We start from the raw sequence: 55,599 nt of genomic DNA, 5'->3' as shown, positions 1-55,599 counted from the left end.
TCCCCGGCATTAGAGCTGCCGGGGCCTCGGAGGGCCTGGTCACGACCCTACCCACCGCCGTAGATCCACGGTGACCTCTTGCACGAGGCGCCCGGAACAGAGAGGACTTCCCGTGGCCACCAAGCCCGCCACCCGCCGCAGGCGACCCGCGACGACCACGAAGCCCCGAGGCGCCGGGCGCGCCAAGGCGACGCCGCCGACCTCCATCCCCGCTCAGGCCGCCGCCCCCGAGGAGACGGTGCCGTTGGTGTTCCCGGAGGCCGACCCGGTCGTGGCCGACGCCGCCGACCGTGCCGCCGACCTCCGGGACCTGGCCGCCGCCGACGTCGCGCGGATCCTCGCCGACGGCCGGGCGCGTGCCGCCAAGCTGCTGGACGGCGCTCGCACCGAAGCGGCCTCGATCACCGAGGCCGCCACAGCGGAGCAGGCCCGCCTGCTGGCCGTCGCCGCGACGGACGCCGACCAGGTCCGTACGGAGGCCGCCACCACGGCGGCCGCCGACGCCGACCAGCGCCGGGCCGCCGCCGAGGCGACGGCGGAGCAGCTGCTCGCCGACGCGCGCCGCGAGGCCGACGCCATCACGACGACGGCGACCGGCGAGGCCGACCAGATCCTCGCCGCCGCCAACACGGCTGCCGAGCAGCTGCTCGCCGGTGCCCGCCGACAGGCGGAGGAGATCGCCTCCGCAGCAGCCGCAGAAGCGGAGCAGGTCGCTGCCACGGCGGCCGCGGTGGCGGAGCAGGTCCGTGCCGAGGCCGCGAGGGCCCTCGCCGACGCGGAGAGCACGCGCACCGAGCTGGTGGCCGGCGCGGAGCGCGCTGCGGCGCAGACCCGCACCGAGGCCGAAGCGCTTCTGGAGCGGGTGCGGGGCCAGGCCGCCCGGCTGCGCGAGAGCGCGGACGCACAGGCCGCGCAGGTGAAGGCCGGGGCCGAGAAGGTGGCCGCCGAGCTGCGTGAGGACGCCGTCCGCGAGCGGGAGGCGTCCCGTGCGGACGCGGCGCGTACGCGGACGCTGGCCAAGGAGGACATTGGCCGGCTGCGGGCGACGGCGGCCGAGGACGCCGATCGTCTGACTCGCACCGCCCGCGAGGAGGCCGACCGCATCGTGGCCGCAGCCCGCACCAAGCGGGACGCGGACCTCAAGGAGGCCGAGCAGGCGTTGGCGCAGGCCCGGCTGCGGGAAGCGGACGCGCAGGTCACGCTGAAGGCCGCCGACGACATGGTGGCCGAGGCCGCCGCCCGGATAAAGCGCGCCACCGACCGCACCGAGCAGGCACTGGAACGCAAGCGCCTCAAGCGCCAGGCCCGTGAGGAGCACAGGGACGCGAAGGACGCCCGCAAAGCGAAGGCCCGGGAGCTGCGGGCCGCGTCCCGCGCCGGGAAGCCGGCCGCGACCGACCGCGTGAAGCAGTTCGTGAAGGTCAACGCGGAACGCCTAATGGTGATCGGACCGATCACCGCCCCGATGGCCGTCGCGTGGACGGGCCAAGCCGGATTCGCCGAGGACATCCTCGGCTGGGTCGTCCCCTTCACGATCCTGTTCGCCGCCGCCTGGGAGCTGTCGACGGCATTCGTGGGCTGGATGTACCACCAGGCCCGCCAGAGCGGCGACGCCGGAACCCTCTACCGGGTTTCCACCTGGATCTTCGCTCTCGGGGCGGCGGTCATGAACTTCTGGCACGCCTCCGGGATGCCGAAGGAGGGCAGCCGGGTCTGGGACGCGAAGGCGGGGATTTGGACGGAGCAGATCACCTACTGGCACTTCACCCCGAAGGCGGTGGCGTTCGCCGCGATGAGCATTGTGGGGATGGTGTTGTGGGAGCTGTACGCCTCGCTGATCCACCGCCGCAAGCTCCGTGAGGACGGCAGGGTCGCCAAGGCCCGCCCGTCGATCGGGGCGGTCCGCTGGTTCCGCTACCCGGTCCACTCCTTCACCGCCTGGTCGCTCGCGATCACGGACCCGCGCCTGACCACGCTGGACCGGGCCTGGACCGCAGCGGGTGCGGAGCTCGCAGACCGTAAGGCGGTCCGGACCGGTCTGGCCCTGCATCGGGTCGTGGTCCCCCGCCTCGCGGCCGACGATCACGGACCGGCAGCCATCCCCGCCGTCCTCACCCTGACCCGTACGGACCGGTCCGGACCGCTGGACACCCTCGTTCCGGTCCGCCCGGTCCAGCACGGCGGGTATGCGGTCCGGTCCGGTCCGGGCGACCGGAAGGCGGTCCGCGGTCCGGTCGGGACCGCTGGAGCCACGGACCGGACCGGCGGACCGGCGCTCGCTCTGGAGGCCGGTCCGGCCGGACCGCAGAGCGCTGACCTGCGGACCGGCCCCGGTCCGGACCGGGGCCCCCGGACCGTGCCCGCCGACCAGGGCACATCGGCCGCGCGCGGGGTGACGGTCCGGACTGCCGACGCCGACCCCGGACCGCAGGAGCCGGACCGCACCGGACTGACCGACCAGGAAGCCCCGGAAGGCGTCTCCGGTCCGGACCGTGGCGAGGACGGCGGTCCGGACCTCACGGTCATCACACTCACGGACCTGGAGCGGACCGCGCTGGACCGGCTCCGCACCGCGAACGAACCGCTGAACCGGACCAACATCGCCAAGGCGGTCCGGACCGAGGGCGGAACCATCGCCACGGACCGCGCCGGACAGATCGCCGTCGCCCTCAAACAGCACACGGACCGTTGACCGGACCGCCCTGCCGCACATGGTCGCCCCCGGACCGCGCTCGCCCACCGAGCGCGGTCCGGTGACGGCCACGGCCGGCAGGCCGCTCTCCCGCCCCCGCCCCGAGCGGGGACGCGGGCCAGGCACGACCCGAGCACCACCACCCCAACCCGCGCAAAGCCTCGGGGACCAAGGACTCCTCTCCTACCCCAACCCCCGAGACCTGGAGGTCTTCCGCATGCACAGCAACGACCCGAATCACGCACCCCTGCGCGATGTGGCGCAGAGCCCCGAGGCGACCGCCCGGTACCTGGCCGACGTTCAGCGGGTCCTGCTGGACATCGGCAGGAACCTGGAGGCCCTCGCCCTGGAGACCCGCGTCCACTGCCGCGACACCCACGTCGAGGGCGACCGCTGGTTCGACGCCTGGATGCGCGCCCAGCCCGTAGAGCGGGCGCTCAAGGATGTGCTCAAGCACCTCGAGGGCGTCACCAAGGGCCTGGAAAAGAGCGCATTCAAGCGCCGCGCCCACGACGAGGCGGTCGCGAATACCGCCAAAAAGAGGAAGGAAAAGGAGCTGGAAAGGAAGCGAAAGAATATCCCGCCGCTCCAGGCCGCCCCGCAGAATACGCCGCAGCAGAGTGCGCCCAGCCGGAATTCCGGCTATGGTGGCCCCACGTCGATTTACGACATGGGTAACAGGGAGTCGGCGTGACGCGCCCCCTCAGCAGCACGGAACGCTCCATTCAGGGGCGCAACAGCTGGCTGCAGGATGAAGAGCGCAGGGCAATCGAAAGTCGCGGCGAGTTGGGCCGGATGGAATTCTGGCTCCGCGTGACCCGAACCCGAATCACCAAGGACGTCAGGGCCGGACGCGCCGACGTCATCCCCGGTTTCACGAGCGTCTGCCGCCTCTTCAAGCTCGCGATCGACAAGCGGGCCGAGGGCGACCCGAGGCTGTGGAACCACCTCATGCAGTACGCGCAGCAGGTGCTGGAGCAGCACGACCCGCGCCGCTGAACACCCAACGAAGGCCCTGCCGGACTCCGGCGGGGCCTTCGCCTCGCGTAATGCGTGCACACGTGCACGTGCACACGCGTGCACGCGAGACCGACTGTCTGTCAAGCCCTCTGGAGGGAGGTGCACCGTGTCCGACGTGGACGACCCGAACGGGATCCTGCTCCGTGGCCCCTGGAGCGGTGAGCCCTCGTACGCCCCGCCGCCGATCCCGGATTTCGCCGACACCATTCCGCCGCCGGAAGACATTCCCGCCGCGCCGCCGGAAGCGCCGCAAGAAAGCACGATGGAACTTCCGGCGGTTCCGGCCGCGCCGGACCCGGCCGCGGCATTGCGCTCGGACGGATTCGCCCCGCCGGAATACGGAGAAGAAGAAGGCGGATATGAGGAAGGTGAATACGTACAGCCTCGTTCTCTCGCCGATCGCCTCGGTGACTGGCTGGAGTTCCGCCTTGAAATGGTGCGGTCCAATCATGAAAGCGAAGCGCCTTTCCGTGAGGCTGAAATAGCGCGGAAGGTCGTACTGCTGGAGGGCCGCACCGCGCAGGATGTCGCGATGATGGAGCAGAACGGAAAGCTCCACACCGCGATGATGAAAGCGAAGGGCGACAAAGCGGCGGCACGCGGAAAAGCCGACGCCGACCGCATGAAGTCGCCCGGCTCCGGGCTGGGAGCGGACAAGGGCCGCTCGAAGGCCGGCGGCGGGGGCGGGTCCCCGCGCGGCGGAGGCGGCAGCGGTGGCGGCGCGCCCCGCAACAGCTCGGGGCCCGGTTCGAAGGGGCACGGCTCGCGCGGCTCGAACTCCGGCGGAAGTGCCGGGCGTTCGGGGACCGGGGCGGCTGGAAGCGGCAAGGGCGGCACGAAGGGCCCTGACCGGTCCTCTGGCGGTCGTTCCACCGGTCCGGGGCGCACCGGGCCCGGCGGGGGTCCGAAGGGCTCCCACAGCGGCTCTGGCGGCTCAGGCAAGGGCAGCGGTCACAAGGGCGACGGCGGCCGGACCCAGCCTCACAGCCCGGCGTCCAACGCCCGTGCGGAGCGGGCCCGCGGCCGCGCCGATCGCGCCGCGACCCGCCAGGCCGGACGCCAGGAACGCCGCAGCTCCGGGCACACCGCCGGAGTCGCCGACCGGACCAAGAACCGGGACCAGGCGCGCGCCAACCGGCAGCAGGAATGGGAGAACCGCCGGGCGAAGAAGGCGGAGCGGGAGGCGGCACGGAAGGCGAAGCGGGAAGCCGCGGCGACGTCCGACGCGGGCCGCACCACGCTGGGCCAGGCCGTCGGCGAGGAAGCCCAGCGCCGCTGGGACAAGCGCCGCGCCAACGCGAAGGCCGCCCAGGACGCGAAGGACGCCAAGGACAAGGACCCCAAGGACGACGACGCCAAGGACGACAAGGCCAAGGGCACCGATGCCAAGGGGACCGGCACGGACTCCGACGCCAAGGCCAAGAAGGACCCCAAGGACGGCCCTGACGGGACCCCCAGCGACGAGAAGGCCACCCCGGCGGGCGATGAGTCCGGCAAAGACTCCAAGGCCGGTGACGAGCCGTCTGCCGGCTCGAAGAAACGCCGCCGGTTTCGCCGCCGTTCGGGCGGCTCGGACCGGGCCGGGCACCGGGGCCGCACCCGGCGTACGGGACGCACCGGCCGCGCCGGGCGGGCAGGGCGTACCGGCCGTGAAGGCCGGCGCGGACGCCGGTCCTCGGAAGGCCGGTTCGGACCGCCGCCCACCCCAACGGCGGAGTGGCCCGACCACCCCAGCCGCCCGCCAGGCCCCGCCGAAGCCGACGCCGGGGACGACATCGTCGACGCGGTCATCGTCCCCGACGAGCCCGCGGCCGTCACAACCGGCGTTCGCGGCCTGCCTCCCGCCCCCGAGCCCCATTCCGAGCGCCCCGGCACCACCCGAGAGACTCCCAAGGAGAACAGCGTGAGCAGCAGCCCGGCCAGGACCGGTCCGGCCCGGTCGAACGTGGCCGCCAAGCACCGCACCGACATCACCTTCGACGAGTTCCTGGTCTCGGTGGCGAACATCGCCCTGGCAGCGACCTCGGACAAGGAGCTCGCCGAAGAGCTGGCCGCAGCCCTGGACAAGCTCGCCGAGCAGCTGGACGACATGGCCGACGAGCTGGCCGACGACCACAACATCGACGCCAAGGTCACCGATCTCCTGTCGGACCTGCGCGAGGCGACGGCCCAGATGAGGCGCGAGGCCGAGCGGTGCGCGTACGAGTGCCAGGGGGCCTGGGAGGCCGCCGTGATCGTGAGCCGCTCCGTCGCCAAGGTCTACGGCCAGGACATGGACGCCAAGCGGGACGCCGGTCTCGCGCAGGTTTCCTCCGCAGCCCACCACGAATAGAAGGAGGCCAGTACCCCATGGGAAGTGAACTCGTACCCCGGCAGCCGGGGACCGTCGCGACCACCGGCGACAACAGCTACAAGTCGGTCCAGAACAAGATGAGCCGCCTCGCCCGGAAGATGGACGACGCCGGCACGGAACTCGAAGCGCTGCGCCGCAGGATCCGCAGCAACGCCAACAAGGCCGATCAAGTCGGCACGGACATCGCCAACGCCGGACTGGACCGGCGCTACATCGAGGTCATGAACCTGCTCGTCACCGCGCTCGGCGCGGCCGCAACCCAAGCCCTGGCGCTGCAGAAGTCAGCGGCCGACGTCTGCGACCTGGCCCACCGCACCCGCAACACCCACCAGAAGCTCTACGGCGGTCTGGACCAGGTGCGCAGCAACCGCAACGTGGCCACGCCCAAGCCGGGCTTCTTCAACAGCTGACCCACCACCCACCTGCAACGGGCGGCCCCGCGATCTTCGGGGCCGCCCGTGCCCGTCCCGGAGGAGAGCCGGTGACCACGCCGCGCAGTGTCGCGCTCGAACGCCTCGCCTACACCCTCACCGCGCCCGTGCTGGCCGTGGCCCCGAACATCTACACCGACAGCCCCGTCAACCAGGTCGTGCAGCTCGCCGGCGCCGCCGGGATCGGCGGCTGGTTCCTCGCAGCGAAGAGCCAGGGGCCCGGTGCTGGACGCAAGATCCTGCGCTGGTCCCCGCTCGTGCTGGCCGCAGCCATCGACGTCACCGCCAAGAACACCGCCGGCTGGGGACTCTGGTGGCTGGACGGCCTGCTCGCCGCCGGATGGGCAGCGGCCGGCTACCTGGTGATGCCGTTCTCCCGGCACACCCGCCGCCACCACCGCCCCGCCCTCGCCGCCCCCGCCCCGCAGCCGGCGCCCGCCGAAGCCCTCGAGCCGTCCCCGGCGCAGCCGGACGACGGAGCTGACCCGCTCACCCGCGACGCCCGGCTGCTGTGGGAGCAGGCTGGGATGCCCGGCCGCACGCACATCGTCAAAGCCACCCGGCACCCCGGCCAGCGGCACGACATGACGATCCTGCTGCGCGCCTCGGAGACCGGACGGCCGATTACCGGCCTGTCGGAGGCCGCGGTCGCCGCGCCGTTCGGCGTGCACTCCGGCGACGTCGTCTTGGCGGAGGTCGCCATCCAGCCCGGCCGCCAGGGCGGACCCGGCTGGATGGAGGCCCGCATCACCCCCGACGCCGGCCAGCGTCGGCGCACCGAGCCGACCGCGCAGGAGCGCTGGACGGACCGGGTCGGCGGTCCCAAGGGCGGCGCCCCCAACTCCGAACTGGTCCACAGGACCCGCGACGACAAACGAGCGGTGACCTTCTACCGGGCGAAAATGACCGACTCCACCGAGACTCCGCGGATCGACCTGAGGAAGGTCTGCCGCGGACTGGGCCTGCCCGAGGATGACTCCTGCGTCTTCGTCCTCATCGACGGCAACGAGTTCCTGATCAGCGCGTTCGACGAACCGCCGCTGTCGCAGATCTTCCCCGCCACCCGCGAGCTCCTCACCCCGGACCCCAAGGGCATGTACGTGTGCGGGTACACCATCACCGGCCAGCCAGTGAAGAACATGGTGTTCCAACACGACAAGAACGCCGCACGCCATGGACTGATCCTGGGCGTGTCCCGGAGCGGGAAGACCCAGTACTTCGCCATCGACATGGCCGCCCAGTCGCTGGCCGGCCAGGTGGTGTGGCTGTCCACCGTCCGCAAGGACGAGAAGACGACCGTGCTCGGGAAGTACATCGACCGGCAGGGCTCCAACGCCCTGTGGATGGCCCGCTCCCTGCGCGCGGCGCAGGCGCTGTGCGAGATCCGCGCGGAGATGCCCTGGCCGCATGACGGGCAGCCGCACGACTACAAGCCGGGCGACCCGCGCTGCCCCTACCGGCAGCTGAACGTGTTCGCGGACGAGTTCATGACCGCGGCGCAGGACGCGCAATTTGGCGAGTTCATCCAGGCCGACGGTGACGACCTCACGGTCACCGGCCTGAAGTACGGGATCGGCTTCAACCCGGCCGGTCAGTCCCCGTTCGCGCACAACGGCTTCTCCACCGAGATGAAGGACAACCTCCGGCAGAACAGCCGGCCGACCATCTTCAACATGGGCTCACCCGGCGCCACCCGCAAAGCGGCGGAAGGCACCATGGAAAACCCCTACGACGTGCCCACCATCCCCGCCCGGTACGCCCGCACCGAGGGTTCCGCAATCGAACGGGCCATGCGGGGCGAAGCCGACCCGGAGAACGGGGTCTCCACCGGCGGAGTCGCGGTCATCGTCCTCGACAACGGCCGCGCCGTACTCATGCGCTCGCTGTACGCGGACTTCGACACCGACCTCGCCGAGCTGTTCCCCGACGAGGTCAACCGGCTCACCGACCACGAGATCGCCGAGCTGACCAAGCGCGGCCTGTGGTTCGACTGGACCGAGCCCGTACGGCCCGGCGAGTTCTGGCCCGAGCCCGATGAGGACGACGAGGGCGAGGGCCGGTCCCGCCGACGCGTCGGCGGAGGCGGCGGCGGGCGCGGCTCCAAGAGCGGCGGCAGCCGCCCGGAGCAGAAGGTCACCTCGGCCCGCCAGGCGCTGGAAGCCATCAAGAACCTCACCGACGCCTGATCACACCCCATCCATCCCCGGGGCCGGCCCGCCCGAGCGCGGCCGTCCCCTCCACTCTCGAAGGAGTACCACCCGCCGTAGCCCTCTCGATCTCCGCCCCCGTGCTGCTAGCCATCATCGTCGTCGTCCTAGCCAAAGGCGGATACGTCCGCGTCGGCCCCGCGCTGACCTGCACGCTGTTCGGCTTCACCCTCGCCGCGACCGGCCTCGCCCCGACCATCAACAGCGCCCTGGCCTCACTGGCCGGACTGGTCGCCAGCTTCTGATCATCCTCCGCCAGCCAGTTCCGCCAACGCCGCAGCGAACCGCCGGTATCTGCCGCATGCTCGTCTCGGGCCCCACCTACCACCCGGGGGAGACGAGGACATGGCACACCTGCACTACACCTGTTGGAGCTGCGACGAGGACTGCGTCGTGCACGGCGATGGGTGCGACTGCTGCGACCTCGTAGAAGTCCCCGACGAATGGGACTGCTGGAACTGCGGCGCGCTGAACTACACCCCCGACTAGCCCGCCCCCTCTCCCCGCTGCACGACGCCGAAGGGCGCCGCCGAAGAACCACCCCGGCGGCGCCCTTCGGCGTACCCCGCCTGGAGCCCCGATGCCCACCACCGCCCCCTCCCCCGCCATAACCCACCCCGTCCCGACCACCGAAGCCACACCGCCAGCGGAACTGTCCCTCGAGGAACGCATGGCGTTCATCAAGGCGGCGATGACCGTCCGGCTGGACGAGGCGGCCGTCGCCTACGAGGTCAACACGGCCCACATCGCCACCGAGCCCGTCGACCTGGCCGACGTCCTCACCGTCCCGCTCATCCCGACCCTCCAGCCGCCCACGCCCTACCCGACCCCGGTCGCCGCCCTGCTGCAGCGCGCGCACCACCGGCTGCTCACCGGCGGCTGGTGCTCGGGCGCCCTGGTCGATAAGGAAGGAGCCCGCTGCCTGTACGGCGCGATCCACGCCGAGGCCCGCGGCGACCCGAACCTCGAATCGCGCGGCCTGGAGGTCCTGATGGACGCGATCCGCCGAAAGTTCACCGACGTCGACTCCGTGCCGTCCTTCAACGACGCGCACAGCTCCGGCCGTGTGCCGATGCGGATGCTCGACCAGGCCGCCGACCTCGCCCACGCCCGCGGCCTCTAACCGCCCCGCTCCGGACCACCTGCCTCGCACCCGAACCCCTCGCGGTCGGGTACGGGCCAGGCCGTCTGGCCTGCACACCACCACCCGTCACACGAACCCGATCAAGGGAGCGCCCCGCCATGCAGTCCGACGACAAGCCCGTCAGCGGCCAGCAGAACCCGAACAGCCCGAGCTTCCTGGACCTGCTCGACCAGATGCCCCCGCCGCCGGCCACCGGCCCGGACAAGGACTCTGGCACCAACCTCGCCCAGCTACGCGCCGCGTGGAACGCCTCCTGGGAGCAGGGCGGCTTCCTGCACGGGCGGTGGGAGGAACTGCGCCAGGTCCCGCAGGCCGGCTGGCACGGCATGGCCAACTGGATCAAGGCCGTCCTGATCCTCACCGGGATGTGCGCGGTCATCATCCTGCTCGACACCGCTGGGGACATCTTCGACGCCGCCCTCAACCGCCTGGCCGACGCGGTGCCCGCCACCCAGGTCGGCACCAGCGCCACCGGCGAGTTCTGGGGCGTGGTCGACAACCCGATCCGCACCTACATCGCCCAGCACACCGCCGGCCTCCCGGTCAGCGGCGCCGCCATCTACATCTTCTGGCAGGCCACGGGCCTGTTCGGCCTGATCGGCGGCTTCATCGGCGCCACCGGCGCCCGCCTCACATGGACCTGCTGGGGCGCAGCAACCGCTTCGGTCGTGTGGACCACGACCCCCGCCGACGGGCGCACCGTCGCCACCGCCATCGCCGTCCTCGCCTGGACCATCGCCTCCACCGCTGCCCTGCGGGGCCTGAGCCTGCGCCCCTTCATCAACATCAACAACTTCCCCCCGCCCGCTCCGGCCTTCCAGCCCCAGATCGAGATCCGGCCCGAGATCCACATCCCCGCCCCGGCCCCCGCGCCCGACGACGACGCCCCCGACAACGTCCACCCCTTCCAGCGCTGACCCCGGTCGCTCCGCCTGGTCCTCGCCCCTCCCCGCCACCGCGGGGCCGGGCGAGGGCCGGACAGGCCGACCGGCCTCACGCACCACCCGACCCCCGACCGAATGGAGAACACGTGGCCGTCATAGGCGTGCTGACGGAGCCGACCCCGCCCACCTGGTGGAAGGCGAACCGGCACAAGGTCTACGGCACCGGCGGACTGCTGATCGGCTACCTGATCGGCACCCACCTGCAAGGCGCCCCCGACCAGCAGCCGCAGCACCCGCGCCCGAGCCACACCACGCCGGCCCCGACCACGCCCGGCGCGCACCGCACGCACACGCCCGCCTGACCCGGCACCCGCCGCTCCGCACCCCGCCGACACGTTCGACGTCGGCGGGGTGCGGAGCTGTGCACCGACCTCTGGAGGAACCGATCGTGCTCATCCCCCGCCCGCGCCGCCGCATCGGCCGGCCCCGCCCGCAGCGCCCCGGACCCCGCCACCCGTACCGCCCCGACCGGCTGCCCGGCACCTGGCGCCGGTGATGCCGCGCCGCCGAACCAGGCGCCGCCGCCGCGAGGTGACCCGGGTGCCGCGCAGTGACGCGGCGCTGCCCGAGTTCGACCGCAGCACGGTGCCCGAAGGACTCGTGACCAGAAGGCAGTTACGGGACATGCAACTGAGCCCCGGCAGCAACGAGGGCCCGGTCGCGATCCTGCGGTGCAGGTTGTGCGCAACCCGCCCGCAGTGGTCCTGCCGTCACCCGACCCGCGGCTTCCTGCTCCGCGTCGACCTGGCGAAGCCCAAGCGCACGCCGACGCTCGCCCAGGAGTGGGCCCTCGATCGAGCGATGGCAGCCAGACAGACCTGTGGTCAGTGCAAGAGGCGGTTCTACATCTGCCTCTCGAAGAAGCTCGGCTGCTGCCTTCTCCGAACTACTGGGGCGTCCCATGGTCTGGTGACAGGACGATCCGTCCTGCGGAGAAGGGGCAGGTATGAGGCCGGAGAACTGCTCTGAACGGCGCGGGTGTTAGCTTCCTTCCCGTGTTGAAACACCAGGACGAGACCAGGGCGGCCTACGACGGGGTCGTCGAACTGTATGCGTCGATGTTCGCCAATCAGTTGGAGACGCAGCCGTTCGCGCGGAACATGATCGGCACCTTCGCCGAACTCGTGCGTGGCACGGGGAACCTACGGGCAGCCGACGTCGGGTGCGGACCCGGCCACTTGACGGCCATGCTGCACGACTTGGGGCTGGACTCCTTCGGGCTTGACCTCTCCCCGGCTATGGTCGCCCACGCCCGGCGGGCCCATCCGGGGCTGCGGTTCGACGAAGCACGAATGGAGGCCCTGCCGGTCGAGGACGGCGCGCTCGGCGGAGTGCTGGCCCACTACTCGATGATCCATACCCCACCTGAAGAACTGCCCGCGCTGCTCGCTGAGCAGGTGCGTGTCCTGGCACCAGGGGGCCTGCTCCTGGCGTCCTTCTTCGGAACCGACGGGCCGGAGCCTGTCCGCTTCGATCACAAGGTGGCGCCTGCCTATAGCTGGCCGGCGGACCAGTTTGCCGAGTTGCTGACCGGGGCTGGACTCGTCACGGTGGCTCGGTTGCTCCACGACCCAGCGTCCGAGCGGGGCTTCCTCGACACCCACCTACTGGCCCGCCGCCCGTAGAACTGACCCGTGGCCGGGGCCGGGGAGGCATAGATCATCCGTGGCTGAAGCCCGTCCAAGCGCCGCGCTCTGCGGCGGTGTCCGCTGAGCACGCCGGAGTAAAGCCATTCAGTCACGCAGGCCCCGGCGGGGTGGCCACCCCACTGGTACGAGCAGCGATCTCCCGGAAGGTAGGAATCCCCAGGTCGACAGACTCCTGCTTCCGGGAGATCTGAGCGTCGAGTTGGGCAAGCTTCTCCTCGGCGTGAGCAAGGCTGCTCTGCAGCCCCTCGATCTCGCCGAGCCAGCCTTCCCTCTCGGCTTCCAAGATGCGCGTGAGGAGGTTGTCGCGGATCTCGACAAGCCGGGGACGCTCTGTCGCGTGGACGATCAGGACGGGGCATCGGACACAAGCGTGTTCGTGAGCACAGTCAGTTCCGTATGCGCGGCCGCAGTCGCCCAGGGCGAGCTTACGGCGCTCAAAGTGCCCGAGAAACTCTCCCCACTCCTCAGGAGTGACGGTGCGGTATTCATCGGCAGGCCGCAGAGCCCGGCGCCGGGCGATGAACGCTCGATGTGCCTCGATGGCATCAGTGGGGTAGATCGCGGCGTATCCCATCGTCGTTCCGATGTGGTCGTGACCAGCGATGACCTGGGCGATGTGAGGTGGCAGGCCGTTGAGGATGGAGTCCGTGATGAAGATCCGGCGGAAATCGTGGGGCTGAAAGATGAGGGGGTCACCCGCGCTGTCCGTCAGACCTGAGGCCAACAAGGTGACGTCGAGTCCCCGACGGATCGTCGCTCGTGACAGCGGACGCAGGTAGCCACCAGAGCGATCCTGGAACAGGAGAGGCATCGGCGGGTTCCAGACCCGTTCATAGTGGTCATAGCTACGAAGAACAGGGACTCGCCCGTCCGAACCTCGGACTCGAGAGACCACCGTACTCAACACGTCCGCCAGCTCCGGCGTGACCAAGACAAGTCGCTCTTGGTCCGTCTTCGACGGGGCGATCTGCAAGAGCGGAACGGTCTGCCCGGTGGTGGGGAGCTTGTAGCTGACGATGCTGTGATGCCCCAGCTCCAGGAGTTCCTCGATACGGATGCCGGTGTGCCGCAAGATCTCGATGGCAGCCCACCCCCAGAATGCGCTGCGCTCCTCACCCGCGAATGAGCGCCGGGTCCCCTTCGCATCCCAGGCATGGATCGGACGCCCGTCAGCGCACTTACTGAAGCGCGGAACCCTGAACGTCTCACCAAGCACGCTGAAATCCGAACCGAGCGGGGCAGCATTGAGTGCATCGAGACGTGCCGTGGCCTCTTTCAACAGGCGGTGAGCCGTCTTCACCAGCGTGGGCAGCGCCGGCAGGCGCTCGCGAGTACGTTGGTCCATGCGTGCCTTGAGCTGCTTCTCAGCCTTTCTTCCCGAGCACTCGGCTTCGCTGATCGGGCAGGGTGCCACCCAGGCAGCCCACTGGCCGGGGTCCTCCACTGCCCACTCCGCCAGGTCCAGATAGAAGGCTCTGACCTGGGTTTTGATCCCGATTGCACCTCGGCGTGGCTCTGTGAACTCACGAAATGACCCGTCGGGCAGACGCTTACGGACGGTCTTCGTAGCCAGGCGGACCTTCCAGGCAGTCATCACCTCGGCAGGCAGCCGAAGAGAGCCGATGCCCGGATGATGCCGCTCCAGGTCGCCCCAGAAGCGCAGCGCCAGCGAGATCGTGAGTGCCTGCAGCGTCGTGAAGTCGAGCCCTACGGAACGATGGGAGAGGTAGGCGACCAAGAGATCGCGGATCGGACGGCACTGCAGTTCGTATCGGTCGACAAGATCCGCCGGGGTGAGTTGCCCCGTACGGTTCGAGATCCGGAACAGCGTGTGCGGTGCGTCTGCTGGAAAGAGACCCAAGTCGCATAGCCAGGTGTAGGCGAGCTGGATCCGTCCATTGCTGTTGCGCGGATTCTTGCTTTGCCAGAGCAGCAGGTCGCCGACGACGATGTCCTCGATGGCGCCGCCTCGGCAGGCCATGATCTCCGCAATGGTTTTCAGCCCGGACGAGATATTCGCAGCCGAGATGTTGGTCGGCAGTGAAGCCCTCAAGCGGGCGAACCCCTCGGGGTCGCGTGTGGTCTCCAGAGCCGGCCGAAGATGCCTCGACCTTGACCCGATGAGGAATTCCGGGTCGGGTCTGACGGCATCCGCGCAGATCAGCGCCAGCACCCCGACGAGGAGCGTTTCACGGCGAGATACTCGCCCTTCCGGGCGGGCCCAGGCTGCGAAGGCATCCCTCCACCCCTGCGACGCAATGTGCTGGCCGTGGGCAGGGCTCCTCTGCCAGCGCTGCTGCCAGGTTTCTCCAGGAAAGGTCATCAGCCAGTCGAGCAGGAGACGTGCCCCGAACATCCGATTCGCCTGGGCGCTGGGTTCCACAGCTCGTAGCGGTGGGCGAGCCAGCCGCTCAAGGACCTCTTCACGCGTGACCGCGGTCGCTTCCCACGTGCTTGGTCTTTCCCGATGCGGGAATCGGTTCATCAGCTTGAGCTCTTCGGCGCCCACCATGCTTGTGACCCGCGGAACGAAGCTCGAGCCGACGTGCGTCGCAGTGCTCGTCATGAGGCGTCCCGGCCGAAGAGGATGGACAAGGAGTCGGGGTTGTAGGACGGCTCGTCAACAGGCACAGGAGTCTCCTCGCGTCGCTTCTCCTGACGGGCGTGGTGGGCAAGGCCGGCTCTGATGACGTCATCCCTGGTCGGACGGTTGTAGATGTCCAGGGTCGACAGGTACTTGTGACCGAGGATTTTTTGCACGTAAACCGGCGGCATGTTCAAGTCATCGAGCGCCTGCCGCCCCCACAACGGCGAGATGCTGCGCGTCGTGAACGCGGTCGCCCGCGACGTCATGCGCCGATACGAGGTTGACGTCCCGATACACCACGCAACGGACCAGGACCGGCGAGGACATCACGTCTTCAACGGCTGCGCCGCCGGACCGGGCGAGGCCCTGGCAGCCGCGCACAGCGCCTACGACCGGGCCGTGCAGTACGTGTCCGCCGGCCTCCCGGCCCCCGACGACGCCAGCAACGGATGGGCCGCGCGCGGCCTGCGTTCCGACTGGGTCCTGGACTGGCACAAGGCCACCGCCAAGGCGTGGGTCAACCCCAACAGCCTGATGTGAATTCGCCCCGAGGCAGGCGCCATAGGCGTCGAAACCGTCGCCTGCCCCGGGTTCCCCATCCCGTACGAGACGAGAGGGAGATCCCAGTATGGACTCCGTCCTGCACACGACGGGCCGTTTCGGCCCGCGCACCCTCCTGATCACCGCCGCAGCCGTTCCGCTGACCGGCTGGGCAGTCCACGCCGTCACCCTGTACAAGCAGATCGCCGCCAAGGAGAAGGACCCGCTGACCGGCCTGCTGCGCCGCGACGCCTACACCGCCCGCGCCCGCCGGCTCCTGGCCCGCCACGGCGACAAGGTGACCGTGGTCATGGTCGACGCCGACCACTTCAAGCAGATCAATGACGGCATGGGCCACGAGGCCGGGGACACCGTCCTCGCGTCGATCGGCGCCCGGCTCACCGCGTGGGCGGGCCCGCACGCGTCCGTCGGCAGGCTCGGGGGCGATGAGTTCGCTGTGGTCCTGGAGCTGAAGGACGACCGCCGCGCACTGCGCCTGGAGCAGCTGGTCCGGATGCTGCACACGCCGGTCACCCTGGACGACGGCCGCACCGTCGACGTCGCCGCCTCGGTGGGCGCTGCAGCCCCGGCCTCGGTCGGCTCCCGCGACCTCACCGCGCTGCAGAGGGCCGCCGATGCCGCTCTCTACGACGGCAAGCACTCCGGCCGCGCGGCCTTCGCGACGGCGCAGCACGTCACGGTGCCGTCCATCAACGGCCGCCGGGCCGGCCGTCCGGGCACGGCGGTGTGGGGGCGGGCCGCATGAGCACCGTGACCCTGCCCGAGGGCGACTGGATCCGCGGCATCAGCATCCGGCAGCCGTACGCGGCCTGCATCCTCGCCGGAGCCAAGACGGTGGAGAACAGGCCCGCCCGGTGGCGGACCGGCTGGGTGCTGCTGCACACGAGCCAGACCGTCGACCGGCCCGCCCTGCGCGTCCCGCTGATCGGCCGCACGATCCGCGACCGCCAGCTGGTCACCGGCGCGGTCGTTGGCATCGCCCGGATCACCGACTGCCACCAGGACCCCGGGGGATCGCCGCTCTGCTCGCCGTGGGCACACCCCGGGGCCTGGCACCTCGTGCTCCAGGACGTCCAGGAGCTCCCCCTGCCGGTCCCCGCGCGCGGACAGGTCGTGCCCTGGAAGCCGAAGCCGGACCTGCTGGAGCGCGTCTTCCAGCAGCTGCCCGGCTTCCGGCCGTGACCACCCGAGCCAAGAAGAAGCCGCCGTTCGAGCCGGGCCTGGTCCCGGCTCCCGGCGCGCTCCTCGAATGGCGCGACAGCCAGCACTACGACCGCTGGCAGGACCGCCCCTGCGTGCTGTGCGACAAGCCCACGCCGATGCGCTCCCACGCCGGGGAGCCCGTCCACAAGGCGTGCGCGGAGGACTGGATCGCCGCGAACCCCGTTGAGGCCCGCCGTGAGGGCCGCTTCGCCTCCGACACCCAGCCCAAGAGCACCAAGCGCGCCACCCACGCCTGAACCCCTCCCCCTCGGAGGTCCCCATGAGCAGCACTGACCGCGACGTCGACCACGCTCTCGCCTACCCCGAGCCGCCGGCCTCTCCGCTCTGGCACCGCCACGGCGCGGCGAAGGCCCGGCCCCTCACGCCCGCTGAGCAGAAGCGCAATGCCGAGCTGCTGGTGCTCGCGCAGCGCACCCCCCGACCCCGCTCCCCTCGCCCCACCGAGACCCTGGCGGAGGCCAGCTGATGGACACCACCCGCTGCACCGTCGACGGCTGGGTCGACGCCATCCCCGCCCCCGGCCCGCACGGCACCGCGATGTTCGACCTGACCGTGTGCCCCGTCGACGCGGACACCCTCCCCGAGGAGGCCCCCGACACGGTCGTCTCCTGCACCAGCATGGTCGCCGGGATCGTCCACGAGCTGCTGACCGGAATACAGCCCGGCGACCTGCTTCGCGTCACCGGCGACCTGGTCCAGCCCCAGACGCCCGGTGCGCCCGCCCGGCTCACCGTGGACGTCCTCCAGGTCCTCGAAACCGCCCTGGTCCCGGCCCTGCGCGAGATGGTGATCGACAGGTTCGGCGACTACTGCGTCATCTTCGACGCCGACACCGACGCCGTGCCCGTCTTCACCGCGCGCGGCACGTGGGTCGGCCTCGCCGACAACCCCGACGCCATCACCACCCTGATCGACATCCACGAGCGCGTGCACGGCGGTGACGACCGATGACCACCGCCGCGCCCCGCACCGTCCTGGAGCGCTTCCCCGCCGGCCACCCCCGCGGCTCCTGGCCCGCCGACGAGTACGCCGCCGCCCAGCGCGCCCAGGGCCACGATGCCCACGTCGTGATGGACCTGACCACCGACCAGTTCCTCGTGGTCACCGGCACCACCACCCGATAGCCCATCCAACCGAGAGGTGAACATGACCGAGACCGAGCCCGAGCCCGAGACCATCCGCTACACCGCCGACGTCGTCGCCCTGACGCCCGGCGGCACCGTCCTGCTGATCGAGCGCGGCTGGGAGCCCCACAAGGGATCCTGGGCCCTGCCGGGGGGCCATGTTGACGCCCTGGAAACGAGCCGTCACGCGGCCGTTCGCGAACTCGCCGAAGAGACGGGCCTCCACGTGACCGCCGGCGACCTCCGCCAGATCGGCGTCTTCGACCAGCCCGGCCGTGACCCCCGCGGCCGCTACGTCACCGTCGCCTACGCCGTCGTCGTCCCCGACGACACCCCGATCCACGCCGGGGACGACGCCCACGACGCCCGCTGGTGGCCCCTGGACAACCTCCCGGCGTGCCTGGCGTTCGACCACGCCGACATCCTCAGCGCCGCCAAGACCACCTGAGACCCCACCGCCAGACACCAGAGCGCCGCACCCGAGCCGGAAGGCCGGGCGCGGCGTTCTCGCGTTCCCGCCCTTCACCACCGAGCAGGAGAACCCCTTGCACCCGATCCGCCTGATCTCATTCGGCTACCTGCACCTGCCCACCGGCCCGGACGGCTCCCCCGTCCCGCCCGCCGCCGACCGCATCGAAGACGTCCGCGCACGGCTCCGCGACCCGGCCGCCGCCCGCGACATCCTCGACCTCGACGGCTTCCACCCCCGCGTCCAGGACGTCGTCCTCAACACCCCCGGCGCCCGCGAGCTCCTGGCCAACCTCGCCGACTACGCCGACCTGCCCGCCGGCCCCCGCCGGATCGCCATCGGCTGCGCAGGAGGTAGGCACAGGGCATCCGGTCTCACCGAACTGCTTGCCCGCGAACTTCGCGCCCGCGGCCGCCAGGTCGACGTCGAACACCTCCACGTCCATCTGCCGCGCTTCCTGAAGGCGGCCGACACCAGCACCGGAGCGAGCGCATGACCACCACGGCCCCGTACGAGATCGAGACCAGCGAGGGTGACGACGGCACCCCGCACCCCGTCGAAAAGCTCTGGACGCCCGGCGAGGACGCGGCGGAGAGCGGCTTCGTCGTCCATCGGGACCTGTACGTCACCGGGATCGACGACGCCGCCGAGGACCACCTCTACCCCGTGGCGTTCCTTGTGCTCGGGCATCAGCGGTGGGCCGACATCATCGAGGCCGCCGCCGCGTACATGGCTCGTATCCACGGCTGGCGGAACTTGCATCTCTACCCCGGCGACGACCCCTCCGTACTCATCCCCCTCATCCCGCGCGCGGTCCACACCCACGGCGTCTTCTTACGGCATCCGCACCCCGACCACGGCTGCGGATGCGAGTGGGACGACACCTGGCGCATGGTCTGGGCCCCCGACACCGAACCCGGGGCCGTGCCGGTCACCGCCCTGCGGCATCCCGCCGCCCTGGTGGCTGCTGCCGGCATCCCCAACCCGGATGATGGCGCGCCCGCGAGCTGGGCAGCTTGACCCGCAACGCCCCTCACCGAAGCCCTGCCCCGGCACCCCCGGGGCAGGGCTTTTCCTGTTTTGGGGGGTTTCCTGGGTTCTGTCTGTCTGCCGTTTCCAATGGAAACGGCAGCGAGGATGCTGCCTCGGTCCGTACATGGCCTTCCGTCAATCCCCGCCCAGGGCAACGGCGTTTCCACTGGAAACGGCAACCACCAGCTTGGCCGGCCACTAACTGTTCCTGCTCGGGCTGCGTGAGGGAGCCAGCGTTTCCATTGGAAACGGCTAGTCTCTGGCCGTACTTTCTGTCGTCCTGGAGAATCTATGGCTGCCAACCTTCCGAGGCCCAAGCGCACGAGCACCAAGCAGGCCCCCGCTGCTCCGCCCAAGGAAGAGGCGTTCTACCGGGGCGGCAAGGACCGCAGCGGCGACACCGTCGAACTCCACCCCAAGGACCTCTGCCCCAACCCGTTCAACCGGCGGGCCATGTCGGGCGTTGAGGAGCTTGCGGCCACGATCGAGGAAGTGGGCCTCCTCCAGAACATCGCGCACATCCCCGCGGACATCTGGGTCGAGCACTATCCGGAGACAGCGGAGAAGATCACCGCTGCGAACGTCATCCTCTTTGGGGAGCACCGCTGGCGCGCCATCCAGTCCTTGGGCTGGGAGGTCATCCCCAGCGTCCTGATGGACGACAAGGTCGCCGACGCCCGCCTCATCACCCTCATCGAGAACCTCCGGCGCGCACAGCTCAGCCCGCTGGAAGAGGCCGAGCACTACGAGGCCCTGCGGAGCAGCGGACTGTCCTACGAGCAGATCGCGCAGAAGGTTGGCGAGACCGCCAAGGGGGCCATCTCCAAGGGCACCGTGTGGAAGCGCGTGCAGCTCCTCGCGCTGGAGCCGGAAGTCCAGGGAGCGCTCCGGGACGGCACCCTGGCAGTCAGCACCGCTGAGAAGCTCCAGAAGATGAGCGCCGAGGACCAGCGGGAGGCGGTGACCCTGGTCCAGGGCGGCATGCGTCCGCTGGAGGCACAGGCGCAGATCCTCGCGCGGCAGCGGCAGGACGAACCCGTGCCCGACACGGAGCCGGCCGAAGGAGAGGGTGCCGTTTCCAATGGAAACGGCACTGCCCTCCAGGCGAGCACCGTTTCCACTGGAAACGCTGCCGCCAAGCCCCGGACGACGGCGAAGAAGGAGCAGCCCAAGCCGTCGGCCGACCAGTACGAGCAGGACCGCAGTACCGCAGCCGCAGCCCGGGACGCCGCCTGCCAGCTCCTCGTGGAGACCGTCGACGTCGGCGACACCGCCGACAGCGAGCTCCTCCTCAAGGCCATGACCGGCGCCCTGCTCGCTCCACAGCAGCAGTCCGCCGCGCAGCAGCGCGCCCTGGTCTGGCTCCGCCGAGCCGAACGCCACAGCATCGACGACCAGAACGCCGCCTCGTACTTCAACGCCGTCCAGGACTCCGGTGACGGTGAACTCCAGCGGCTCGCCGCCTTCGCGAGCGCCCTCGCTGCCGCAGAGCTCCGCACCGCCGCCCGCCGGCACTCGTGGGGAACCCGCGAGGTCGGCTACCTCCGCCTCCTCCAGGACCACGCGCAGTACGCCCCGGAGACCGCGTGGGAGAAGAAGGAACTGGGCTCGGACACCACAGGAGAGAACGAGTGACGCGCACCGTCGACCCCCGCTTCCGCCCCAGAGGGCGGCGCCACCCCAAGATCTACGCCTTCATCCTCGAGTGCGGCGGCTCCACCAAGACCACCAGCGCCACCTCCATGGCGACCGAGGCAGCGCTGCGGGGATACCCGGGCACGATCTTCGACTTCGACGCCAACCGGTCCACGACCACGATCCTCGGCTACGACGAAGAGGCCATGAAGGGACGCAAGACCGTCCTCGACCTCATCCACGGAACCGCGACCCTGGACGAGGTCGCGCTCCCGGCCCGATACCGCATCGGCGACGGCTACGGCGACGACGCCTTCGCATACATCCCCGGCCTGCGTGTCGTGCCCAGCTGCAAGGAGATGTCCACCGCGGACACCGCCATCGCCGAGGACGCGGACCGACAGGACTGGTTCGCCGAGATCCTGCTCGGCTACGACGGCGACGAGGACGACGTCCTCTGGCTCGACTTCCCCGCAAGCTACGGGAAGATGGTCTACTCCGTGATCCGGATGCTCGACGAGGACGACTCCGTCATCCCGTCGGTCCGCGCCGATCCGAAGGACGTCAAACTGCTGGTCCCGCTGTTCGAGGAACTCGACCGCGTCAGGGAGAAGAACCGCCTCCGGCGATCGGTCCCCGGCCGCCCGACGGTCAACCACCTGATCCTCACCGGCACCCCGACCGCCAGCTACACCGAAGCATCGGCCAGGAAGGCGACAGCGCTCGCGGAATCCCTGTACGGCGACATCCTCACGCCCTACGTCCGGTACTCCGCCGACGCCAAAAAGCTCTACGACGACTGCTGCCCCCTGCCCATCCTCCTGCCCAACTCGGTGCCGGCAGTCGACTACCGGAAGCTGATGACCAGCATCGGATTCCCCGACCGCACCTGACCGCCGTTTCCACTGGAAACGGCACGCGAGGCCCGACCACCCTCTGGGCGGCCGGGCCCCTCCGCTGTCCACCGGTCAACGCCCTGCGTCGATGCCCTTCCAGCCGTGCCCAAGCCCACGACGCCGTGCTCGTGATGACGGGGCGGTGGCGACCGGGCGGGTGTTCAACGCGTCGGTCACCTGCCGGGCAGCTGGATTCGCTTGCCGATGGTGTGGCGCAGCATTCGCACGGCCGCGGTCAGCTCTCGTAGAGGTCGCGCATCATGTCGGCCCACTGCTGCGCGCGTGTCATGTCGCTGGCGCAGCTTGTGCAGTGAGGCAGCCTGTCGATGCGCGTGGGGTACGGCGTGTTCGAGCGGACTTCGACGGTCGGGCGCAGCGTGAGAGGGCGGCCGCACAGCGGGCAGGGGTCGGCGTAGATCAGTTCGTTCGTCATGCGGCGGACTGTGCACACGTCGACGGGTTAACGTCTCGGGCTGATGCGGCGGCCCGCCTGGCGGGCGCTCCGGTGAAGATTTGGTGATGGCCTCCCGCCCGGCGGGAAGGACCCCGGATCACGCTTTTCGGCAGGTCAAGCCCGGTGTTTCATGGGCCGATGATCAGCCAAACACCGATCCGTCCGGGAGACGGGCGCTATCTCTTCCGCGGCGTGATGGTCGGCGACGGCCACCGCGGGGCGGGTACGTCGCTGCGCGCCGCCCAGGACGAAGCCGGTGTCCCGCCCGGTGTGTGGAAGGGCCGGGGCCTAGCCGCGGTCGGCCTGACGGCCGGGGACGTGGTGACCGAGCGGCAGGCCGAGCTGCTCCTGGGGGAAGGCCGGCACCCGGACGCGGACCGGATCGAGAGCGAGCTCCTGGCGCAGGGCAAGAGCCCGGCCCGCGCCCGGCGGGCGACCGTGCTGGGCAGGCCCATCGAGCACAACCGCTCGCCCAAGACCGAGAAGGCCAAGGAGCGCATTCCCTGGCTCGGCATGCACCTGGTGTTCCGGCCCCCACCGACGGCCCACATCGCGTGGGCGCTGATGGGTCACGAGATCCGACTGGTGCTGGAGCTGTGCCAGGACATCGCCCGGGACAAGACGCTGGAGTGGCTGGAGGATGCAGTCGCTCAGATCCGCTGGAAGGGCGGTGGCAAGCACCGGGCCGGTGTCCGAGACGGACTGATCGTCGCGGTCTTCCGGCACTACGAGTCCAGAGCCGCGGACTCCAAGCCCCTTCTCCACGATCATGCGTTGGTGTCGATCCGTGCCCGGCGGCCGGACGAGAAGGGCACGTGGGGCAACTTGTCGGCGGATTCGATGCTGGCCCACATAGTCGCGGCCGACACCCTCTTCATCTTGTTCTTCATGGAGGAGGTGTCCGCCCGGCTCGGGTGGGCGTGGGAGCCGCGCGAGGTGACACCCGGTCGTCGGCCCGTCATGGAGATCGCTGGGATCGACCAGCGGCTCATCGGCTGGCAGTCGACCCGACGCCAGCAGATCGAGGACGCCATGTCCGTCCTCACGGCCAAGTACGAGAAGAAGCACGGGCACGCGCCAGGGGAGCGGGCCGGCTACGCGCTGGGCTGCCAGGCCGCAGACCGGACGCGCCCGCACAAGCGCAAAGAGCTGCGGTCGCTGTCCGAGCTGCGCGAGCGATGGCGGGAGTCAGCCATCGCCGCGTTCGGCGCCGACGTCGTCTCCCGGCTGGCGGAACGGGCGCGGGCGGCGGCCGCGGCGGTGTGGGCGCGGGTGCGGCCGGTGGTCGACGTCATCCTGGCGGCCGTCGACGTCGTGGCCGTGGTGTACGTGATGCGCGGCGCGTTCAAGCGCCACCACCTGCTCGCCGAGGCCCGCCGCCACCTCTCCTACGTCCTGCGCGGCCGACCCCACCAGAGGGGCCTGGACGAACAGATCGTGCAGAGGGTCATCGACGACTACACCCGGCCCGTCGGGCGGGGCCGGATGATGACCGCCGATCTGCGCGCCCTGTACCCGCGCGACACCGACGACCAGGCCGTGCTGCGCCCGCTGACCCGCAAGCGGACCGCCCCTCTCTACGAGCGGGCCCGCCTGGCAGCCGGAGCGTTGACCGCCCGGGTCCACGCCACGCGCCGCTCGGACCGCCTGGGCTCCCGCACCCGCCCGCACACCGTCGCTGTGCCCGACGCAGCGAGGTCTCGCTCGCGTCCGTCGCGCACGGACCGTAAGGCCGGCCGCGGCCAGGAGCAGGGGACCGATGTTGCCGCGCTGGAGCAGACCCGCGCCACGATCGAGGCCGCCGCCAAGATGGCCGCCAAGCTCCAGGACGGTGTCCGGGAGCGCGCCGCCGCCCTCCGACCCGCGCCGCAGCCCACCCCGGCAGCGTCCCCGCCGTCACACACCCAGCAGCCCAACGTTCAGCAGACGCCGGGCCGGACACCCAGTGGAGGAGTCGCATGAGCACACCAGAGGAGAATCCGGAGATCCCGGGACTCGAGGACGCCCTCGCCCGAGCTCGCGCAGCCCACAAGGAGATGGCCGCCGCGCTCGGCGAGGACCAGGAGCCCGAGCTCGATGAGGACCTGGGGTGGCAGCCGGTGTGGAAGCGGCCCCGGAAGCTGAAGTCGAAGGCGGCGGAGAAGGTGGAGCTGCGCAAGCAGCGGCGTCGGCTCCAGGATGCCGGGAAGCGCCGCCTCGCCGCCGGGCAGTCACGCCGGCCTCGCTCCCGGCAGAGCCGGATCGGCAACGCCGCCGCGCGCCGCGATGCCCGCGCCCTGTCCCGGGTGCGGCACTCCACTGCCTGGCTGTGGTGACGATGCCGGGCATCGTCCACCGAGTGGAATCCACGATGTTCACCATCCAGTGCATCGAGTGGAGTCCACCGGGTGGCCTCCACTCGGTGGACTCCACTCCGGCGCGCACCGGCTGACGGTGGACTCCACTCCCGTGCGCACCACGATGTTCCACCCCGCACCTGGTGCGCACCTCCCGACGATGCCCGGCACCCGATGCACCGCCCCGCACCGTGCGCACCACGATGCTCGGCACTCGGCGCGCACAACGATGTCTGGCATCCGATGTTCCGCACCGCACGCGAAGCGCACCTCCCGGATCATGTGCGCACCGGCCGACCGCCTACCCCTTGACCAGGTCTGGGCGGCCGACCGGTGACCCCTTGACCAGGTTCGCCAGCGGAGCGTTTCCCCTGGACAGAGCCGGTCCCGGCCACCGATCAGGTCGCGGTCAAGGGGGTGTGTGATAGGGCCCGTCGCCACGTGCTGCCGCACTCGGTGCGGTGCGGCAGCACGATGTCGCGCACCACGATGTGCGGTGCGGTGCGGCGGTGCGCACGCAACGGGTGCACCCGCCCGGCGATGGCGTCCACCCGATGCGCACCATCCACCGCACCGCCGGGCGGTGGTGCGCACCGTGCGCGCACCACCGACATCGGCGGTGCGCACTACATCGCGGTGGTGCGCACCGGGTGCGCTCCGGCCGGTGCGGGGTGCGCCGCCAGCGCCTGACCGAAGGCGATGGCGTTCAGCTGCTGCAGGACGTCGGCGACTTCCTCGTGGCCCTGGGTGAGGATCTGCGTGGTGAAACGGATGACCGCGAGGGCGAGGCCCTCGGCCGCGTCGGCGCCGGCCTGCTCGTGCCAGGACCGCAGGGTGCCCAGGAAGCAGATCCCCAGCTCGAACAGGGCGAACGAGCTGTCACACGGCACCGCCTTCTCGTCCCGGTCGGGCAGGTTGGTCGTCGGGATGACGATGTGGTGCGCGACCTCTATGAGCAGAGCGGGCATCTGCGGCTCCTCGGCGAGGAACTCGGCGGCGGTTTCGGTGTCGCCGGCCTCGATGGCCCGGAGGTAGTTGAAGGCGCTCATCACCGCGTGGGGAGTCATCGGGGTGAGCGGCATGGTGATGGTCTCGGACATGGGGGGCTCCTCATATACGGGGCCGCCCCGCTGATCGTGGCGGCCTCAACAGGAGCCTGAGTGAATGGCCCTGTGGACAGCGGCCGCGCTCGGGAGGGAGAAGTCTCCCTCCCCGCAGGACCCCGAAAGCCCGGAGCGCGCATGTGGCGCCGGTCACGGACAAACCCGCCCGGTCCAGGGGTAGTCAAGGAGAAATCGGACACCTGTCGTGGGTGACCGTCAGACCGCGGTCAAGGGGGTCCTTTTCACGGTGGCCCCGGCCCGCGCGCACCTCAGCGTGTGGGCCGGACCTGTCACCGATCCGGCCGCGACGGCCGGAGAACCGCGAGGATCCGATGACCACCGCCCCCACCCCGAACACCCCGCCGCACCCGGCGTACCCCGCTGCGACGGCGAGCCCCGCTGGGAGCCCTGCGGCGAGCCCCGCGCCCAGCCCCGCAGCCGTCGGCCGCCGCCTGAGCGTTGTCGCTGATCAGACCCCCGATTCGCCTACCCCGGCCGGTTGCAACTCCTCTTCTCCCCGTACTGATGTACCTGGAGAAGCGTCCCGGGCCCGGAAGACAGCGGCGGCGAAGGCCGGCGCGGACATCCGCGGCGAGGTCCTGCTGACCCTCGCCCAGCTGCGCCTGGCCACACCCCGCCAGCTCAAGGCCCTCCTGCTGCCGCACCAGCAGGGCACCGACCACGTACGCCGCGCCCTGCGCAACCTGCTCGACGAGTCCCCGGCCCTTGTGGGCCGGACCCACCGCGCCCAGCAGAGCTACTGGTACTGCACCCCGGCGGGTCTCGCCGAAGCGGCCGCCTCCGGTGAGCTCGCTTCGACGGCTGGCCGGACCACCGGGAAGCGCATCGCCGCCAGCAAGACGGGCCTGCGTGAGCACGGTCTCGCCCTGGTCGACACCGTCGTCGCCTTCCACCAGTCGGAGGTGGCCGACCACGCGGACTGGCGGGTGGAAGTCGCCCACCCCACTGCGGCCGGAACCCTGGTCCCCGACGGCGTGGTGCTCCTGGCCGACGGCGCCAGCGCGTTCGTGGAGATCGACCGCACGATGTCCTACGCCCGCCTGGTCGCCAAGCTGGAGCGCTACGACGCCTACCGCAACGCCCCGGCGTCCGGGCGCGGGAACGCCGCCCGTGCCCCGCGCAGCCACTGGCAGGAGACCTACGCCGGGCCGTCCCTGGAGCGGCCCTTCCCGCCGGTGCTGTTCGTCTTCGCCCCGGCCCCACGCCGCGCGGCGCCGACCACGAGGGAGGCCGCCTTCCACGAGCGGGCCCGCCGGGTGGGGAGCGTGAACTACCGGCTCACCGTGGCGACCACGACCCTGCCCCTTCTGACCCACGACGGGGCGGATGCTCCGGTGTGGCGGGTCGTCGGCAACGGCCACGGCGAGGAACGCCGCGCCCTGGCCGCACTCCCGAAGGCACGGTGAGGCCAGGGCCCGCGGGCTTGCGGCCGGAAGTCTCCCGTCCGGCCGGCCAACCGGCCCGGCCGCTACGGCGTCGGCTCCCACGCTTCGGGGCCGGCACCCCTCCACTCCACGAAGTCGGGATCGGTCAGGTCCACGTCCTCGGCGCTCTCCAGGCCGGCGGCGGCCAGGAAGACCCTGATGTCGGATGGGCGGTGCGCGACTCCGATGGCGACGCCGTCGTAGCGGACCCGGCGCCAGCCCTGTTCGTCGGGCGGGTAGACGATCAGCTTGGCGGCCATGCCTCCACCATCGTTGCGCCACTGCCGCTCAGCAGGCGGTGGGCAGCCATCCGGGCTACCCGCCCCGGCTGCATCACGAGGGCAAGCCGAAGGGGAGCCTGGGCAAGCCACCCCGCACCCCGGCTTGCCCACCCCGGCTGGGGCCTGTCGGCAGGGGACGTCGGTCACGGTCGGCCCGGAGCCTCCCGGCGAGGTCCGGCTGACCGGTGACCGATGGCCGGTCACCGGCTCGGTCGGGAGTTGCACGGGTCGGTCACGGCGCTGACGTGCTGGTTGACCGATCACGGGAGACAGATCGGTCACGTCCGGCCTGCCGATCGGTCACGGCTGCTGCTGGGCAAGCCCTCGACCCGGAGGGCTTGCCCAGCGTCCGGATCGCGTGGCGGGACGGTTCCCAAGGTCGCGGCGTCACCGTCTGGGACGCGACGGCCCGGAGCCGGCCGACGCTTCCTCGCGAGCCGTAAACCGGAACCATGAGACGAATCAAGCAGGAGAACCCGGCCGTGCCCGGGCAGAGCGATGCGGGCGACATGTGGCTGGCCCTGGCGCGCCTTCACGCCGCCCACCGCGACCCGGTCGGCCGCCTCGTGCCGTTCGAGCGACCGGAGGCACTGCTGTCCCTCACCAACCCGGACGACCTCCTCTTCACCGCACGGGTCGAGCTGTCCGGGATGGAGACGATGGGCCACCTCCACGACCTCATCCGCACGGTCACCCACGGCGTCACCACGGAACTGGGCTACGCAGGGCCCGGGGTCGCCCTGGAGGTCCAGGTCGGCAAGCGCCACGAACTCGCCCTGCACCGGGCCCACGTCGACGGCCTCACCCGGCTCCTGCGCCACGCCGTCGACACCGTCGCGGCCCGCAGCACGCCCGGGGGCGGCCGGTGCTTCCACTGCGACGGCACCGGGCGTGCCCGCCCGCTGTGGGAGCCGGCAGCCGGGTAAGCCTGAACGACTGGGCAAGCCACCCGCGAGGGCGGCTTGCCCAGGTGCCGGTGCCTGCGGCCCTTTGCGTCCTGTGCGCAGGACGTTGGCGTAAGTCCTGGCCTCGACCACCGGGTTCGACGGGATCCTGGAGGGCTGAGAGTTGTCTGGAGACGAAAGAAATGCGCCATCATCCGCGCCTCTGGCGGCGTGATGACCGCATTGACCCGCATCAAAGTACGGCGTTCCGGCCTACTGGTAACTGGGCCTCCCGCTGGCCACCGGGTGCCCTGGTGATCGGCGCGGTGACGGCCGCCTGCCATAACCCGAGAGGACGCCCGTGGGACGACACAAGCCTGGCAAACCCCGACGCCGCCGCCTCGACGAGCTGCCCGACAACATCCAGATCCGGGAAACCCGCCCCGGAGAAGGCAAGGCATTCACCGACCTCGCCGCTCTTGCCATGGAAGGGCACGGCGACTTCGACGACCGCGAGGCCATGTGCGAGGTCATCGACGAAGGAGGCCCGTTCATGAGCCAGTTCGGAGCCGGGCGGTTCGTATTCCTGGTCGCCGAACACACGCCCACCGCACGCATCGTGGGCGTCTCCTCCAGTATCCCGCCCCTGTCCGTCCTTGGCGGAATGGAGCGCGACGGAGCAGACCCCGTAGCCCTGGGGGCCACTGCTATGGCCTATGTCAAAATCCGCGCCCTGGCTGTTGCCGACGACCACCGCCGTCAGGGGATCGCCTCAGCTCTCCTCATCAAGGCCCTGGCAATCCACCGTGAGCACCGCGCGTTCTTTGCCTACGGGCAGTTCACCGCCGGAGACGACGACCTGGCCCGGTTCTACCGGCGCCACGGGTTCACCATCCATGCCCCGGGGCAGCCGGTCATCCTTCCCGGCAGTTCCAGGCACCGCGATGTCGGCGCCGCCCCGCTCGCCGGCGAGCAGATGTTCTCCCGCGCGATCTAACCCTGCTCGCCTTCCCTGGCGTGACGGACCGGTCATGGCGTCCCGGATGACCAGTCAAGGGATGGGCAGGCCCAAAGGTCCTCAGGGCAAGCCCACGCCAGCGGTAGCGCCCTCCGCCTGCGGGGCAAGCCCGTGAGCGGCTGGGCAAGCCCAAGGGGAGCCTGGGCAAGCCGCCCCGAACGGTGGCTTGCCCGCACCGGCCGCGTGCGCTCAGGGTGGTGCCCGTCCTGCCGGATGTTCCGGCCGGGCTCGTACGAGGGAGGCACCCGGTGGAGACCTTCGAGGCGGGGGAGACGGTGGTGCGGCGCGACGTGCACCGCTCTGGGCGGGTGTGGAGCGAGCAGGCGTTGCGCGTTGTCGCCGACACCGGCGAGGCGTTGGTGACCGCCTGCGCGCCCGGGGCTCAGGCGCTGTGGCCGGCCCTGTACGCCAAAGCCCGCGTCGACGGCGACCGGTCGGTGCGCACGGAGGCGTTCGACGCGATGGCGACGGGGCAGTGGGAGCTCGCGCCCGGGGTGTGGCAGGAGACGGAGCTGCTGCTGTGGAAGCCGCCAGCGGCGTGGTTCAGCATCAACGCCTTCTTCACCGCGGCCGGGCTGAGGAACTGGTACGTCAACTTCGAATACCCCACCTGCCGCGACCCCTCATGAAGCCCATGAAGTCCCCCGTGCTCGCGGCTGCTGCGGCATTGGCCTGCGTCGCGGCGACGGCCCCGGCCGGCGCAGCGGCCCAGGCCCCGCTCCACTACCAGTGCTCCAGCAGCACCCGGTCCATCGACGACACCGCGTACAGCGGTCCGTGGCCCGACAACTGGGACGTCACCATCTCCGTGTGCGCGGCCCGCTCCGGATCCACCGTCCACTCCTACGCCGAGGCCCGCTGGGACGGCCCCACCTTCTACGCCGTCGACGACACGACGATCTTCGACGGGGCAAAAATCCGACTCCAGATCAAGGAGTCCCGACACGGCACGGACCCGCTGGTCGCCGAGCACGACTTCACGGGCCTGGAAGCCCGGCTGGAGGACAGCAACTCCAACGCCCACTACAACGGGCGCTACCGGACCGGAACGATCAGCCACCGCGCCGGTCCCCGCGCCCTCGCTGACGTGGTGCTGTTCCTGGACTGGCACGGCGACGGACGCGGCTACCAGCGCCACGAGTACACCGGATCCCCGACCGTCTGACCCCACCGCGCTCCCCGTTGAGCTGCTGCGCGGGCCCCGGATCGCCAGGGTCCAGCGGCGCATGCCGTCACCGTGCCGTATCCGGCCCGCTTCCTGCGCGCGGCGGACCCGTCGGCACTTCGGATGGATCACCCTTCCGGGCGCGTACTGCGCCGGTCCCGGCCGTGGCGGCGGACCCTGGAGGCAGGGGGATGACGAGAGGGGCTGCTGGGTGACGCTGTATCCGCCGGTGGAGCCGATGCTGGCGCAGGCCGCGGAGGAGATCCCGCCCGTACGCCCGCACGCCGCGGTCGCCTACGAGCAGAAAATCGACGGCCACCGGATGCTGGTGTTCACCCCGGCCGGGCCCGGCGGGCGGGTGCTGCTGCAGACCCGCCGCGGCGCCCTGGTCCAGGACGCCTTTCCTGATCTGGTCGCGGCGGCGGACCAGCTGCCGTACGCGCTGGTCCTCGATGGCGAGGTCCTGGTGTGGGACCCGGCCACCGGCGGCCTGTCCTTCGAGGCGTTGCAGCGGCGTGCTGCTGCCCGCGCCGGCACATCGCCGACCTTGCCGGCGGCCGCGGATGGCTCATCTTCACGTTCGTCCGCCGCGACGCCGAGCCCCAGATCACCGTCATCGAGGCATTCTGGGCCTGAGCCGGGAACCGTCCGCCGGCGACGGCAAGCGCGCCCGACCGACGGAACCCCACCGAAAGGCCGCCTGCGGGCGCCCGGCCGGTGTGACGTGAACCTCGGAAAAGGGGGACGTCAGCGCGCCGGTGGGGGCGCTATGCTCACGCGCCGGGCATCGCCCGCCGGCGCGGCTCAGGGGAACGGGTCGCGGCCCGGGGCAGCACACAAGGGGGAACATCTATGCCTGAATCCGAGGACCAAGGGCAGGCGGACCGCGCGTTGTACGGGCTCATCTACCGCAATCCCGCATGGTCTCTGGACCTGGTGGCGGCCGAGGCCCGCTGCTCGACCGCGGAGGCCGAGGAGGCGTGCGACCGGCTGAGCATGAGCGGACTGCTCGCTCCGGCGCCCGAATCGCCCTGCGGGTTCACGACCGTGGACCCCGAGGCCGCGCTCACGCGGCTCTTCTCCGCGGAGGAGCGCCTTGCGACCGCGCATCTCCAGCAGGTCTCGAGGATCCGCACCGCCATATCATCGCTGGTGCACGACTTCCCCGATCTGCGCGGCGAGCGGCGCGAGGCGGTGGAGATCGAGACGCTGGAGACCCCGGCCCTCGCCAACGCCTTCCTGGACGATGCCGGGAGCATGGCCCGCTCACGCATGCGGTCCATGCACCCGGGCGGCCCTCCGCCCGAGGGGATCATCGACGACATGCTGCTGCGCGACAACGAGATGGAGAGCCGGGGCATCAAGGTGGAGGCGCTGTACCAGCGCCGCGCCGCGGAGGTCCCGTACATGGCGGCGTACCTGGCGGACGCCGTACGGCCGGGCAGGGAGGCGCGCACCGCGGACTGTCTGCCGCTGCGGATGATCCTGTTCGACGACGACCTGGCCGTCCTTCCGATCGATCCGCGGGACAGCCGCCGTGGCGCGTTCGCGATCCACGGGAAGGCCCTGGTCCAGTCGTTGCACGCCTTCTACGACCACTGCTGGCACTACGCGGCGCCCCTGCAGCGGGCGCCCGAGCGTCGGCAGGCGGTCGAGACGGCGCTGGACAGCCAGGAGCTGCTGGTGGTCAAGCTGCTGGCCGACGGAGTCAAGGACGAGGCGATCGCACGCCAGTTGGGGATATCGTCGCGCACGCTGAGCCGGCTGATCTCGGCCATCCTGGACCGGTTCGGCGCCACCACGAGGTTCCAGGCCGCCCTGCGCGTCGCCGAGGCGGGGTTGTTGGCCTAAGCGCGTGAAGCGGGGGGCGGGAAAAGAGGCGGGGCACCCGGGCATCGGCCCGGTGCCCCGCCTCTTTTGCGTCCGACATGGCGGGGGACCGGCGCACGACGCCGCCCCGTCTCGGATGCTGAGACAAAGGCGGCTCGTGGCCGGGGGTCGCCATGACCGGTTGTCGCCGTCCGGATTCCTTGATCGACTGGTTTCCATCGCCCAGCATGGTGATGCGAGCTCGCCCGCGGCCGACCGCCCGGCACCGAAGAACTCCACTCCGATCACTTTGACTCATGCTCCCGGGGGACAACCATGTCTGCAGCCTTCCGTACCCGCTGGTGTACCGCCGCCGCCCTCGTGCTCGCTCTGGCGATCACAGGACTGGCCGGCCTGGCCTCCGAGGACCGCGGTGCCTCCGCGCATACCGTCACGGCGTCCGCCGCCGGGCCCGGTGACGACAACGGCTGGTGGTAGAGCGCGCACCCAGCGAGCCAGCGCCTGCCCGACCGTCCCTGAGGAGCCGAGATGGATCTCATCACCACCGCGCCACCGATATCCGCCCCACCGGTATCGGCCCACACCACACCTGCCCCAGCGGCCGCCGCCCCCCACCACGGGCCCGCCCCCGCCCCGTGTCTCACCCGTACCGTAGAGGTCGCCGTCGTCGGCATCGGGTACGCGGGTCTGCCGCTGGCCGTGGCGGCCGCCTCCGCCGGACGCCGTACCCGGGGACTCGACCTCAACGAGTTCATCGTGGCGCAGGTGAACATCGGCTACCCGCCGGTGGACACCGTGACCGCCGCACAGCTCGACGCCGTGGCCGACCAGCTGGACGCGAGCACCGATCCGGCGTTCCTGCGCGACTGTTCGGCCATCGCCCTGTGCGTGCCCACCCCGGTGGACGCCCACGGTGTACCCGACCTGGGACCGCTGCTGTCGGCGACCCGTACCGTCCGCGATCACCTCGCGCCGGGCCAGCTGGTGATCGTCGAGTCGACCACGTACCCGGGCACAACGGACGGGGTCATCCGCGAAACCCTGGAGGAATCCGGTCTGGTCGCGGGCGAGGACTTCTTCCTGGCCTTCTCCCCGGAGCGGGTCGACCCCGGCAACGAGCACTTCGGCTTCCATAACACCCCCAAGGTCGTGGGCGGCCTCACGGCAGCGTGCCGGGAGAGGGCGGCGGCCTTCTACCGCGAGCTCACCGAACAGGTCCACGTCACCCGCTCCACACGCGAGGCCGAGGCGGCCAAGATCCTCGAGAACACCTACCGCCAGGTGAACCTCGCGCTGATCAACGAGTTCGCGCAGATCTGCCACCGGCTGGGCGTGGACGTCTGGGACACGATTGACGCGGCCGCCACCAAGCCCTTCGGCTTCACGCCCTTCCGCCCCGGCGCCGGCGTCGGCGGCCACTGCATCCCCGTCGACCCTCTCTACCTGGTGCACCGTGCCACTCAGGAAGGCCTGCCGTTCCGCATGGCCGAGCAGGCCCAGCGCGTCAACGACTCGATACCCGTCTGGGTCGCCGCCCGGGCCAAGGACCTGCTCTGCCACCACGGGATCGAGGTGCGCGGGGCACGGGTGCTGCTTCTCGGTGTCACCTACAAGCCGGACGTCGCCGACGTGCGCCACTCGCCCGCCGAACCGCTGGCCGCCGAACTGCTCGCCATGGGTGCGCACGTGAGTTTCCACGACCCGTACGTGACCGCCTTCGCGGCGCGCGGCCGGGCGCTGCCGCCCTGCCACGACCAGGCGGCGGCCGTCGCGCAGAGCGACCTGGTCATCGTCGTACAGCGCCACCGGATGTACGGGGACGAGCTGCTCGCCGCGGCCCCGCTGCTGCTCGACCCCAGCGGCCCCACCCCGGCCGGGTGCGAGGGGGCACGGCCGTGACCGTACCGACAGCGCCCCGCCGGCTGCCCCCGGTACCGGAGGCGATCCACGCGCGCGTCCTCGCCGACCCGTCGGCGACAGCCCTGCGCACCCCCCGGCAGAGCGTCAGCTACGCCGCGCTGTGGGAGCGCGCGGCACGAACGGCGGACACCCTGCTCGCCCACGGCGTGCGCGGCGCGGACATCGTCGCCGTGCATCTGCCGTCCGGCCCCGAGGCGGTCACCGCGATGCTCGGGACCTGGCTGGCCGGGGCCGCGTTCCTGCCCATCGACGTCCACACGCCCGAGGAGCGCCGCTCCTACCTGCTACGCGACTCGCGGGCCGTCGTGACGATCGACGCCGAGGGCGTCACGGCCCTGGGACGGAGCGCCGGTGGCGCGGAGGGCCGCCCCGGGTACGTCCGTCCCGCGTACGCCATCTACACCTCCGGATCCACGGGCGCCCCCAAAGGCGTGCTGGTCGGACACGAGGCCCTCGCCCGTCATGTCGATGCCGCCGCCGGCCTGTTCGAGCTGACAGAAGCCCAAACCGTCCTGCAGTTCGCGAGCATCGGCTTCGACGTCGCGCAGGAGGAGATCTGGCCCACCCTGGCCGCCGGCGGCACGCTCGCCTTCCACCACGGCGGGGTCCCCGACAGCGAGTCGCTCGCCGCCGCGGTCCGCGATCTCGGGGTGACGCTCCTCCAGCTGCCCACCGCCTACTGGCGCATGCTCTGCGCCGAACTGGACGGCGCGGACCGGCCGTCCCTCGCCGGCGTACAGACGGTCGTCATCGGCGGCGAGAACGCCACGGCCGCCGACGCCCGCGCCCACCAGCGCACCCCGCTCGGCCACACCACCCTGGTGAACGGCTACGGACCGACGGAAACGGTGGTCACCGCCACCGCCCTCGTGATCGCGCCGCGCGGGCCGGTGCCCGCCACCGGCGGGCTGCCCATCGGCGGCCCGGTCGGGGACCGCCGGCTGTACGTGCTCGACGAGCACCGGCGGCCCACCCCGCCCGGGGAACCCGGCGAACTGTGGATCGGCGGCCCCATCCTGGCCGCCGGCTACCTCAACGACCCGGCGCGCACAGCGGAACGCTTCACGACCGACCCGTTCGCCACGGATGCCGGCGCTCGGATGTACCGCACCGGCGACCTCGTCCTGCGGCACGCGGACGGGAACCTGGAGTTCCTGGGACGCGTCGACAACCAGGTCAAGATCCGCGGGCACCGCGTCGAACTCGACGAGGTCGACCGGCATCTGGTCGACACCCCGGGCGTCACCTCGGCAGCCGCCTTCGCCCTGAGCGACGGGTCCGGCGGGCAGATCCTCGCAGCCGCCGTCACCCTCGCGGCCGACGGCCCGAGCCCGGAGGACGTGCGCGAACGCCTGCGCGCGCGTGTCCCCGGATATCTGGTCCCGGGCCGGATCGCCGTGCTCGACCGGCTTCCCCTCACCACCTCCGGCAAGATCGACCGCCGGGCCGCCGCGGACCGGGCCGACCAGCTCCTGTGCGAGCGCGCCGAAGGGGCCGTGGAGCAGGAAGGGCCGTTGCCGCTCGACAGCGTCCTCGGCCTGCTGCGCGGGCTCCTCCAGGCGCCCGGTTACGGCGCCGACGACGACTTCCTCGCCCACGGCGGCGACTCGCTGATGGCGATGCGCGCCTGCGCCCATCTGCGGACCCGCGGGGTGCCCCTGTCGCCCGCCGACCTGCTCACCGGGCGCACCCTGCGCACTGCCCTCGCCCGGGCCCAAGAGCGGGGCACCGCCGCGCCCGCCCGCGTCGAGGAGGAGCCCGCCGGCCCGCTGGACCTGCTGCCCGCGCAGCGGCGCTGGCTGTACGACGGGGAGCTGCCCGAGCCCGACCACTTCTGTCTCAACGCCCTGTTCGGCGTGGACCCCGGCCTGGGTCGCGAACCCCTCACCCGGATCGCCGGCGCCCTGCTGGAGCGGCACTCCGCGCTGCGTACCGCGCTGTCGGCCGACGGCACGGCCGAGCTGACCGCGCCGGACCCCGCGAGCTCCGTCATGTGCGTCGACCTGTCCGCCGTGCCCGTACCGGAACGCACCGTGCGTCTGGAGGAGGCGCTGGCCGCGGCGCAGAAGTCGATGTCGCTCGCCGACGGCCGGATGTTCGGGCTGCTGTACGCCGAGATCGGCGACGGGACCGCCCGTCTGCTGATGACCGTCCACCACTTCGTCCTGGACGGCGTGTCCATGGGCGTTCTCGTGGACGACCTGGAGGCGCTGCTCGCACGCCGGGCACCGGAGGCGGCGGCCGTCACCGGCCCGCGGGCGGTCGGCACGGCGCTGCGCGCCTGGCTGGACAGCGCCGAGGCACGCCAGGACGCCGCCGAGTGGATCGCCCGTACGGCGCGGTTCGCCGCGCTGAGGCCCGAGCTCGACGGACCGGACCGGCTGCCGAGCCTGCGCGTCCACCGGTTCCGGCTCGGCGTGGACGCCACCCGCCTGGTCACCCGCGAGCTGCCCGCCTCGGGCATCGCCCCGCACGACTTCGCGCTGGGCTGCCTGGCCGGCGGCCTGGCCAGATGGACGGGTGAGGCCGTGCACGGCGTCGACGTGTACGCGCACAGCCGGGACGTCTGCGCTGGCGCCCTCGACCTGTCCCGCACAGTCGGCTACGTCCAGAGCACGTATCCCGCGGTACTGCGCTGGCAGGGGCGGGGCATGGCCGCGCTGCGTGCCGCGCTCACCCCGCTACGGGCGCTGCCCGAGCGGCGGTACGGCTTCGACGCGCTGCGGTTCGGCTCGCCCGAACCGGCCGAACGGGACGCCCTGGGCGCCTGCCCGCGACCGAGTGTGCGCCTGAACTTTCGCGGACACCTGCTGCGCCTCGAGCAGCGTGCGCCCGACGCCGTGCTGCGCCCCGCGGCCGAGAGCTTCGGTGCGCACCGCTCACCTCTCCAACGCGAGCGCTACCTGCTGATGGCGGAGGGCGACATCGTCGACGGGGAGTTCGAGCTCAGCCTGAAGTACTCGACGGGGCACTGGAGCCCGGCGCGGATCGAGGAGCTGGCCGAGGCGGTCGAGCAGGTGATGACCGAGGTTCTCACCGAAGCCGAAGCCGAAGCCGAAGCCGAAGCCGAAGCCGGGGCTGCCGACGCCGCCGCCGCTCGGCCGGCGGAGACGGGAGGTACCCGATGAGTACGGCCGCGATCCCTCTGGTACCGGGCATCCCGAGCGAGCACCAGCCCACGACGGGCAGCGCTCCGGGCTGGCCCCTGGTCCTGTACTTCCACCACGTCCACCCCGACGTGCGGCACTACACCGCTCTCACGCCCCGGGAATTCGCCCTCGGCATGGAGCGGGTGCTCGCCGAGTTCGACCCGTACGAGCCCTCGGATTTGCTCGCCGGAGGGGGCCCCCGCCGCCCGGAGCGCCCGACGGTCCTGGTGACCTTCGACGACGGGTACCGCGACAACTTCGTACACGCCCGTCCGATTCTCGACCGCCTCGGCGTGCGCGCGGTGTTCTTCGTCTGCACCGCTCTCCTGGGGCAGCGCAGCGACCAGCCGCGGGCCGACCATCTGACGCGCGAGGAGTGCGAGCTGCTGGCCGCGGACGGCCATGCGATCGGGGCGCACACCCGCACCCACCCGCACCTCGACCGGATCCCGGACGAGGTGGCGCGCAAGGAGTCCCTCGACTCGCTCGCCGACATCGCGGACTGGTTCGGGCCCGGGCCCGCACGGCTCTTTGCCTATCCCTACGGCGGCATCCCCGAACAGCCCGGCCTGCCCGAGGACGTACTGGCTTTCGGGACGGTGCGCTCGCCGGCCCGGCCGTGGGGAGCGGACCCGCAGTCGATCCGGCGGACGTACCTGCCGTCCGGCGCCACCGAGACCTGGGACGGACTGGTCCGCCACTGGCGCGACCGGTGGACGCCCGGCGCCCCGCGTCACTGACCGGGCACGCACCCGGGCCGGCGCACCTGCCCCGGTCCCGGATCAGGACCCGCCGGTCCGTCCCGACGATTCCACGAGGAGAACCATGACCGAACGAAGCACCTGGCACAGCCGGTTCGCCCGGGCGATGCCCGCCACCCGGGAATCCCGGATCATCGCGGTGAACGCGCTGGTCGGGTCGGTGGGCACCGGAATGTTCCTGGCGGGCTCGGCCCTGTACTTCACCCGGTTCGGCGGGCTCACGGAGACGCAGCTCGGTGTCGGCCTGGCCATCGCGGGCGTGGTCGGCCTCCTCACCGCCGTGCCCATCGGCCGCCTCGCCGACCGGTTCGGTCCGCGCAACATGCTGCTCGTCGTGTGCGTCTGGCGGGCCGTCGGCTACCTCGCCTACCTGAACGTGCACGGCTTCAACGAATTCGTCGTGACGGCCAGCCTGCTGTTCGTCATGGACCGGGCCGGCCAGCCGCTCAACCAGGCACTCGTCGGGCGGCTGATCACCGGCACGGAGCGCAACCGCACGATGGGGTTCATCCGGGCCCTGCGCAACCTCGGCTTCACCGTCGGCTTCTCGGTCGCGGGCATCGCGCTGACGACGGACTCGCCCACGCTGTTCCGCTGGCTGTTCATCGGCAACGCGATCAGCTTCATGTTCGTGTTCGCCTGCATCACGATGCTTCCCAACGCCGGTCCCGCCGGCTCCGCGGACAAGGCCGGGACGAAGGACGGGGGGAAGTCCGGGAAGTCCGGCGGGACGGTGGTCCCGCCCATCCGCGACTGGCGGTTCGTGGCCGCGACGGCGGCCAACGGCGTGCTCTTCCTGCACGACGCGATCCTGATCACCGTGCTGCCGCTGTGGGTGGCCGAGCACACCAGCTCCCCGGTCTGGATGATCACCGTCCTGGTCACGACGAACACGCTCATCACTGTGATCGGCCAGGTCAGGGTGACCCGGCACATCGACAACATGGCCACCGCTCGGCGGGCCACCAACCGCTCCTCGGTCCTGCTGACGCTGTCGTGCCTCGCCTTCGCGCTCAGCGGTGTCCTCGGATCCCCCGGATGGACCGCTGTGGCCCTGATGGCCGCGCTGCTGCTGCTGACCGTCGCCGAACTGCTGCATTCGGCGTCGTCGTGGGAGATCTCCTTCGCGCTCTCTCCCGAGGCCGCCCAGGGCCGCTACCTCTCCTTCTTCAACACCGGCTTCTCGGCCGCGGAGATCGCCGGCCCCGCCGTCGTGCTGTGGCTGCTCTCCCAGGCGGGTCCGGCCGGCTGGCTGTTCCTCGCCGGGGCGTTCCCCCTGGCCGCCGGGCTGAGCTGGGTGGGCACCCGCCCCCGGCCCGCGGACACGGCGGTCGAGGCCGGCGCGGCAGACCCGGCAGGTGCCGGGGCCGCCCCCGTGCCCGTACCCGCCGAAGCGGGCTCCTGACCCACCCCACCCCATCCCGTACCGACGGAGGTTTCCATGTCCGACACACCGGCTCCCCTGCACCTGTTGATAGTCAGCGGCGGACGCGATCTGCCCGACCGGGCCCGCGACGCGTGGCCCGGGCTGCGGACCACCGTGATCTGCCGCCCCGAGGTCGTGCCGCGGCTGCGCAGCCGGGAGAAGATCCAGCGGCTGATCGTGCTGCGGGAGGACGCGCCCGCCGACGAGTGGGTGGCCGCCGCGCGGTTCGTGCACGCCGTCGACCCGGTCGACCGCCTCACCAACTTCACGGAGAAGGACACCGAGAAGACGGCCGCGATCGCTCTGGCGCTCGGCCTCGACTGGCACAGCCCCGAGACGGTGCGCGCCGTCGCGGACAAGTGCGAGATGCGCCGGGTGCTCGCCGAGGCGGGCGTCAGCGAGACCCTCGCCGAGACGGTGCACGACCGGGAGGGTGTCCTCAAGGTCGCGGAGAAGACGGGGTACCCCCTGATCTGCAAGCCGGTGCGCGGTGTCGCCAGCAAGGGCGTGACCCGGATCGACGGCCCCGGCGACATCGACCGCGCGCTGGGCTGGGGTGCCACCGGAGCCGGTGACCTCGACTCGGCGGACCTGCTGGTGGAGCCCTTCCTCAGCGGTGACGAGTACAGCGTGGAGTGCGTCAGCGAGGACGGCGAGCACCTGGTCGTCGGCATCACGCTCAAGATCTCCGAGCACGACCACTTCGTGGAGGTGGGCCACGTCGTCCCGGCCCCGCTCTCGCCCGCCGACGAGCAGCGCATCGCCGCCACCGTACGGGACATGCTCGGTGCGTTGGGCGTACGGCGCGGGGTCACCCACACCGAGGTCATCGTGGCCGCGGACGCGGTGCACCTCGTCGAGACCCACCTGCGTCCGGCGGGTGACGAGATCCCCGAGCTGTGGGCGCGCGTCTGCGGCGTCGACCTGATCGACGTGGTCGCCCGGCAGGCCGTCGGCCTGCGGGTCCTGCCCGACGTGCGGGCCGCGCTGGCACGGACGGCGGAGGGACCGCGCGCGGCGGCCATCTGGTACGCGTGCCCGGACGCCGTCGGCAAGATCGTCGAGGTCACCGGCGAGGACGAGGCGCGGGCACTGGAGGGCGTGGTCGACGTCGAGGTGCTGCGCGAGCCGGGCAAGCGGCTCAAGGGCGTGACCGGATCGTTCGCCCGGGGAGCGCACGTCTGCGCGGTCGGCTCCGACCAGGACGAGGCACTGCGCCGGGCCCAGGAGGGCGTGCGCAAGCTGAGCTTCACTGTACGCAGCGACGGCATGGCCGCACGGCACGAAGCCCTCACCACCCCGTAACCACCACCGGGTCATCGATTTCCCAGGTGGCCCGGGACCGAGCAACAGATCAGAGACGAAGGAAGCGGAAGACCATGAGCAACGAGAACACCACCGAGAACACCACCGACTACGCCTTCGGCGGCCTGCACCACGTCCAGCTCGCCATTCCGGCCGGCGCCGAGGACCTGTGCCGGCAGTTCTGGGGCGAGGCGCTCGGCATGACCGAGCTGGAGAAGCCGCCCGTCCTCGCCGCCCGCGGTGGCTGCTGGTTCCGGGGCGGCGGCCTGGAGGTCCACCTGGGCGTGGAGCAGGACTTCAGCCCGGCCCGCAAGGCCCACCCCGGCATCCTCGTCCGTTCCCTCGGTGACCTCGCCAAGCGCCTGGAGGCGTACGGCCACGAGGTGACCTGGGACGACAACTTCCCCGGCCACGACCGTTTCTACGCCTTCGACAAGCTCGGCAACCGGCTGGAGTTCCTGGAGCCCAAGGCCGCCTCCTGACCGCATCCCCCCGGCACTGACGAGGAGTCAGCAATGACCGAAACAGCGGGCCGCAGGCCTGTGCTCCGCGTGGCGGACCTGATCGTGGCCGAAGGGCCCGAAGGAGCCGAACGCATCCTGGTACCGGGACTGACCACCGCTGTGGCCGCCGGCGAGATCGTCGCCGTACTCACGGACGACCCCGCGTCAGGAGCCGCACTGGCCGAGGTGCTCGGCGGGTCCCGGCGCGCCCAGTACGGCGTCATCACGGTGGGGGACAAGGGCCGGCCGCGCCGCGTCGCCCCGGCCCGCCCCACCGGAATCACCGTCGTACGCGCCGGTCAGCGGCCGCCCGCCGCAGGGGCCTCCACCCCCCTGGCCACGGTCGTCGACGCGACCTCGCCCGCCGGCCCGGGGGTGGCGGACGGGGCGGCGGCGCAGGCCGCGCAGACGGCCACCGAGACGGCGCGGACCGCCGCCCGGCACGGCAGCGCGGTGCTCCTCGTCACCACCGACCCCGAGGCCGCCGCGGCGGCCGACCGGTTCGTGCACCTGAACCGCGCCCCCGGCCCCACCGCCGGGGACCGGCAGGCGTCGGCGCAGGAGCCCGAGGCCAGGTTCACCACCGAGGCGCTGACCGAGGCGGCCACCGGCTCCCTCGCCGGTGCCGGGGTGGCCGCGGAGCATGCGGCGCTGGTCGCCAGGGTCCTCGTCGACGCCGACGTCCGGGGCCACTTCTCGCACGGCGTCGGCCTGCTCCCGATGTACCTGGACCGCCTCGAGCACGGAGGCATCGACCCGGCCGCCGAACCCGAGTGGATCTCCGAAGGCCCTGCGGTCGCCGTGCTCGACGCCCACGGCGGCTTCGGTCAGGTCGCCGCCGAACTCGCGGCGGAGCGCTGCGCCCGCCAGGCGGCCGAGACCGGACTCGCCGCCGTCGCGGTCCGCGGCAACAACCACATCGGGATGCTCGCCGCCTACCGCGGGCACTTCGTACGACACGCGGTCGTCGGCCTCGTCCTCAACATCTCCGGCCCGTCGGTCGCCGCACCCGGCGCCGGTCGCCCCACCCTGGGCAACGACGCCGTGTGCATGGTCGTCCCGCGCACCGGACAGCGGCCGCTGGTCGTCGACTTCGCCACCGGCACCGTCGCCAGCGGCAAGATCCGGCACGCCGCGCACCGGGGCGAGACGGTGCCCGCCACCTGGCTGGTGGACCGCGAAGGGCGACCCACCACCGACCCCGAGGAGCTGGACCGGGGCGGCGCCGTGCCCGTCTTCGGCGGCCACAAGGGCCTGGGCGTCGCCGTGATCACCGAGGTACTGGCCGGGATCCTGGCGGGGGGCACGGTCAGCCCGCTGGTACACAAGCAGCGCGCCGAGCCGGATCGCCCCATGGACTGCTCGCAGCTCTTCCTCGCGCTCTCCCCCTCGGCCTTCGGCGATCCGCCCGTCGACGAGCTGCTCGCCGTACTGTCGGGGGCGGTCGCCGCCGGCTACCCGCAGGGCGCCCCCCCGATCCATCTGCCGGAACAACAGGAGGAGCTGGCCGAGTCGGCCGCCCGGGACCACGGGGTCCCGGTGCCCGCGTCCGTCGCCGCACGGCTCGGGTGGACCGCTGACCGTACGCTCGCCGGCGCGGGGGCGGTCCGATGAGCCTCGGGGTGGGAATCGTCGGCTTCGGGGTCGCCGGCCGCCAGCACGCCTCCGCCCTGGACGGCCTCGCCGAGGCCCGGACCGTGTCCGTGCTCGAACAAGACCCCACATCGGACACCGGTGCGCTGCGGCGCGCGGGCTCCTGGCGGGAGCTGCTCGCCGATCCGGCAGTCGGCCTGGTGGCGCTGTGCGTTCCACCCGGCGGCCGGGCCATGCTGACCGTGGAGGCGCTCGAGGCGGGCAAGGCCGTTCTCATCGAGAAGCCGCCCGCGGTCTCGGACGCGGAGATCGAACGGGTGACACAGGCCGCGGTGCGGGCCGGGAAGCCGGTCGGCGTCATGCTCCAGCACCGCATGCGGCTGCCCGAGGCCGCACTGTCGACGAACTGGGCGTCCCCGGCCACCACCGCGGTCCTCGAGGTGTCACGATTCCGTCCGCCCGCCCACTACAGGCGGGCCGACTGGCGCAGTGACCCGGCATCGGCGCTCGGCGGCATCGCCGCCCACCTGGGCGTGCACTACCTGGACCTGGCGTGTCAGCTGCTCGGCCGGCCCGAAACCGTACGGCTGGCGGACAGCAGGGAGCTGGCGCCGGGCATCGACACCCGGGTCACCGGCCTGGTCGAGTTCCGCACCGGTGCCACCCTCGCGTTCACGGTGACCGCCGAGTCGGCCGTACGCACCGAACGGCTCCAGGTGCTTGGCCCGGACCGCGGTCTGTGCATCGCCGACGGGACGGTGAGCACCCAGATCGGTGACACCGAGCAGACCTGGCCGACCGTCACCACGCCCGAGCTGCGGCGCGCGGTCTACCGGGAGATGGCCGAGGCCGTCGCGTCCGGCCGTCCGCCCCGGCGCTGCCATCTGGAGGGGGCCCGCGGCGTGACCGAGATCCTCTCGGCGGTCGCCCTGCAGCGGGCGGTGCCGGCATGACGCTCATCGGCCTCTCCTCCGGTTCCGCCGCGCACCTGGACGGCCCGGAACTGGCCCGGCTCACGCTCTCGCTGGGCGGCACCGCCGTCGACGTACGGGCGGGCAAGGGACACGCCTGGGAAGCGGACGGTCTCGCCGGGCTGCGGCGCGCCGGCTGCGAGGTGTGTTTCGTGGGGATCGGCGACGTCCTGGGTGAAGCGGCGGCCAGTCCTGGAACGGGCCCGCTGGAGCAGGGCCTGCCGGTCAAAGTGTTCGCCTCGGCGGGATGCATGGCGCCGGGGCGGCGCGAGTCGACGCTGCGCCACATCGCGCTGCTGACCTCGCTCGTGGGCGAGAGCAGCCGGGTCCTGGTCGAAACCCACCACGGGTACGCATCCGTCCCCGAGCTCGTGGAACTGTGCGAGCGGGCCGGCACCGGCATCCTGCTCGACACGATGGGCCTGGCCCGGATCCATCCCGATCCGGTCGTCGCCGCCGCCCTCCTCGCGCCCTGGACGTCGTACGCCCAGGTGAAGGGCTTCGACTGGAACGCGCCCGACACCTCCCGGCACCAGCCGCTCGCCACCTCGTGCGCCGAACCGACGCGCGACGTGCTCTCGGCGGCCGGCCCGCTGCGCGCGGTCACCGTCGAGTCCAAGGCGCCGGCCCTCGCCGAGGACCTCGCACTGCTGCGCGCGTGGTACGCCGGGGAGCCCCGGCCCGCCCTCGCCGCCACCCCGCCCACCGCATCAGCCCCCGCGAAGGAGGTACTCATATGAGACTCGCCATCATCAACGACGAAGCGTCCCAGGACATCCACGCGGCCGCGGCCGAGGCACACCGGCTCGGCTTCGGCGGCCTGGAGATCCGCTCCTCGGGCGGCGTGCCCCCGCACCTGATGGACGACGCCCAGCTCGCCGCGGTCCGTGATGCCGTGACCGGCCACGGCCTGGAGATCGCCGGGTTCGACCCGCCCGCGCTGAAATGTGCGCTGCCGCGCACCGGCGCCGAGGTCGCTGCCGCCCGTGACCTGGTCGTCGACGCCGTACGGCGGGCCGAGCTGCTGGGCGCGCCGTTCGTGCGGATCTTCACCTTCTACCGCGAAGGGGACCCGGATCCCCGCAGGGCCGCCAAGGCGGCGCGCGAGGTGCTGGACGGCGTGCCCGCCGACCGGGTTCCGCTGCTCGTGGAGACGGGCATGCGCACCAACAGCCCCACCATGCGCCACACCCTGGAGTTCCTGGACGCACTCGGCGACGACCGGCTCGCGGTCCTGTGGGACCCGGGCAACAGCGTCTTCAGCGGCTGGGACCCGGCGCCGTTCCCGCAGGACTACGCGCTCGGCCGGGAACGCATCCGGCACGTCCACGTGAAGGACCCCGACGGGCAGAGCGGCTACGTCCGCCTGGGCGACGGCGACCTTCCGTGGCCCGCGATCCTCAACACGCTCGCGGAGGACGGCTACCGGCACTGGCTGTCGCTCGAGACGCACTGGCGGATCGGGCGGAAGCCGCTCACCCAGCAGCAGCGCGACGAACCCTGGGGCGAGGAGTTCACCGCGGGCGGCTTCGAGGCCAGCTCGCAGTGCATGCGACTGCTGCGCGAGATGACCGAGGCGGCGCGGACCGCGCACACGGACCCAGCGAAGGCCACGGCATGAACACATCACCGATCATCCTGCTCGGCGGCCAGCGCTGCGGCACCACCGCCCTCGCCTACGCCCTGAACCTGGCGTTCCACGACGTCGGCGGCCACTTCACCGTCAACGGCAAGCTGCCCTATCTGCTGCACCGCTGGCTCACCCGCGAGGACCTGGCCGACCGGCACCTCAGGGCCGACGAGATCCTGCACGCCCTGGACCGCCGCCCGCCGGACGGCGCCGGCGTGGACCGCTGGCGCGCCCGCGTCGAGGACAGCCTGCGCGCCGTCGCCCGCGAGGTCGCCGAGGGGACGGCGGGTGACGACCCCGTCGCACTCGCCCGGCGCATCCTCACCGAGAGCGGCCAGGACCTCCCGCACTGGGGCGACAAGTACAACGAGTACCTGCTGCACCTGCCCTGGCTCGACGCCGTACTGCCGCAGGCGCGGTACGTGCTGCTGGTGCGCCACCCCGAGGAGGCCGCACGCTCCATGCTGCGGTGGACCGGCGACCGGCCCTGGCTGCCCGTGACCCGCGAGTCGGCACTCGCCAAATGGACCGCCTGGAACGCCCACGGGCTCGACCTGGTCGAGCGCATCCCGCGGGAGCGACTGCTGGTGATCGAGTACCAGGCGCTGTGCCGGGGCGAGGAGACCGGGCGCCTTTCGGAGTTCACCGGACTCGACCTCACACAGGCGCTGCGCGGCCTCAGCCCGCGCAACCCCGCCGCCGCCGACGGCGACCTCCCGCAGGCGACGGCGAACGTCTGGCACGCGCTGCGGGACCTCGCGTCCCCCGCACACGCCGCTGATCTCCCCGCCCTCGCCACCACGACCCCGTAGAGGTGATCCCCCTGTCCTCCCAGGCCCCCGCGCCCGGCGCAGCCCGCATTCTCGTGCTCGGCGGCAAGGCCGGCATCGTCCGCAAGGCCGCCGCGCTCGGCTTCGAGGTGGTGCACGTCCAGAAGCCGTCGGCGTTCGACCCCGATGTCGTGGCGCACTGCGCCCAGCTGCTGCTCGTGGACTACCAGGACGTACCGACCGTCACGGCTCTGGTGCGCGCGCTCCACGAACAGCAGCCCATCTCCCGGTTGTTCACCCAGACCGAAGCCGCCCAGGCGGTGGCCGGACACCTCACCGACACCCTGGGACTGCCGGGCAACAGCGCCCGCACGACCCGGCTCCTGCACGACAAGCCGGCCCTGCGAGCCCTGCTCAACGGCAAGGGCATCGGCCCCGTCCCCACCCTCACCGACCCGGGCCGCGAGGAGCTGCGCGACTTCGTGGCCACGCACGGCGCGGCCGTGCTCAAACCGACCATGGGCTCCGGCAGCCTGGGCGTACGCAAGATCCACTCGTTGGGTGAGACCGACGCCGCCTGGGCCTGGCGCGAGGAGTTCGGCCTCGACACGTTCATGGTCGAGCAGTTGCTCGTCGGCCGTGAGCTGAGCGTGGAGAGCTTCTCCTCGCAGGGCCGCCACCGGATCGTCGCGATCACGGGCAAGGACACGGGCGGCGGCGTGGTGGAACTCGCCCACGTCGTCCCCGCCCCCGTCAGCGACGACGAGCGGGAGTCCGTAGGGGACCTGGTCACCGCGCTCCTCGACGCGGCCGGCCTCGCGGACGGACCCGCCCACACCGAGGTGATCCTGACCGCCGACGGCCCCCGGGTCGTGGAGTCGCACAGCCGCCGCGGCGGAGACCGCATCAACGACCTCGTACGGCTGGTGTACGGCATCGACCTGGAGGAAGCCACCTACCGGCTGGCCCTGGAGACGGACCCGCTGCCCGCCGACTGCCCGGCCCGCGGCGCCGCCGCCATCCGCTTCCTGGTCGCCGGTCCCGGCCTGGTCACCGCCGTGAGCGGGGTCGAGGACGCGGAATCGGCCGAGGGCGTGGTCCAGGTCGACGTGCAGGTGTCCGTCGGCGACACCGTGCACGAACTGCGCTGGTCTGAGGACCGGTGCGGCTACGTGATGGCCTACGCGGCGGACACCGGGACCGCCGAGCGGCTCGCCCGGGAGGCCGCCGCCCGGATCACGATCACCACGACCCCGTTGGCCGACACCTCCCCGGCCACCCTGGGCGACCTGCTCGACGAGGTGGACGAGGTGCTGAACCCCTTCGCCACGACGACGCAGTGAGCCACCCCGACGCAAGGAGCAGCACGGCCATGAGCACGGCAGAGCGCACACAGCCGCACGCGCGGGCGCACACCGCGGACGACACCACCCCGCCGTCGCGGCGGACCAAGAGGGTGTCGGTCGTCGTCGCCACCCGCAACCGCCCCGAGGACATCCGCCAGTTGCTCACCGCGACCGCCGTCTGTGACACGGGCCTGGTCCACGAAGTGATCCTCGTCGACGACGCATCCGAGGTGCCCCTGCGGGTCGACGCGGTGCAGTACCCCTTCGACGTGCGGCTGATCCGCAACCCGCGACAGCTGGGCGCCGCAGCCAGCCGCAATCTGGCCGCCCGGGAGGCGGCCGGTGACGTGCTGGCCTTCCTCGACGACGACGCGCGCCCCCTGCCGGACTGGTTCCATGTGCTCGACGCGGCCCTGACCGAGGATCGGGCGGCGATCACCGGCCGCGTCCTGCCCTTCGACCGCGGGGTGGTCGCGCGAGCCCGTCAGTACCGCTACGAGGTGCGGTACGCCCAGCACGCCGCTGACAGCGCCGTCACATTCTTCGCAGGCGGCAACTCCGCCGTGTGGACGCAGCGGTTCCTGGCGGCCGACGGCTTCCCCGACGTCGTCACCGCGAGCGACAACGGGCTCGTCGAACGGTTGTCGGCAGAGGGCGGCCGGGTCCACTTCGCCCCCGCCCTGCGCGTGGCGCACCGCAACAGCAAGGGCGCGGGCATCGCGTTCCGCGAGGCCTGGCGGGCCGGCCGGCTGGCTCCCCGCAGCACACCCGCCGCCGCCCTGCGCAGGTTCACCGCCAGCGCCCGGATCCAGCCCTGGTCCGACGACCCGGCGGCAGCCGGCCTCAACCTGAGCCTCCAGGCGGCGAACTCCCTGGCCACCGCGCTTCCGGTGGGCTGAACGATGACGAGCGTACGAGGCCACCAGCGCGCCGGGACCCCCGCGGCCGCGGGGACGGGGGCCACCGTCTGGCTGACCGGTCTGCCGAGCGCGGGCAAGACCACCATCGCCCACGAGCTGGCCGGGCGGCTGCGCAGCGAGGGCCACCGCGTGGAGGTCCTGGACGGCGACGAGATCCGCGAGTTCCTCTCCGCGGGCCTCGGCTTCGGCCGCGAGGACCGCCACACCAACGTCCAGCGCATCGGGTGCGTCGCCGAGCTGCTCGCCTCGAACGGCGTGAAGGTCCTGGTCCCGGTCATCGCGCCGTACGAGGACAGCCGCGAGGCGGTCCGCGAGAGGCACGCCGCCGAGGGCACGCCCTACGTCGAGGTGTACGTCGCCACTCCGGCGGAGGTGTGCTCCGTACGCGATGTGAAGGGCCTGTACGCCAAGCAGGCGGCGGGCGAGATCTCCGGTCTGACCGGGGTCGACGACCCGTACGACGAGCCGCGGAACCCGGACCTGCGGATCGAGGCGCAGGACCAGACCGAGCAGGAGTCCGCGGCGGCGCTGTACGCGCTGCTCACCGAAAGGGGACTGGTATGAAGGTGGCAGAGGCGCGGACATCCGGGGCTGCCCGGCCCGACCACGACGCGTTCGCGCCGTCGCACCTGGACTCGCTCGAGTCGGAGGCGGTGCACATCTTCCGCGAGGTGGCGGGCGAGTTCGAGAAGCCGGTGGTCCTCTTCTCCGGCGGCAAGGACTCCATCGTCATGCTGCACCTGGCGCTGAAGGCGTTCGCGCCGGCGCCGGTCCCCTTCACGCTGCTGCACGTGGACACCGGGCACAACTTCCCCGAGGTCCTCGACTACCGCGACCGGGCGGTGGCGAGGCACAACCTGCGCCTGCACGTGGCCTCCGTCCAGGAGTACATCGACGCCGGCAAGCTCCGCGAGCGCCCCGACGGCGTCCGCAACCCGCTGCAGACGGTCCCGCTGACGGAGGCGATCCAGAGCCTCAAGTTCGACGCCGTCTTCGGCGGCGGCCGCCGCGACGAGGAGAAGGCCCGGGCCAAGGAGCGCGTGTTCTCCCTGCGCGACGAGTTCTCCCAGTGGGACCCGCGCCGCCAGCGCCCCGAGCTGTGGCAGCTCTACAACGGCCGCCACGCCCCCGGCGAGCACGTGCGCGTCTTCCCGCTCTCGAACTGGACCGAGCTGGACGTGTGGCAGTACATCGCACGGGAGTCCATCGAACTCCCGGAGATCTACTTCGCACACGAGCGCGAGGTGTTCCAGCGCAACGGCATGTGGCTGACGGCCGGCGAGTGGGGCGGTCCCAAGCAGGACGAGAGCACCGAGACGCGTCTCATCCGCTACCGCACCGTCGGTGACATGTCCTGCACCGGCGCCGTCGACTCCGACGCGACGACGCTGGACGCCGTGATCACCGAGATCGCCGCGTCCCGCCTCACCGAGCGGGGCGCGACCCGCGCCGACGACAAGATGTCCGAGGCCGCGATGGAAGACCGTAAGCGCGAAGGGTACTTCTAGAAATGATCTCCACCACCGAGCAGTTCGCCGACCTGTCGGCGACCACGCTGCTGCGCTTCGCGACCGCCGGTTCCGTCGACGACGGCAAGTCCACCCTGGTCGGGCGGCTGCTGCACGACTCCAAGTCGATCCTGAGCGATCAGCTGGAGGCCGTCGAGGCCGCATCCCTCCGGCGCGGCCAGCAGGCGCCCGACCTGGCGCTGCTGACCGACGGCCTGCGGGCCGAGCGCGAGCAGGGCATCACCATCGACGTGGCCTACCGCTACTTCGCCACCGCCCGGCGCCGGTTCATCCTCGCCGACACGCCCGGGCACGTGCAGTACACCCGGAACATGGTCACCGGCGCCTCCACGGCTGACCTGGCCGTGGTCCTGGTCGACGCCCGCAACGGCGTGATCGAGCAGACCCGCCGCCACGCCGCCGTCGCCGCCCTGCTGCGCGTCCCGCACGTGGTTCTGGCCGTCAACAAGATGGACCTGGTGGGCTACGAGGAGGCGGTCTTCGCGAAGATCGCCGAGGAGTTCACCGCGTACGCGTCCGACCTGGGCGTCCCGGAGATCACCGCGATCCCGATCTCGGCCCTGGCCGGCGACAACGTCGTCGAGCCCTCCTCGAACATGGACTGGTACGGGGGCCCCACCGTCCTGGAGCACCTGGAGACGGTCCCGGTCAGCCACGACCTGACCGCCTGCCCGGCCCGCTTCCCCGTCCAGTACGTGATCCGCCCCCAGTCGCCGGAGCACCCCGACTACCGCGGCTACGCGGGCCAGATCGCCTCCGGTGTGCTGCGCGTCGGCGAGAAGGTCGTCGTCCTGCCCTCAGGCCGTACGTCCACGATCACCGCGATCGACGCGCTGGGCGAGCCGGTCGACATCGCCCGGGCCCCGCAGTCGGTCACGATCTGTCTCGCCGACGACATCGACATCTCCCGCGGCGACCTCCTCGCCCCGGCCTGCGCCGCCCCCGCGACCACCCAGGACGTCGAGGCCACCGTCTGCCACGTGGCGGACCAGCCGCTCACCGTCGGCCAGCGGGTCCTGCTCAAGCACACCACCCGTACGGTCAAAGCGATCGTCAAGGAGATCCCGTCCCGCCTGACCCTCGACGACCTCTCCCAGCACCCCGACCCGGGCCGACTCGTCGCCAACGACATCGGCCGCGTGGTCGTGCGTACCGCCGAACCCCTCGCACTCGACGCGTACGCCGACTCGCGCCGCACAGGATCGTTCCTGCTCATCGACCCGGCCGACGGCACCACGCTCACGGTCGGCATGGCAGGCCGGTCCTTCGCACTCGCCGACGCCCTCGGCCGGGACCTGTGACGATGGCTTCGAACACCAGCGTGATCGAGCTGCGCGCGGTCATCACGCCCTACGGCGGCGACGCCGACGACGAGGGCATCGATCTCCGCGTGGTGGAGGGCGAGTTCGTCTGTCTGCTCGGTGCTTCGGGAAGCGGAAAATCCACCCTGCTCCATCTCGTCGCGGGACTCGACCACCCCGCCGCGGGCGAGGTGCGGGTCCTCGACCCCCGACCCTCCCTGATGTTCCAGGACCACGCGCTCTTCCCCTGGCTCTCCGCCGGCGAGAACATCGAGCTGGCGCTGCGCCTGGCCGGCGCCCCCAGGGCCCAGCTCCGTACGGAGGTGGAGCGGCTCCTAGCATCGGTGCGCCTCACCGACGTGTACGAGCTGCGGGTGCATGAACTGTCGGGTGGAATGCGGCAGCGCGTGGCACTGGCCCGCGCGCTCGCGCAGGGCGCCCGGCTCCTGCTCATGGACGAACCGTTCGCGGCCCTCGACGCGATCACCCGGGAACTGCTCCACGAGGAACTGACGCGAGTCTGCTCCGAGCACGGACTGACCGTGCTGTTCGTGACCCATGACGTCCAGGAGGCGGTCCGCCTGGGCGGGCGCGTCGTCCTCCTGTCATCACGTCCCGGCGGACGAATCGCCGGGGAGTGGCAGGTCGCCATCCCCCACCCGCGCAGGGCGGGGAACCCCGCCGTGAACGACCTCGTCCACGAGATCACCGGCCGTCTGGGAGAGGAAGTCCGCCGCCATGTCCGCCACTGACACCGCCGCCCGCCCGCTTCCGGCGACGCCGGCAAGCCGCTCCGGCTCCGGCCCCCGTACGCCTTCCCGTACTCGAGCTCGTACGCGCTCCCGTACGGTGGCCCGAACCGTCGCGCCGCTGACCGCGATCCTCTTGGTCCTCGCGGTCTGGCAGCTCGCGTACGCCTCCCACCTGTCGGCCACGCTGCCCGCCCCCGCCGCCGTGTGGCACGACATCGCGGCCGCGTGGGCGCAAGGAGTCCTCGCCCCCGCACTGCTGCACAGCCTGGCGCGGTGCCTGCTCGGCTTCCTGGTCTCGGCGGCGGTCGGCGTGCCGCTGGCGTTCCTCCTCCACGCCCTCGCGGTACTGCGCACCCCCGTCGCCCCGATCCTGAGCGCCGTCCAATCACTACCCGCCGCCGCACTGGTACCGGTGGCCGTGATCGCGCTCGGCCACTCTGAGAGCGCGGTCTACACGGTCGTCCTGCTCGGCGCCGTGCCGGCCATCACGGTCGGCGTCCTGTCCTCACTGGACCAGGTGCCTCCGCTGCTGCTCCGTGCCGGCCGGTCGATGGGCGCGACAGGGATCGCCCGCGTCCGGTACGTGCTGCTGCCGGCGGCGCTGCCGGGCCTGGTCACCGCACTCCAGCAGGGCTGGACCTTCGGCTGGCGCGCCCTCATGACGGCGGAACTGATCGCCACGGCCCCCCTCCCCGGCCTCGGCCGCATGCTCGACCACGGCCGCCAGAGCGGCCGCCTCAGCCCGGTCCTGGCGGCCACGGCGCTCATCCTGGTCGTCGGCGTCCTGGCCGAGACCGCCGTGTTCGCCCCCGTGACACGCCGGGTCCTGCGGTCCCGCGGCCTGCGCGCGTGACGGGAGGGGGACCACCGGGGTCCAGGTCCTCGGTGACGTGGGCCAGGCGGTCACGGCACGGGCCGGCGGCTCATGATTCCTCCCCCTCAGCGCAGCTGCTCGGCCAGTTCGACGATGATGCCGTCCGGGCCGCGGAGGTAGCAGAGCAGGTAGCTGTCCTCGAACCGTGCGATCTCGCCGACGAGTTCGGCACCGTGGGGGCGCAGGCGGGCAACGGTGTCCTCGATGTCGTCGACGGCGAACATGACGCGGTGCGTACCCAGAACGTTGTGCGGCCGGTTGCGCGGCCCGGCGCTGATCACCGCGGGGCTGCGGTACTTCGCCAGTTCGAGCCGGCTGTGACCGTCCGGGGTCCGGACCATCGCGATGTCACAGCGGACGCCTTCGAGTCCGGTGCACTGGTCGGCGAAGGGACCCTCGACCTGCCCCCTGCCCTCCAGCTCCATATCGAGTTCTTCGAAGAACGCGATGGCGGCATCCATGTCCTCGACGACGATGCCGACGTTGTCCATCCGCTGAATCGCCATGTTGGTCTCTCCTTCTTCCCGTGCGGCCGGCGGCGGCCGCTGCTGCCCCCGGGACGGAGCCGGCGGCACGTTCTCGACATCTGAGACCACCGAACTCCGAAAGAAGTACCGGATCAGGGTCAGAGCTGGTCCGTGTCCTGTTGTTCCAGCGGGTGGAGGGCGGGGCCTTGGAGGACCTCGCCGTCGACTCCGAACCGGGACCCGTGGCAGGGGCACTCCCAGGTGCGTTCCGCGTTGTTGAGGCGACGAGACAAACGCCGGTCGGCTCGGCCGCGGGTTCGGCCTTCTCCACGGTCTCGCCGGCCTTCTTCGCCTCGATCAGCGCGGCGACTTTCTCCTGGAATGTGTCGCGGAACTCGCTGGGGTCCCAGGTCATGCTCATCGCTCCGATGAGCTGCTCGGCCATCTTCAGTTCCTTGTCCGAAGCCTTCGCCTTGCCCGGGAGAGTGTCGATCTCCTTCTTCGGGTCCCGGATCTCGTCCGACCAGTGCAGGGTGTGCAGGGTCAGGAGGCCGTTCTCGGCCTTGAGCGCGACGAGGTACTCGTACTGGCGCATCACGAAGGTGGCGATGCCCGCCTTGCCTGCCTTGGTCAGGGCCTGCTCCAGCAGGCTGTAGACCTTCCCGAACTCCGCACGCGCGGGCCGAGGTAGTAGGTCTTGTCGAAGTAGATCGGTTCGACGTCGGCGAGGTCGACAAACCCGGCGATGTCCAGCGAGCGGGAACGGCCCGGGGCGATCTCGTCCAGTTCCTTCGGCTCGACCAGGACGCACTCGCCGCCGGCGTCGTAGCCCTTCACGATGTCGTCGAGCTCGACCTCGTCCCCCGTCCGTTCGTTCACGCGGCGGTTGCGGATCCGGTCGGAGGTGCCGCGCTGGAGCTGATGGAAGTGGATCGTGTGGCTGTCGGTGGCCGTGTACAGGCCCACCGGCAGGCTGACCAGCCCGAGTGACAAATTCCCGGCCCACACAGGACGCGCCACGACCGTCACCTCCTCCAGAGACCCCCCTTCAGCACACGGCACCCGCCCGTTCCGTACCACCTGACCTCGCCGGCGGTCCGCCGAACGGGTCACCGACCGGAGCGCCGACTTCCCAACTGAATTCGAACAGACTTACGATTCAGGGGGGACCGACACCAGTACCTTCCCCGACGATCTCCTCCAGCTGCAGGAGCGCCTCCACCGCGCCCATGCCGTTCACCGCGCCTACCTGGCCGAACTGCCATGGAGCGTGGAACCCCTCGCGGGCTGGGCCCGGGGCGAGCGGTTCTCCGACCGCGGGGACGTTCCCGACAGCCCCGGCTGGAGCGAGGAGGAGAAGGTGACGGTCGACCGGATGTGGGCCGAGATCCGGGAGCTGTCGGTCGCTGTCGTCGATCACCCCCACTGGGCGACGGTCGCCCGTGAGGACGTGGTGGCCGCACGCATGCAGCTGAAGAAGGAGACCCGCCCTGCCGTACCCTCCGACCTTGCCGAGGCGGCCTGACCCGCCATGCCGGATCCGCTCCTGCCCCTACCGCCAGCCCTGGACCAGCTCCTGGTGATACGCCGCTGGCTGGAGCTCACCCTCGCTCGCGTCGACGAGAAGATCAGCTCCGTCCGGGCCGACGAAGAAGAGCGGGCCCGCCGCCGCCCGCCGCCGGAGCCTCCTCACTGGTGGATCGAGTACGGCATCGGCGTCTCCCGCAGACCCGACCGCGTCCACACCGGGGCCTGCCAGATAACCAGCCGCGGCCGGGCGGCCACCAGGGAGTCGGTCCTGGAAGTGCTGCAGACCGTGCCGTCGGTCGTCGCGTGCCCGCTGTGTCGGCCCGACAGCGAGCTGGGGCTGCTCGACAGCTAGTGCTGTGACCGGGAAG

Annotated in this window: 60 protein-coding genes and 3 pseudogenes; 55 read left to right on the top strand and 8 right to left on the bottom strand. The window is 71.6% G+C overall.

Going from position 1 to position 55,599, the window contains the following annotated elements; all coding sequences use genetic code 11:
• Window positions 1-112: 112 nt before the first annotated feature.
• The 13 genes from AMK16_RS32885 (at window position 113) to AMK16_RS32835 (ending at window position 12,416) form a co-directional block, all read left to right on the top strand.
• Window positions 113-2,692, top strand: coding sequence for a hypothetical protein (locus AMK16_RS32885; protein ID WP_073921005.1), 2,580 nt, complete (start codon window positions 113-115; stop codon window positions 2,690-2,692).
• 217 nt (window positions 2,693-2,909) lie between these two features.
• Entirely contained in the window at window positions 2,910-3,386 is a 477-nt protein-coding gene (locus tag AMK16_RS32880; protein WP_073921004.1) for a hypothetical protein, read from the top strand.
• A 119-nt stretch (window positions 3,387-3,505) separates the two neighbouring features.
• Window positions 3,506-3,691 (top strand): hypothetical protein, encoded by a 186-nt coding sequence (locus AMK16_RS37900; protein WP_242439032.1) that lies wholly within the window; start codon window positions 3,506-3,508, stop codon window positions 3,689-3,691.
• A gap of 553 nt (window positions 3,692-4,244) precedes the next feature.
• Window positions 4,245-6,044: an ATP/GTP-binding protein gene (locus AMK16_RS32870; protein WP_073921002.1), complete on the top strand. Its 1,800-nt coding sequence runs from the start codon at window positions 4,245-4,247 to the stop codon at window positions 6,042-6,044.
• 17 nt (window positions 6,045-6,061) lie between these two features.
• The gene (locus tag AMK16_RS32865; protein WP_073921001.1) at window positions 6,062-6,475 is read left to right on the top strand and encodes a hypothetical protein; all 414 of its coding nucleotides are present in this window, start codon (window positions 6,062-6,064) and stop codon (window positions 6,473-6,475) included.
• Window positions 6,476-6,546: 71 nt separating this feature from the next.
• Complete coding sequence (locus AMK16_RS32860) at window positions 6,547-8,682, top strand: chromosome segregation protein ParM (RefSeq protein WP_073921000.1); 2,136 nt, start codon at window positions 6,547-6,549, stop codon at window positions 8,680-8,682.
• A 101-nt stretch (window positions 8,683-8,783) separates the two neighbouring features.
• Window positions 8,784-8,948, top strand: a complete 165-nt coding sequence (locus AMK16_RS36440) for a hypothetical protein (protein ID WP_158071273.1) — start codon at window positions 8,784-8,786, stop codon at window positions 8,946-8,948.
• A 100-nt stretch (window positions 8,949-9,048) separates the two neighbouring features.
• Entirely contained in the window at window positions 9,049-9,192 is a 144-nt protein-coding gene (locus AMK16_RS36435; RefSeq protein WP_158071272.1) for a hypothetical protein, read from the top strand.
• A 91-nt stretch (window positions 9,193-9,283) separates the two neighbouring features.
• Window positions 9,284-9,826 carry a DUF6197 family protein gene (locus AMK16_RS32855; protein ID WP_073920999.1) on the top strand — a complete coding sequence of 181 codons (543 nt, stop codon included), beginning with the start codon at window positions 9,284-9,286 and terminating at the stop codon, window positions 9,824-9,826.
• A 119-nt stretch (window positions 9,827-9,945) separates the two neighbouring features.
• Window positions 9,946-10,764: a hypothetical protein gene (locus AMK16_RS38235; RefSeq protein WP_073920998.1), complete on the top strand. Its 819-nt coding sequence runs from the start codon at window positions 9,946-9,948 to the stop codon at window positions 10,762-10,764.
• Window positions 10,765-10,877: 113 nt separating this feature from the next.
• Window positions 10,878-11,093 carry a hypothetical protein gene (locus tag AMK16_RS36430; RefSeq protein WP_073920997.1) on the top strand — a complete coding sequence of 72 codons (216 nt, stop codon included), beginning with the start codon at window positions 10,878-10,880 and terminating at the stop codon, window positions 11,091-11,093.
• Between the two features lie 193 nt (window positions 11,094-11,286).
• Complete coding sequence (locus AMK16_RS38420) at window positions 11,287-11,760, top strand: RRQRL motif-containing zinc-binding protein (protein WP_338014534.1); 474 nt, start codon at window positions 11,287-11,289, stop codon at window positions 11,758-11,760.
• Window positions 11,761-11,786: 26 nt separating this feature from the next.
• Window positions 11,787-12,416, top strand: coding sequence for a class I SAM-dependent methyltransferase (locus AMK16_RS32835; protein WP_073920996.1), 630 nt, complete (start codon window positions 11,787-11,789; stop codon window positions 12,414-12,416).
• Window positions 12,417-12,528: 112 nt separating this feature from the next.
• Here the strand turns inward: AMK16_RS32835 and AMK16_RS32830 are convergent, their stop codons facing one another.
• Together AMK16_RS32830 and AMK16_RS32825 are read right to left on the bottom strand one after the other, a co-directional pair.
• Window positions 12,529-15,006, bottom strand: coding sequence for a site-specific integrase (locus tag AMK16_RS32830; protein WP_073920995.1), 2,478 nt, complete (start codon window positions 15,004-15,006; stop codon window positions 12,529-12,531).
• Window positions 15,003-15,200, bottom strand: a complete 198-nt coding sequence (locus tag AMK16_RS32825; RefSeq protein WP_199885682.1) for a hypothetical protein — start codon at window positions 15,198-15,200, stop codon at window positions 15,003-15,005. Before AMK16_RS32825 ends, AMK16_RS32830 begins: the two co-directional genes overlap by 4 nt.
• A gap of 13 nt (window positions 15,201-15,213) precedes the next feature.
• Between AMK16_RS32825 and AMK16_RS32820 the strand changes: the two genes are divergently transcribed.
• The 12 genes from AMK16_RS32820 to AMK16_RS32770 all read left to right on the top strand — a co-directional run bounded on the left by AMK16_RS32820 (window position 15,214) and on the right by AMK16_RS32770 (window position 21,965).
• The gene (locus tag AMK16_RS32820) at window positions 15,214-15,567 is read left to right on the top strand and encodes a hypothetical protein (protein WP_199885681.1); all 354 of its coding nucleotides are present in this window, start codon (window positions 15,214-15,216) and stop codon (window positions 15,565-15,567) included.
• Between the two features lie 88 nt (window positions 15,568-15,655).
• A complete protein-coding gene (locus tag AMK16_RS32815) occupies window positions 15,656-16,333 on the top strand; it encodes a GGDEF domain-containing protein (RefSeq protein WP_073920994.1) in 678 nt (225 codons plus the stop codon).
• Entirely contained in the window at window positions 16,330-16,770 is a 441-nt protein-coding gene (locus AMK16_RS32810) for a hypothetical protein (protein WP_073921042.1), read from the top strand. The genes AMK16_RS32815 and AMK16_RS32810 overlap by 4 nt, the downstream gene beginning before the upstream one ends.
• The gene (locus AMK16_RS32805) at window positions 16,767-17,048 is read left to right on the top strand and encodes a hypothetical protein (RefSeq protein WP_073920993.1); all 282 of its coding nucleotides are present in this window, start codon (window positions 16,767-16,769) and stop codon (window positions 17,046-17,048) included. Before AMK16_RS32810 ends, AMK16_RS32805 begins: the two co-directional genes overlap by 4 nt.
• 23 nt (window positions 17,049-17,071) lie before the next feature.
• On the top strand, window positions 17,072-17,278 hold the full coding sequence (locus AMK16_RS32800; protein ID WP_073920992.1) for a hypothetical protein: 207 nt from the start codon (window positions 17,072-17,074) through the stop codon (window positions 17,276-17,278).
• The gene (locus AMK16_RS32795) at window positions 17,278-17,763 is read left to right on the top strand and encodes a hypothetical protein (RefSeq protein WP_073920991.1); all 486 of its coding nucleotides are present in this window, start codon (window positions 17,278-17,280) and stop codon (window positions 17,761-17,763) included. Before AMK16_RS32800 ends, AMK16_RS32795 begins: the two co-directional genes overlap by 1 nt.
• Window positions 17,760-17,936 (top strand): hypothetical protein, encoded by a 177-nt coding sequence (locus AMK16_RS36825; protein ID WP_170198266.1) that lies wholly within the window; start codon window positions 17,760-17,762, stop codon window positions 17,934-17,936. Before AMK16_RS32795 ends, AMK16_RS36825 begins: the two co-directional genes overlap by 4 nt.
• A gap of 22 nt (window positions 17,937-17,958) precedes the next feature.
• Window positions 17,959-18,384: an NUDIX domain-containing protein gene (locus AMK16_RS32790; RefSeq protein ID WP_073920990.1), complete on the top strand. Its 426-nt coding sequence runs from the start codon at window positions 17,959-17,961 to the stop codon at window positions 18,382-18,384.
• Window positions 18,385-18,481: 97 nt separating this feature from the next.
• Complete coding sequence (locus tag AMK16_RS32785) at window positions 18,482-18,901, top strand: RapZ C-terminal domain-containing protein (RefSeq protein WP_073920989.1); 420 nt, start codon at window positions 18,482-18,484, stop codon at window positions 18,899-18,901.
• Window positions 18,898-19,425 carry a hypothetical protein gene (locus tag AMK16_RS32780; RefSeq protein WP_073920988.1) on the top strand — a complete coding sequence of 176 codons (528 nt, stop codon included), beginning with the start codon at window positions 18,898-18,900 and terminating at the stop codon, window positions 19,423-19,425. Before AMK16_RS32785 ends, AMK16_RS32780 begins: the two co-directional genes overlap by 4 nt.
• 303 nt (window positions 19,426-19,728) lie before the next feature.
• A complete protein-coding gene (locus AMK16_RS32775) occupies window positions 19,729-21,072 on the top strand; it encodes a ParB/RepB/Spo0J family partition protein (protein WP_073920987.1) in 1,344 nt (447 codons plus the stop codon).
• A complete protein-coding gene (locus AMK16_RS32770; protein WP_073920986.1) occupies window positions 21,069-21,965 on the top strand; it encodes a ParA family protein in 897 nt (298 codons plus the stop codon). Before AMK16_RS32775 ends, AMK16_RS32770 begins: the two co-directional genes overlap by 4 nt.
• A 238-nt stretch (window positions 21,966-22,203) precedes the next feature.
• Here AMK16_RS32770 and AMK16_RS32765 read toward each other — a convergent pair whose 3' ends face one another.
• Window positions 22,204-22,401 carry a hypothetical protein gene (locus AMK16_RS32765; RefSeq protein WP_073920985.1) on the bottom strand — a complete coding sequence of 66 codons (198 nt, stop codon included), beginning with the start codon at window positions 22,399-22,401 and terminating at the stop codon, window positions 22,204-22,206.
• A 159-nt stretch (window positions 22,402-22,560) separates the two neighbouring features.
• On the opposite strand from AMK16_RS32765, the gene mobF reads away from it, so the two are divergent.
• Both mobF and AMK16_RS32755 read left to right on the top strand, forming a co-directional pair.
• Window positions 22,561-24,384 carry a MobF family relaxase gene (gene mobF / locus AMK16_RS32760; protein WP_242439031.1) on the top strand — a complete coding sequence of 608 codons (1,824 nt, stop codon included), beginning with the start codon at window positions 22,561-22,563 and terminating at the stop codon, window positions 24,382-24,384.
• On the top strand, window positions 24,381-24,737 hold the full coding sequence (locus tag AMK16_RS32755) for a hypothetical protein (RefSeq protein ID WP_073920983.1): 357 nt from the start codon (window positions 24,381-24,383) through the stop codon (window positions 24,735-24,737). The genes mobF and AMK16_RS32755 overlap by 4 nt, the downstream gene beginning before the upstream one ends.
• Before the next feature lie 647 nt (window positions 24,738-25,384).
• Here AMK16_RS32755 and AMK16_RS32750 read toward each other — a convergent pair.
• Window positions 25,385-25,858: a hypothetical protein gene (locus AMK16_RS32750; RefSeq protein ID WP_073920982.1), complete on the bottom strand. Its 474-nt coding sequence runs from the start codon at window positions 25,856-25,858 to the stop codon at window positions 25,385-25,387.
• Between the two features lie 335 nt (window positions 25,859-26,193).
• Between AMK16_RS32750 and AMK16_RS32745 the strand changes: the two genes are divergently transcribed.
• Entirely contained in the window at window positions 26,194-27,288 is a 1,095-nt protein-coding gene (locus tag AMK16_RS32745) for a replication-relaxation family protein (RefSeq protein ID WP_073920981.1), read from the top strand.
• 62 nt (window positions 27,289-27,350) lie between these two features.
• On the opposite strand, the gene AMK16_RS32740 is transcribed toward AMK16_RS32745, so the two are convergent.
• Window positions 27,351-27,566, bottom strand: a complete 216-nt coding sequence (locus tag AMK16_RS32740) for a hypothetical protein (protein ID WP_073920980.1) — start codon at window positions 27,564-27,566, stop codon at window positions 27,351-27,353.
• Window positions 27,567-28,039: 473 nt separating this feature from the next.
• Between AMK16_RS32740 and AMK16_RS32735 the strand changes: the two genes are divergently transcribed.
• The 25 genes and pseudogenes from AMK16_RS32735 (at window position 28,040) to AMK16_RS32620 (ending at window position 53,213) form a co-directional block, all read left to right on the top strand.
• Complete coding sequence (locus AMK16_RS32735; RefSeq protein ID WP_073920979.1) at window positions 28,040-28,513, top strand: hypothetical protein; 474 nt, start codon at window positions 28,040-28,042, stop codon at window positions 28,511-28,513.
• 319 nt (window positions 28,514-28,832) lie between these two features.
• Complete coding sequence (locus tag AMK16_RS32730; RefSeq protein WP_073920978.1) at window positions 28,833-29,468, top strand: GNAT family N-acetyltransferase; 636 nt, start codon at window positions 28,833-28,835, stop codon at window positions 29,466-29,468.
• Between the two features lie 269 nt (window positions 29,469-29,737).
• Window positions 29,738-30,118, top strand: coding sequence for a hypothetical protein (locus tag AMK16_RS32725; protein ID WP_242439030.1), 381 nt, complete (start codon window positions 29,738-29,740; stop codon window positions 30,116-30,118).
• A 5-nt stretch (window positions 30,119-30,123) separates the two neighbouring features.
• The gene (locus AMK16_RS32720) at window positions 30,124-30,654 is read left to right on the top strand and encodes a hypothetical protein (protein ID WP_143196920.1); all 531 of its coding nucleotides are present in this window, start codon (window positions 30,124-30,126) and stop codon (window positions 30,652-30,654) included.
• 61 nt (window positions 30,655-30,715) lie between these two features.
• Window positions 30,716-31,120, top strand: a pseudogene (locus AMK16_RS38415) (ATP-dependent DNA ligase); the annotation flags it as partial.
• 386 nt (window positions 31,121-31,506) lie between these two features.
• Complete coding sequence (locus tag AMK16_RS37880) at window positions 31,507-32,505, top strand: helix-turn-helix transcriptional regulator (protein WP_073920976.1); 999 nt, start codon at window positions 31,507-31,509, stop codon at window positions 32,503-32,505.
• Between the two features lie 294 nt (window positions 32,506-32,799).
• On the top strand, window positions 32,800-32,961 hold the full coding sequence (locus AMK16_RS36425; protein ID WP_158071271.1) for a hypothetical protein: 162 nt from the start codon (window positions 32,800-32,802) through the stop codon (window positions 32,959-32,961).
• A gap of 51 nt (window positions 32,962-33,012) precedes the next feature.
• Entirely contained in the window at window positions 33,013-34,383 is a 1,371-nt protein-coding gene (locus tag AMK16_RS32705) for a nucleotide sugar dehydrogenase (RefSeq protein ID WP_079191885.1), read from the top strand.
• Window positions 34,380-37,532 (top strand): amino acid adenylation domain-containing protein, encoded by a 3,153-nt coding sequence (locus tag AMK16_RS32700; protein ID WP_073920975.1) that lies wholly within the window; start codon window positions 34,380-34,382, stop codon window positions 37,530-37,532. The genes AMK16_RS32705 and AMK16_RS32700 overlap by 4 nt, the downstream gene beginning before the upstream one ends.
• Window positions 37,529-38,293, top strand: coding sequence for a polysaccharide deacetylase family protein (locus AMK16_RS32695; protein ID WP_073920974.1), 765 nt, complete (start codon window positions 37,529-37,531; stop codon window positions 38,291-38,293). Before AMK16_RS32700 ends, AMK16_RS32695 begins: the two co-directional genes overlap by 4 nt.
• Before the next feature lie 85 nt (window positions 38,294-38,378).
• Window positions 38,379-39,719 (top strand): MFS transporter, encoded by a 1,341-nt coding sequence (locus AMK16_RS32690; protein ID WP_073920973.1) that lies wholly within the window; start codon window positions 38,379-38,381, stop codon window positions 39,717-39,719.
• A gap of 36 nt (window positions 39,720-39,755) precedes the next feature.
• A complete protein-coding gene (locus AMK16_RS32685; RefSeq protein ID WP_073920972.1) occupies window positions 39,756-41,045 on the top strand; it encodes an ATP-grasp domain-containing protein in 1,290 nt (429 codons plus the stop codon).
• Window positions 41,046-41,119: 74 nt separating this feature from the next.
• The gene (locus AMK16_RS32680) at window positions 41,120-41,527 is read left to right on the top strand and encodes a glyoxalase (protein ID WP_073920971.1); all 408 of its coding nucleotides are present in this window, start codon (window positions 41,120-41,122) and stop codon (window positions 41,525-41,527) included.
• A gap of 33 nt (window positions 41,528-41,560) precedes the next feature.
• Complete coding sequence (locus tag AMK16_RS34600; RefSeq protein WP_107417305.1) at window positions 41,561-43,162, top strand: Ldh family oxidoreductase; 1,602 nt, start codon at window positions 41,561-41,563, stop codon at window positions 43,160-43,162.
• Complete coding sequence (locus AMK16_RS32670; RefSeq protein WP_079191883.1) at window positions 43,159-44,094, top strand: Gfo/Idh/MocA family protein; 936 nt, start codon at window positions 43,159-43,161, stop codon at window positions 44,092-44,094. Before AMK16_RS34600 ends, AMK16_RS32670 begins: the two co-directional genes overlap by 4 nt.
• Complete coding sequence (locus tag AMK16_RS32665) at window positions 44,091-44,852, top strand: hypothetical protein (protein WP_073920969.1); 762 nt, start codon at window positions 44,091-44,093, stop codon at window positions 44,850-44,852. Before AMK16_RS32670 ends, AMK16_RS32665 begins: the two co-directional genes overlap by 4 nt.
• Window positions 44,849-45,733: a sugar phosphate isomerase/epimerase family protein gene (locus AMK16_RS32660; protein WP_073920968.1), complete on the top strand. Its 885-nt coding sequence runs from the start codon at window positions 44,849-44,851 to the stop codon at window positions 45,731-45,733. Before AMK16_RS32665 ends, AMK16_RS32660 begins: the two co-directional genes overlap by 4 nt.
• Window positions 45,730-46,554: a sulfotransferase gene (locus AMK16_RS32655; protein WP_073920967.1), complete on the top strand. Its 825-nt coding sequence runs from the start codon at window positions 45,730-45,732 to the stop codon at window positions 46,552-46,554. Before AMK16_RS32660 ends, AMK16_RS32655 begins: the two co-directional genes overlap by 4 nt.
• A 2-nt stretch (window positions 46,555-46,556) precedes the next feature.
• The gene (locus AMK16_RS32650) at window positions 46,557-47,855 is read left to right on the top strand and encodes an ATP-grasp domain-containing protein (RefSeq protein WP_199885679.1); all 1,299 of its coding nucleotides are present in this window, start codon (window positions 46,557-46,559) and stop codon (window positions 47,853-47,855) included.
• 29 nt (window positions 47,856-47,884) lie between these two features.
• A complete protein-coding gene (locus AMK16_RS32645; RefSeq protein WP_073920966.1) occupies window positions 47,885-48,757 on the top strand; it encodes a glycosyltransferase family 2 protein in 873 nt (290 codons plus the stop codon).
• A gap of 3 nt (window positions 48,758-48,760) precedes the next feature.
• Window positions 48,761-49,342, top strand: a complete 582-nt coding sequence (gene cysC, locus AMK16_RS32640) for an adenylyl-sulfate kinase (RefSeq protein ID WP_073920965.1) — start codon at window positions 48,761-48,763, stop codon at window positions 49,340-49,342.
• The gene (gene cysD / locus AMK16_RS32635; protein ID WP_073920964.1) at window positions 49,339-50,286 is read left to right on the top strand and encodes a sulfate adenylyltransferase subunit CysD; all 948 of its coding nucleotides are present in this window, start codon (window positions 49,339-49,341) and stop codon (window positions 50,284-50,286) included. The genes cysC and cysD overlap by 4 nt, the downstream gene beginning before the upstream one ends.
• A gap of 2 nt (window positions 50,287-50,288) precedes the next feature.
• Complete coding sequence (locus tag AMK16_RS32630) at window positions 50,289-51,608, top strand: sulfate adenylyltransferase subunit 1 (RefSeq protein ID WP_073920963.1); 1,320 nt, start codon at window positions 50,289-50,291, stop codon at window positions 51,606-51,608.
• A 2-nt stretch (window positions 51,609-51,610) separates the two neighbouring features.
• Window positions 51,611-52,360 (top strand): ABC transporter ATP-binding protein, encoded by a 750-nt coding sequence (locus tag AMK16_RS32625; protein WP_073920962.1) that lies wholly within the window; start codon window positions 51,611-51,613, stop codon window positions 52,358-52,360.
• Between the two features lie 97 nt (window positions 52,361-52,457).
• A complete protein-coding gene (locus tag AMK16_RS32620; RefSeq protein ID WP_079191882.1) occupies window positions 52,458-53,213 on the top strand; it encodes an ABC transporter permease in 756 nt (251 codons plus the stop codon).
• A gap of 86 nt (window positions 53,214-53,299) precedes the next feature.
• On the opposite strand, the gene AMK16_RS32615 is transcribed toward AMK16_RS32620, so the two are convergent.
• The 3 genes and pseudogenes from AMK16_RS32615 to ku form a co-directional block, all read right to left on the bottom strand.
• Window positions 53,300-53,740: a VOC family protein gene (locus AMK16_RS32615; protein WP_073920960.1), complete on the bottom strand. Its 441-nt coding sequence runs from the start codon at window positions 53,738-53,740 to the stop codon at window positions 53,300-53,302.
• A gap of 119 nt (window positions 53,741-53,859) precedes the next feature.
• Window positions 53,860-53,979: pseudogene (locus tag AMK16_RS32610) on the bottom strand (Rieske 2Fe-2S domain-containing protein); the annotation flags it as partial.
• A gap of 224 nt (window positions 53,980-54,203) precedes the next feature.
• A pseudogene (gene ku / locus AMK16_RS37875) lies at window positions 54,204-54,667 on the bottom strand (non-homologous end joining protein Ku); the annotation flags it as partial.
• A 304-nt stretch (window positions 54,668-54,971) separates the two neighbouring features.
• On the opposite strand from ku, the gene AMK16_RS32595 reads away from it, so the two are divergent.
• Together AMK16_RS32595 and AMK16_RS32590 are read left to right on the top strand one after the other, a co-directional pair.
• Complete coding sequence (locus tag AMK16_RS32595; RefSeq protein ID WP_242439029.1) at window positions 54,972-55,226, top strand: hypothetical protein; 255 nt, start codon at window positions 54,972-54,974, stop codon at window positions 55,224-55,226.
• 6 nt (window positions 55,227-55,232) lie between these two features.
• Window positions 55,233-55,583, top strand: coding sequence for a DUF6233 domain-containing protein (locus AMK16_RS32590; RefSeq protein ID WP_073920957.1), 351 nt, complete (start codon window positions 55,233-55,235; stop codon window positions 55,581-55,583).
• The last annotated feature ends 16 nt before the right edge of the window (window positions 55,584-55,599 follow it).

It is taken from the genome of Streptomyces sp. CB00455, assembly GCF_001905445.1.
Classification (GTDB): Bacteria; Actinomycetota; Actinomycetes; order Streptomycetales; family Streptomycetaceae; genus Streptomyces.
Note: the sequence above shows the minus strand (reverse complement) of the source record. Positions and strands in the feature narration are given on the sequence as shown.

Bases quoted from the DNA above. Each gene is read 5' to 3' on its own strand.
- AMK16_RS37880 (WP_073920976.1), top strand. From the start codon at position 31,507: ATGCCTGAATCCGAGGACCAAGGGCAGGCGGACCGCGCGTTGTACGGG.
- AMK16_RS32740 (WP_073920980.1), bottom strand. From the start codon at position 27,566: ATGGCCGCCAAGCTGATCGTCTACCCGCCCGACGAACAGGGCTGGCGC.
- AMK16_RS32790 (WP_073920990.1), top strand. From the start codon at position 17,959: ATGACCGAGACCGAGCCCGAGCCCGAGACCATCCGCTACACCGCCGAC.
- AMK16_RS32745 (WP_073920981.1), top strand. From the start codon at position 26,194: ATGACCACCGCCCCCACCCCGAACACCCCGCCGCACCCGGCGTACCCC.
- AMK16_RS32755 (WP_073920983.1), top strand. From the start codon at position 24,381: ATGAGCACACCAGAGGAGAATCCGGAGATCCCGGGACTCGAGGACGCC.
- AMK16_RS32625 (WP_073920962.1), top strand. From the start codon at position 51,611: ATGGCTTCGAACACCAGCGTGATCGAGCTGCGCGCGGTCATCACGCCC.
- AMK16_RS32680 (WP_073920971.1), top strand. From the start codon at position 41,120: ATGAGCAACGAGAACACCACCGAGAACACCACCGACTACGCCTTCGGC.
- AMK16_RS32630 (WP_073920963.1), top strand. From the start codon at position 50,289: ATGATCTCCACCACCGAGCAGTTCGCCGACCTGTCGGCGACCACGCTG.
- AMK16_RS32690 (WP_073920973.1), top strand. From the start codon at position 38,379: ATGACCGAACGAAGCACCTGGCACAGCCGGTTCGCCCGGGCGATGCCC.
- AMK16_RS32880 (WP_073921004.1), top strand. From the start codon at position 2,910: ATGCACAGCAACGACCCGAATCACGCACCCCTGCGCGATGTGGCGCAG.
- AMK16_RS32815 (WP_073920994.1), top strand. From the start codon at position 15,656: ATGGACTCCGTCCTGCACACGACGGGCCGTTTCGGCCCGCGCACCCTC.
- AMK16_RS38235 (WP_073920998.1), top strand. From the start codon at position 9,946: ATGCAGTCCGACGACAAGCCCGTCAGCGGCCAGCAGAACCCGAACAGC.
- AMK16_RS32590 (WP_073920957.1), top strand. From the start codon at position 55,233: ATGCCGGATCCGCTCCTGCCCCTACCGCCAGCCCTGGACCAGCTCCTG.
- AMK16_RS32735 (WP_073920979.1), top strand. From the start codon at position 28,040: ATGAGACGAATCAAGCAGGAGAACCCGGCCGTGCCCGGGCAGAGCGAT.
- AMK16_RS36825 (WP_170198266.1), top strand. From the start codon at position 17,760: ATGACCACCGCCGCGCCCCGCACCGTCCTGGAGCGCTTCCCCGCCGGC.
- AMK16_RS32615 (WP_073920960.1), bottom strand. From the start codon at position 53,740: ATGGCGATTCAGCGGATGGACAACGTCGGCATCGTCGTCGAGGACATG.
- AMK16_RS32705 (WP_079191885.1), top strand. From the start codon at position 33,013: ATGGATCTCATCACCACCGCGCCACCGATATCCGCCCCACCGGTATCG.
- AMK16_RS32780 (WP_073920988.1), top strand. From the start codon at position 18,898: ATGACCACCACGGCCCCGTACGAGATCGAGACCAGCGAGGGTGACGAC.
- AMK16_RS32665 (WP_073920969.1), top strand. From the start codon at position 44,091: ATGACGCTCATCGGCCTCTCCTCCGGTTCCGCCGCGCACCTGGACGGC.
- mobF (WP_242439031.1), top strand. From the start codon at position 22,561: ATGATCAGCCAAACACCGATCCGTCCGGGAGACGGGCGCTATCTCTTC.
- AMK16_RS32750 (WP_073920982.1), bottom strand. From the start codon at position 25,858: ATGTCCGAGACCATCACCATGCCGCTCACCCCGATGACTCCCCACGCG.
- AMK16_RS32655 (WP_073920967.1), top strand. From the start codon at position 45,730: ATGAACACATCACCGATCATCCTGCTCGGCGGCCAGCGCTGCGGCACC.
- AMK16_RS32855 (WP_073920999.1), top strand. From the start codon at position 9,284: ATGCCCACCACCGCCCCCTCCCCCGCCATAACCCACCCCGTCCCGACC.
- AMK16_RS32870 (WP_073921002.1), top strand. From the start codon at position 4,245: ATGATGGAGCAGAACGGAAAGCTCCACACCGCGATGATGAAAGCGAAG.
- AMK16_RS38420 (WP_338014534.1), top strand. From the start codon at position 11,287: ATGCCGCGCCGCCGAACCAGGCGCCGCCGCCGCGAGGTGACCCGGGTG.
- AMK16_RS32800 (WP_073920992.1), top strand. From the start codon at position 17,072: ATGAGCAGCACTGACCGCGACGTCGACCACGCTCTCGCCTACCCCGAG.
- AMK16_RS32685 (WP_073920972.1), top strand. From the start codon at position 39,756: ATGTCCGACACACCGGCTCCCCTGCACCTGTTGATAGTCAGCGGCGGA.
- AMK16_RS32660 (WP_073920968.1), top strand. From the start codon at position 44,849: ATGAGACTCGCCATCATCAACGACGAAGCGTCCCAGGACATCCACGCG.
- AMK16_RS32670 (WP_079191883.1), top strand. From the start codon at position 43,159: ATGAGCCTCGGGGTGGGAATCGTCGGCTTCGGGGTCGCCGGCCGCCAG.
- AMK16_RS32795 (WP_073920991.1), top strand. From the start codon at position 17,278: ATGGACACCACCCGCTGCACCGTCGACGGCTGGGTCGACGCCATCCCC.
- AMK16_RS32765 (WP_073920985.1), bottom strand. From the start codon at position 22,401: ATGACGAACGAACTGATCTACGCCGACCCCTGCCCGCTGTGCGGCCGC.
- AMK16_RS32775 (WP_073920987.1), top strand. From the start codon at position 19,729: ATGGCTGCCAACCTTCCGAGGCCCAAGCGCACGAGCACCAAGCAGGCC.
- AMK16_RS32865 (WP_073921001.1), top strand. From the start codon at position 6,062: ATGGGAAGTGAACTCGTACCCCGGCAGCCGGGGACCGTCGCGACCACC.
- AMK16_RS32720 (WP_143196920.1), top strand. From the start codon at position 30,124: ATGAAGTCCCCCGTGCTCGCGGCTGCTGCGGCATTGGCCTGCGTCGCG.
- AMK16_RS32645 (WP_073920966.1), top strand. From the start codon at position 47,885: ATGAGCACGGCAGAGCGCACACAGCCGCACGCGCGGGCGCACACCGCG.
- cysC (WP_073920965.1), top strand. From the start codon at position 48,761: ATGACGAGCGTACGAGGCCACCAGCGCGCCGGGACCCCCGCGGCCGCG.
- cysD (WP_073920964.1), top strand. From the start codon at position 49,339: ATGAAGGTGGCAGAGGCGCGGACATCCGGGGCTGCCCGGCCCGACCAC.
- AMK16_RS36425 (WP_158071271.1), top strand. From the start codon at position 32,800: ATGTCTGCAGCCTTCCGTACCCGCTGGTGTACCGCCGCCGCCCTCGTG.
- AMK16_RS32810 (WP_073921042.1), top strand. From the start codon at position 16,330: ATGAGCACCGTGACCCTGCCCGAGGGCGACTGGATCCGCGGCATCAGC.
- AMK16_RS34600 (WP_107417305.1), top strand. From the start codon at position 41,561: ATGACCGAAACAGCGGGCCGCAGGCCTGTGCTCCGCGTGGCGGACCTG.
- AMK16_RS32830 (WP_073920995.1), bottom strand. From the start codon at position 15,006: ATGACGAGCACTGCGACGCACGTCGGCTCGAGCTTCGTTCCGCGGGTC.
- AMK16_RS36435 (WP_158071272.1), top strand. From the start codon at position 9,049: ATGGCACACCTGCACTACACCTGTTGGAGCTGCGACGAGGACTGCGTC.
- AMK16_RS32820 (WP_199885681.1), top strand. From the start codon at position 15,214: ATGTTCAAGTCATCGAGCGCCTGCCGCCCCCACAACGGCGAGATGCTG.
- AMK16_RS32695 (WP_073920974.1), top strand. From the start codon at position 37,529: ATGAGTACGGCCGCGATCCCTCTGGTACCGGGCATCCCGAGCGAGCAC.